The organism is Polaromonas sp. P4_F9, from assembly GCF_056401235.1.
Window position 1 is genome coordinate 1 of the sequence record NZ_JBFUJT010000006.1, and the last position, 55756, is coordinate 55756.

General features: G+C 61.7%; 58 protein-coding genes and 3 pseudogenes (1 of these 61 cut by a window edge). 40 read left to right on the plus strand and 21 right to left on the minus strand.

What is annotated here, in order from left to right; all coding sequences use genetic code 11:
- Positions 1–288: hypothetical protein (locus AC1DUB_RS06925; RefSeq protein WP_477728901.1), on the plus strand; the 288-nt coding region annotated here is incomplete at its 5' end.
- 24 nt (positions 289–312) lie between these two features.
- Here AC1DUB_RS06925 and AC1DUB_RS06930 read toward each other — a convergent pair.
- The 5 genes from AC1DUB_RS06930 to argE all read right to left on the minus strand — a co-directional run bounded on the left by AC1DUB_RS06930 (position 313) and on the right by argE (position 4732).
- Complete coding sequence (locus tag AC1DUB_RS06930; protein ID WP_477728902.1) at positions 313–597, minus strand: tripartite tricarboxylate transporter substrate-binding protein; 285 nt, start codon at positions 595–597, stop codon at positions 313–315.
- A 253-nt stretch (positions 598–850) separates the two neighbouring features.
- Positions 851–982, minus strand: a complete 132-nt coding sequence (locus tag AC1DUB_RS06935) for a hypothetical protein (RefSeq protein WP_477728903.1) — start codon at positions 980–982, stop codon at positions 851–853.
- A 302-nt stretch (positions 983–1284) separates the two neighbouring features.
- Positions 1285–2475, minus strand: coding sequence for a glycine C-acetyltransferase (locus AC1DUB_RS06940; RefSeq protein WP_477728904.1), 1191 nt, complete (start codon positions 2473–2475; stop codon positions 1285–1287).
- A gap of 8 nt (positions 2476–2483) precedes the next feature.
- Positions 2484–3506 carry an aminotransferase class IV gene (locus AC1DUB_RS06945; protein ID WP_477728905.1) on the minus strand — a complete coding sequence of 341 codons (1023 nt, stop codon included), beginning with the start codon at positions 3504–3506 and terminating at the stop codon, positions 2484–2486.
- 71 nt (positions 3507–3577) lie between these two features.
- On the minus strand, positions 3578–4732 hold the full coding sequence (argE, locus tag AC1DUB_RS06950; RefSeq protein WP_477728906.1) for an acetylornithine deacetylase: 1155 nt from the start codon (positions 4730–4732) through the stop codon (positions 3578–3580).
- Between the two features lie 174 nt (positions 4733–4906).
- Between argE and AC1DUB_RS06955 the strand changes: the two genes are divergently transcribed.
- Positions 4907–5401 (plus strand): Lrp/AsnC family transcriptional regulator, encoded by a 495-nt coding sequence (locus AC1DUB_RS06955; protein WP_477728907.1) that lies wholly within the window; start codon positions 4907–4909, stop codon positions 5399–5401.
- A 76-nt stretch (positions 5402–5477) separates the two neighbouring features.
- Here the strand turns inward: AC1DUB_RS06955 and AC1DUB_RS06960 are convergent, their stop codons facing one another.
- The 4 genes and pseudogenes from AC1DUB_RS06960 to AC1DUB_RS06975 form a co-directional block, all read right to left on the minus strand.
- Positions 5478–6557, minus strand: a complete 1080-nt coding sequence (locus AC1DUB_RS06960; RefSeq protein ID WP_477729080.1) for a branched-chain amino acid ABC transporter substrate-binding protein — start codon at positions 6555–6557, stop codon at positions 5478–5480.
- Between the two features lie 347 nt (positions 6558–6904).
- A pseudogene (locus tag AC1DUB_RS06965) lies at positions 6905–8120 on the minus strand (IS4 family transposase); the annotation flags it as partial.
- A 144-nt stretch (positions 8121–8264) separates the two neighbouring features.
- Positions 8265–9512 (minus strand): serine hydrolase domain-containing protein, encoded by a 1248-nt coding sequence (locus tag AC1DUB_RS06970; RefSeq protein ID WP_477728908.1) that lies wholly within the window; start codon positions 9510–9512, stop codon positions 8265–8267.
- A gap of 170 nt (positions 9513–9682) precedes the next feature.
- Positions 9683–9841 (minus strand): hypothetical protein, encoded by a 159-nt coding sequence (locus AC1DUB_RS06975; RefSeq protein WP_477728909.1) that lies wholly within the window; start codon positions 9839–9841, stop codon positions 9683–9685.
- 1236 nt (positions 9842–11077) lie between these two features.
- Between AC1DUB_RS06975 and AC1DUB_RS06980 the strand changes: the two genes are divergently transcribed.
- The 19 genes from AC1DUB_RS06980 to AC1DUB_RS07070 all read left to right on the plus strand — a co-directional run bounded on the left by AC1DUB_RS06980 (position 11078) and on the right by AC1DUB_RS07070 (position 26298).
- On the plus strand, positions 11078–11851 hold the full coding sequence (locus tag AC1DUB_RS06980; protein ID WP_477728910.1) for a GntR family transcriptional regulator: 774 nt from the start codon (positions 11078–11080) through the stop codon (positions 11849–11851).
- A gap of 22 nt (positions 11852–11873) precedes the next feature.
- Positions 11874–13622: a fumarate reductase/succinate dehydrogenase flavoprotein subunit gene (locus AC1DUB_RS06985; RefSeq protein ID WP_477728911.1), complete on the plus strand. Its 1749-nt coding sequence runs from the start codon at positions 11874–11876 to the stop codon at positions 13620–13622.
- Positions 13623–13642: 20 nt separating this feature from the next.
- Positions 13643–13885 carry a 4Fe-4S dicluster domain-containing protein gene (locus AC1DUB_RS06990; protein WP_477728912.1) on the plus strand — a complete coding sequence of 81 codons (243 nt, stop codon included), beginning with the start codon at positions 13643–13645 and terminating at the stop codon, positions 13883–13885.
- 21 nt (positions 13886–13906) lie between these two features.
- On the plus strand, positions 13907–15325 hold the full coding sequence (locus tag AC1DUB_RS06995) for an ABC transporter substrate-binding protein (RefSeq protein WP_477728913.1): 1419 nt from the start codon (positions 13907–13909) through the stop codon (positions 15323–15325).
- Positions 15326–15333: 8 nt separating this feature from the next.
- Positions 15334–16122: an ABC transporter permease gene (locus AC1DUB_RS07000; protein WP_477728914.1), complete on the plus strand. Its 789-nt coding sequence runs from the start codon at positions 15334–15336 to the stop codon at positions 16120–16122.
- Entirely contained in the window at positions 16119–16994 is an 876-nt protein-coding gene (locus AC1DUB_RS07005; RefSeq protein WP_477728915.1) for an ABC transporter ATP-binding protein, read from the plus strand. Before AC1DUB_RS07000 ends, AC1DUB_RS07005 begins: the two co-directional genes overlap by 4 nt.
- A 23-nt stretch (positions 16995–17017) precedes the next feature.
- Entirely contained in the window at positions 17018–17989 is a 972-nt protein-coding gene (locus AC1DUB_RS07010; protein ID WP_477728916.1) for a HEAT repeat domain-containing protein, read from the plus strand.
- A complete protein-coding gene (locus AC1DUB_RS07015) occupies positions 17986–18318 on the plus strand; it encodes a gamma-butyrobetaine hydroxylase-like domain-containing protein (RefSeq protein WP_477728917.1) in 333 nt (110 codons plus the stop codon). The genes AC1DUB_RS07010 and AC1DUB_RS07015 overlap by 4 nt, the downstream gene beginning before the upstream one ends.
- 320 nt (positions 18319–18638) lie before the next feature.
- On the plus strand, positions 18639–19121 hold the full coding sequence (locus AC1DUB_RS07020; protein WP_477728918.1) for a rhodanese-like domain-containing protein: 483 nt from the start codon (positions 18639–18641) through the stop codon (positions 19119–19121).
- 15 nt (positions 19122–19136) lie between these two features.
- A complete protein-coding gene (locus tag AC1DUB_RS07025; protein ID WP_477728919.1) occupies positions 19137–19937 on the plus strand; it encodes a cytochrome b/b6 domain-containing protein in 801 nt (266 codons plus the stop codon).
- Positions 19931–20575 carry a cytochrome c biogenesis heme-transporting ATPase CcmA gene (gene ccmA / locus AC1DUB_RS07030; protein ID WP_477728920.1) on the plus strand — a complete coding sequence of 215 codons (645 nt, stop codon included), beginning with the start codon at positions 19931–19933 and terminating at the stop codon, positions 20573–20575. Before AC1DUB_RS07025 ends, ccmA begins: the two co-directional genes overlap by 7 nt.
- Complete coding sequence (gene ccmB / locus AC1DUB_RS07035) at positions 20569–21237, plus strand: heme exporter protein CcmB (protein ID WP_477728921.1); 669 nt, start codon at positions 20569–20571, stop codon at positions 21235–21237. The genes ccmA and ccmB overlap by 7 nt, the downstream gene beginning before the upstream one ends.
- 22 nt (positions 21238–21259) lie before the next feature.
- On the plus strand, positions 21260–22057 hold the full coding sequence (gene ccmC / locus AC1DUB_RS07040) for a heme ABC transporter permease CcmC (protein ID WP_477728922.1): 798 nt from the start codon (positions 21260–21262) through the stop codon (positions 22055–22057).
- Positions 22054–22236, plus strand: coding sequence for a heme exporter protein CcmD (ccmD, locus tag AC1DUB_RS07045; protein WP_477728923.1), 183 nt, complete (start codon positions 22054–22056; stop codon positions 22234–22236). Before ccmC ends, ccmD begins: the two co-directional genes overlap by 4 nt.
- Positions 22233–22682, plus strand: coding sequence for a cytochrome c maturation protein CcmE (ccmE, locus tag AC1DUB_RS07050; RefSeq protein WP_477728924.1), 450 nt, complete (start codon positions 22233–22235; stop codon positions 22680–22682). The genes ccmD and ccmE overlap by 4 nt, the downstream gene beginning before the upstream one ends.
- Entirely contained in the window at positions 22679–24682 is a 2004-nt protein-coding gene (locus AC1DUB_RS07055) for a heme lyase CcmF/NrfE family subunit (RefSeq protein WP_477728925.1), read from the plus strand. The genes ccmE and AC1DUB_RS07055 overlap by 4 nt, the downstream gene beginning before the upstream one ends.
- 8 nt (positions 24683–24690) lie before the next feature.
- Positions 24691–25215 carry a DsbE family thiol:disulfide interchange protein gene (locus AC1DUB_RS07060; protein WP_477728926.1) on the plus strand — a complete coding sequence of 175 codons (525 nt, stop codon included), beginning with the start codon at positions 24691–24693 and terminating at the stop codon, positions 25213–25215.
- Positions 25208–25609, plus strand: a complete 402-nt coding sequence (locus AC1DUB_RS07065) for a cytochrome c-type biogenesis protein (protein WP_477728927.1) — start codon at positions 25208–25210, stop codon at positions 25607–25609. The genes AC1DUB_RS07060 and AC1DUB_RS07065 overlap by 8 nt, the downstream gene beginning before the upstream one ends.
- A complete protein-coding gene (locus AC1DUB_RS07070) occupies positions 25606–26298 on the plus strand; it encodes a tetratricopeptide repeat protein (RefSeq protein ID WP_477728928.1) in 693 nt (230 codons plus the stop codon). Before AC1DUB_RS07065 ends, AC1DUB_RS07070 begins: the two co-directional genes overlap by 4 nt.
- A 216-nt stretch (positions 26299–26514) precedes the next feature.
- On the opposite strand, the gene AC1DUB_RS07075 is transcribed toward AC1DUB_RS07070, so the two are convergent.
- The 6 genes from AC1DUB_RS07075 to AC1DUB_RS07100 form a co-directional block, all read right to left on the minus strand.
- A complete protein-coding gene (locus AC1DUB_RS07075; RefSeq protein ID WP_477728929.1) occupies positions 26515–27264 on the minus strand; it encodes a lectin in 750 nt (249 codons plus the stop codon).
- A 66-nt stretch (positions 27265–27330) separates the two neighbouring features.
- Positions 27331–28128 (minus strand): ABC transporter ATP-binding protein, encoded by a 798-nt coding sequence (locus AC1DUB_RS07080; protein WP_477728930.1) that lies wholly within the window; start codon positions 28126–28128, stop codon positions 27331–27333.
- A 62-nt stretch (positions 28129–28190) separates the two neighbouring features.
- Positions 28191–28925, minus strand: coding sequence for an ABC transporter permease (locus AC1DUB_RS07085; RefSeq protein ID WP_477728931.1), 735 nt, complete (start codon positions 28923–28925; stop codon positions 28191–28193).
- A gap of 64 nt (positions 28926–28989) precedes the next feature.
- Positions 28990–29853, minus strand: a complete 864-nt coding sequence (locus AC1DUB_RS07090) for an ABC transporter permease (protein ID WP_477728932.1) — start codon at positions 29851–29853, stop codon at positions 28990–28992.
- Positions 29854–29923: 70 nt separating this feature from the next.
- A complete protein-coding gene (locus AC1DUB_RS07095) occupies positions 29924–31012 on the minus strand; it encodes an ABC transporter substrate-binding protein (RefSeq protein WP_477728933.1) in 1089 nt (362 codons plus the stop codon).
- Positions 31013–31039: 27 nt separating this feature from the next.
- Positions 31040–32548: a hypothetical protein gene (locus AC1DUB_RS07100; RefSeq protein ID WP_477728934.1), complete on the minus strand. Its 1509-nt coding sequence runs from the start codon at positions 32546–32548 to the stop codon at positions 31040–31042.
- 447 nt (positions 32549–32995) lie between these two features.
- Between AC1DUB_RS07100 and AC1DUB_RS07105 the strand changes: the two genes are divergently transcribed.
- The 7 genes from AC1DUB_RS07105 (at position 32996) to AC1DUB_RS07135 (ending at position 40263) form a co-directional block, all read left to right on the plus strand.
- The gene (locus AC1DUB_RS07105) at positions 32996–35341 is read left to right on the plus strand and encodes a DUF1549 and DUF1553 domain-containing protein (protein ID WP_477728935.1); all 2346 of its coding nucleotides are present in this window, start codon (positions 32996–32998) and stop codon (positions 35339–35341) included.
- 45 nt (positions 35342–35386) lie between these two features.
- Positions 35387–36838 carry a DUF1501 domain-containing protein gene (locus AC1DUB_RS07110; RefSeq protein WP_477728936.1) on the plus strand — a complete coding sequence of 484 codons (1452 nt, stop codon included), beginning with the start codon at positions 35387–35389 and terminating at the stop codon, positions 36836–36838.
- A gap of 56 nt (positions 36839–36894) precedes the next feature.
- Positions 36895–37284, plus strand: a complete 390-nt coding sequence (locus AC1DUB_RS07115) for a hypothetical protein (RefSeq protein ID WP_477728937.1) — start codon at positions 36895–36897, stop codon at positions 37282–37284.
- A gap of 15 nt (positions 37285–37299) precedes the next feature.
- On the plus strand, positions 37300–37983 hold the full coding sequence (locus AC1DUB_RS07120) for a c-type cytochrome (RefSeq protein WP_477728938.1): 684 nt from the start codon (positions 37300–37302) through the stop codon (positions 37981–37983).
- Between the two features lie 33 nt (positions 37984–38016).
- Complete coding sequence (locus AC1DUB_RS07125; protein ID WP_477728939.1) at positions 38017–38625, plus strand: peroxiredoxin; 609 nt, start codon at positions 38017–38019, stop codon at positions 38623–38625.
- 28 nt (positions 38626–38653) lie between these two features.
- A complete protein-coding gene (locus AC1DUB_RS07130) occupies positions 38654–39658 on the plus strand; it encodes an SMP-30/gluconolactonase/LRE family protein (protein ID WP_477728940.1) in 1005 nt (334 codons plus the stop codon).
- A 128-nt stretch (positions 39659–39786) separates the two neighbouring features.
- Positions 39787–40263 (plus strand): c-type cytochrome, encoded by a 477-nt coding sequence (locus tag AC1DUB_RS07135; RefSeq protein ID WP_477728941.1) that lies wholly within the window; start codon positions 39787–39789, stop codon positions 40261–40263.
- A gap of 360 nt (positions 40264–40623) precedes the next feature.
- Here AC1DUB_RS07135 and AC1DUB_RS07140 read toward each other — a convergent pair whose 3' ends face one another.
- The 5 genes and pseudogenes from AC1DUB_RS07140 to AC1DUB_RS07160 form a co-directional block, all read right to left on the minus strand.
- Complete coding sequence (locus tag AC1DUB_RS07140; protein ID WP_477728942.1) at positions 40624–42741, minus strand: protein-disulfide reductase DsbD family protein; 2118 nt, start codon at positions 42739–42741, stop codon at positions 40624–40626.
- Positions 42742–42929: 188 nt separating this feature from the next.
- A complete protein-coding gene (locus AC1DUB_RS07145; protein ID WP_477728943.1) occupies positions 42930–44108 on the minus strand; it encodes a sigma-54 interaction domain-containing protein in 1179 nt (392 codons plus the stop codon).
- Between the two features lie 5 nt (positions 44109–44113).
- Positions 44114–44257: a hypothetical protein gene (locus AC1DUB_RS07150; RefSeq protein WP_477728944.1), complete on the minus strand. Its 144-nt coding sequence runs from the start codon at positions 44255–44257 to the stop codon at positions 44114–44116.
- A gap of 11 nt (positions 44258–44268) precedes the next feature.
- Positions 44269–44484 carry a TOBE domain-containing protein gene (locus tag AC1DUB_RS07155; RefSeq protein ID WP_477728945.1) on the minus strand — a complete coding sequence of 72 codons (216 nt, stop codon included), beginning with the start codon at positions 44482–44484 and terminating at the stop codon, positions 44269–44271.
- Between the two features lie 135 nt (positions 44485–44619).
- Positions 44620–44829 (minus strand): annotated as a pseudogene (locus AC1DUB_RS07160) (ATP-binding cassette domain-containing protein); the annotation flags it as partial.
- A gap of 501 nt (positions 44830–45330) precedes the next feature.
- Between AC1DUB_RS07160 and AC1DUB_RS07165 the strand changes: the two are divergent.
- The 3 genes from AC1DUB_RS07165 to AC1DUB_RS07175 all read left to right on the plus strand — a co-directional run bounded on the left by AC1DUB_RS07165 (position 45331) and on the right by AC1DUB_RS07175 (position 46582).
- On the plus strand, positions 45331–45561 hold the full coding sequence (locus tag AC1DUB_RS07165) for a hypothetical protein (protein ID WP_477728946.1): 231 nt from the start codon (positions 45331–45333) through the stop codon (positions 45559–45561).
- 12 nt (positions 45562–45573) lie between these two features.
- Positions 45574–45861 carry a HAMP domain-containing protein gene (locus AC1DUB_RS07170; RefSeq protein WP_477728947.1) on the plus strand — a complete coding sequence of 96 codons (288 nt, stop codon included), beginning with the start codon at positions 45574–45576 and terminating at the stop codon, positions 45859–45861.
- A gap of 21 nt (positions 45862–45882) precedes the next feature.
- Positions 45883–46582 (plus strand): IS6 family transposase gene (locus AC1DUB_RS07175; protein WP_477728948.1). Its coding sequence is split into 2 segments (ribosomal slippage): positions 45883–46560 and positions 46562–46582, totalling 699 coding nucleotides; the frame shifts between segments, so codons are not numbered across the junction.
- A gap of 299 nt (positions 46583–46881) precedes the next feature.
- On the opposite strand, the gene AC1DUB_RS07180 is transcribed toward AC1DUB_RS07175, so the two are convergent.
- On the minus strand, positions 46882–47850 hold the full coding sequence (locus AC1DUB_RS07180; RefSeq protein WP_477728949.1) for a LysR family transcriptional regulator: 969 nt from the start codon (positions 47848–47850) through the stop codon (positions 46882–46884).
- A gap of 142 nt (positions 47851–47992) precedes the next feature.
- Here AC1DUB_RS07180 and AC1DUB_RS07185 point away from each other — a divergent pair, with 142 nt between their 5' ends.
- The 9 genes and pseudogenes from AC1DUB_RS07185 to AC1DUB_RS07225 all read left to right on the plus strand — a co-directional run.
- The gene (locus AC1DUB_RS07185; RefSeq protein WP_477728950.1) at positions 47993–49021 is read left to right on the plus strand and encodes an NAD-dependent epimerase/dehydratase family protein; all 1029 of its coding nucleotides are present in this window, start codon (positions 47993–47995) and stop codon (positions 49019–49021) included.
- Positions 49018–50082 carry an Ldh family oxidoreductase gene (locus tag AC1DUB_RS07190; RefSeq protein ID WP_477728951.1) on the plus strand — a complete coding sequence of 355 codons (1065 nt, stop codon included), beginning with the start codon at positions 49018–49020 and terminating at the stop codon, positions 50080–50082. The genes AC1DUB_RS07185 and AC1DUB_RS07190 overlap by 4 nt, the downstream gene beginning before the upstream one ends.
- A gap of 43 nt (positions 50083–50125) precedes the next feature.
- Positions 50126–50953 carry a transporter substrate-binding domain-containing protein gene (locus AC1DUB_RS07195; RefSeq protein ID WP_477728952.1) on the plus strand — a complete coding sequence of 276 codons (828 nt, stop codon included), beginning with the start codon at positions 50126–50128 and terminating at the stop codon, positions 50951–50953.
- A gap of 226 nt (positions 50954–51179) precedes the next feature.
- Positions 51180–51863, plus strand: a complete 684-nt coding sequence (locus tag AC1DUB_RS07200) for an amino acid ABC transporter permease (protein ID WP_477728953.1) — start codon at positions 51180–51182, stop codon at positions 51861–51863.
- Positions 51864–51872: 9 nt separating this feature from the next.
- Positions 51873–52520 (plus strand): amino acid ABC transporter permease, encoded by a 648-nt coding sequence (locus tag AC1DUB_RS07205; protein WP_477728954.1) that lies wholly within the window; start codon positions 51873–51875, stop codon positions 52518–52520.
- A complete protein-coding gene (locus AC1DUB_RS07210) occupies positions 52504–53232 on the plus strand; it encodes an amino acid ABC transporter ATP-binding protein (RefSeq protein WP_477728955.1) in 729 nt (242 codons plus the stop codon). Before AC1DUB_RS07205 ends, AC1DUB_RS07210 begins: the two co-directional genes overlap by 17 nt.
- Before the next feature lie 30 nt (positions 53233–53262).
- The gene (locus tag AC1DUB_RS07215) at positions 53263–54063 is read left to right on the plus strand and encodes a transporter substrate-binding domain-containing protein (RefSeq protein WP_477728956.1); all 801 of its coding nucleotides are present in this window, start codon (positions 53263–53265) and stop codon (positions 54061–54063) included.
- Positions 54064–54231: 168 nt separating this feature from the next.
- Positions 54232–54912, plus strand: a pseudogene (locus tag AC1DUB_RS07220) (transporter substrate-binding domain-containing protein).
- A gap of 71 nt (positions 54913–54983) precedes the next feature.
- On the plus strand, positions 54984–55756 hold the 5' portion of the coding sequence (locus AC1DUB_RS07225; protein ID WP_477728957.1) for a mandelate racemase/muconate lactonizing enzyme family protein. 319 nt of this gene lie beyond the right edge of the window; 773 of the gene's 1092 nt are visible here — the first part of the coding sequence; the start codon lies at positions 54984–54986; its stop codon lies beyond the right edge, outside the window.

The following is a 55756-nucleotide window of genomic DNA, read 5'->3' on the forward strand; positions in this document are numbered from 1 at the left end:
TTCTCCAAGGACCTCGCCGACGCTGTCCTGATCGGCTTGAACCAGGCTATTCAGGTCGGCGAGTTGCGATCCGACGCCCCAGCGCAGGAGATCTGCGTTCAATTGGTAAACATCATTAACTGTGCCGGGTTGACGACCATGGACGCACTTGATTTTTCTCGTTTGGAGGCCGTGTATCGAAGCTTTCTTCGGATGCTCTTGGCCGCGTACGGGCAGGCCAGGGTCTCTGGCCAAGGTCACTCCAATGTAGGAAAGAGCCGCGTGAAAAAGCCGCCCGCGGGGCTGTAGCCTTTGCGACAGCGATCTGCCACCTTAGTGATGATGAAGCCTGAACCGGGGGTCCGGATCCGCTAGCGTCTTCGAGAGCGCCGTCTGAATCTTCTGGAACACATCCATAGGCAACTTCGCAGGCGTGACCAGGCCGATCCAGGACTGCGCGAAGTATCCCGAAAGAATAGAATCAACGGTCGGCACGCTAGGAAGCTGCGGAACGGGCGCTTTGCTGGCGATGGCGACAATGTTCGCCTGCCCCGTCCTCGCATGGTTCACAACGGTCGGCAAGCAGCCGATAACCATATCCACTTCGCCAGCAAGCAAGGCAGTGAGCTGCCCTGCGCGAAGTCCGCATCCACCAGCCCGCTAAATCGACCTCCGTCAAGTCACTCGGTTAGCAATTAGAACAGTCAGGGGATCCTTTGCCCATATGCGTGCCGACCGCTGGCCGCAGTGATACTACTTTTCCTGCTGGCGAGCGCTTGCGAGAATGCGGCGGGCCTGAACCTCGTGGGGCTTGTCGATCATCATCCCATCTAGCGTTACTACTCCGCCAGAGGTCGACACCGACGCGCATCTAGTACTCTTTGGCCCAAGCGACTTCTGCCTGCGTTGACTCGAACGCCTCGTTGATGACGCTGCAGTGAGATGGGTGAATGGCAGCCTTGGCACCGAAGCCGTCAATTCTAGAGTCGATGGCTTCGTCCATAAGCCCTTCTAGTGCAGTGTTGCATTCTGTTTGGAACTTAAACGGCTATTGGCGCGAATGACCTTCTGCAGGATGCCGCGAGCAGTCCTGGTCCATATGAAGGGTTTGGGGTTGGTGTTGCGCAGAGCAATGTACTCGTCGATGGCAGCTACCACACTGCAGCCTCTCAAATCATCGAGACTGGTGGTAAAAATCTCCTTGAACTTGCAGGGAGCGCTTTGCATGATGACCCAAAAGTCAGGATCATGCACAGACGCGACTACATGCTCTCGAGAGATATTCCGGTCCACATATTTTTCAGCCTAGGGCAAGAAAAGAAATCTTTTGGCCTCGTAAAAAGCCTCAAGAGCGAACTCGATGTGCTCTGACGTGTGGGCTGCGCTGACCTGCGTACGAAGTCGTGCTTTGCCGTGAGGCACTACCGGATAACTAAAAGCTGCTACGAAGACTCGCTGCTCGCTCAAATAGCGAGCCATCGCCGTCGCCAACTGAGCGCTACCCAGCATTACCGGTACGATGGGGTGATCTACACCACCCAAAACAAAACCCAATTTACTCAGGCCGGTTCGGAGTTGCTGAGTGCGCGCACGGAGATTGGAACGCAAGCTCTCGCCGTTTTTTGCAAGATTGATCGCTTCGATCGTTGCTGAACATATCGCCGGCATGAGCGCATTGGAAAACAGATATGGCCGCGCTGTCTGCCGCAGCCATCCGATCAACTCGCGGCGTCCAGCGACATAGCCACCGGACGCCCCACCGAGCGCTTTGCCAAATGTTCCCGTCAGTATGTCGACTTGATCCTCAACTCCGTGTAGCGTCGGCGTTCCGCGACCTTCAGGTCCTAAAAGACCAACCGCATGCGAATCATCGACCATCACCAATGCGCCGTGGCTTTTGGCCAGGTCGCAAATTGCGGGAAGATTTGCCACGATCCCGTCCATGGAAAAAACGCCGTCGGTCACAACCAAAATTGTTCGTGCGCCCTTTGCGGCCTTGAGAGCCCGACGCAGGTCTTGCATATCGTTGTTCTCAAACCGAAACCGATTTGCCCTACATAGGCGCACGCCGTCGATGATGCTTGCATGGTTCAGCGAATCGCTCACGATCGCGTCCTCTTCACCCAAAATGGTCTCAAACAGTCCAGTATTGGCGTCAAAGCAAGATYCGAACAACACGGCATCTTCAGTCCGCAGGTAAGCGCTGAGTTGTTTCTCCAGATCCATGTGCACCTGGTGTGTGCCGCTTATAAAGCGAACGGAGGCCATGCCAAAGCCGTACCGTTGAATACCGGCAATGGCGGCAGCTTCAATGCGCGAATCTCCAGCCAGGCCTAGGTAGTTGTTTGCGCACAGATTCAAAAATGGCCGCTTGGCCTCGCCACGAAGCTCAATTTCTGCCCCCTGGCGCTTTTCTATAGGCCATTCTTTCTTGTAAAGGCCATGCGCCTCGAGCTCAACGGTCTTGGCCGTCAACCGCGCAAGCAACGATTCCATAGCATCCGTCATGGCGCAGGCGTGCTCTTTGTGGGGCTCGAATCCTTGGCATCGCTTGGATACTCTACCGGCGTGCTCCATGGCCCAGTCTTGTGCTTGTCCCAATACGCCGTGGTCAGTCGCTTGGTAATCTCACCAACCTGGCCAGACCCAACTGACCCACCATCGATGCGCGTGACTGGCATGATGCCGCCAGCGGTCGACGTGATGAATACTTCGTCAGCTTGCTTCAACTCCCCGACGCTAACATCAACAGCGGCTGCAGGAATATTCAGTTCAACGCACAGATCAAATACCGTCCTTCTTGTGATTCCGGGAAGAACTCCCTTCGCGGGCGTTCGCAGCGCTCCCTCTCGGACGCAGAACACATTGAAACCTGGTCCTTCAGCCACATTTCCGTTCTCGTCGAGAATCAAAGCGGTTTCTGCTTTTTTGTCGTATGCGTCGTACAGACCCTTGATGAGATCAAGCCAGTGATAGTTCTTGATCTGTGGATCCACAGACCGCGGCGAGATTCGGACAACCTGACTGATCGCAATATGCAGTCCGCGAGCCATCTGCTCTTTGTTAGCCACCGAGCCAAATGGTACGGCAAAAGCCATAAAACGATTGACCGCATCGCGCGGGTCGCGGCTAAAACTCGGTGATCCACCCCGGGTGCAGATCATCTCGACATAGGCCGAACGATGGCCGGACAGCGCAACACAGTTCTTGAGAATGGAGGCGACTTCTTCGCGGCTGTAAGGCAGCTTCATCCGCAAGCGCTCTATCCCCCCGAAGAACCGATCCAAATGCAAGTCCAGCCGGAAGAAATTTCCATCCCACACGTGGACAGTGTCATAGGTGGCGTCTGAGTGCAAAAACCCCCAATCCAGTACAGACAGCTTGGCTTCAGACATCGGCAGGTATTGGCCGTCGAGAAACGAGACGCCCGCTGGATAGCCGTGGGGATCATGATGCCTGGCTTCAATGAGCGGGAATTTTTGGCTCGATGAGCCAGCGCGTGGCGCGGCTTGAGTTTCAATGGACATGTTGTCTTACCTTTCAAAAAAAGTGAATGAGAGATGGATTACCGTTCTTGATTGAATGGATTTCTTAGAACTCATTTGAGAACGTCAATCAGGCGTTGCAGCATCGTCGCCGCCTCCGATAATTGGGACAGTTCGATAAATTCGTCGGGCTTGTGGGCCTGCAGAATGTCACCGGGTCCACAAACGACAGTCGACCAACCAGCCGCCTGGTAGAGCCCGGCTTCGGTGCCATATGCCACCGAGCGAACGGATGCCCCATCGGAGAGTCGCAAGGCCAGTGCCTCGGCAACACCGTCGGTTTCGGGTAGCAGACCCGGGACATCTGCAATAACCGAGATGTCGATCCGGCATCCTGGGTGCCGAGAGATCAATCGACGCTCAACGACATCGCGTGCGTAGGTTTCGTAGCGATGAAGATAGTCGCTAGCGCTTTCCCAGGGAACAGCACGTATATCTGTCGTGAAATTCGCCAGATCTGCGACTGTTGAAGCATTTATGCCTCCGTGAAAAACACCGCAATGCAGACTGGTGTAGGAGGGCTCGAAGCCGCGTTCACCAGGGGCAGAACGCAGCGCGTTATGCCGCTCGAGACGATCAAGCCAACTAACCAGTTGGGCTGCCGCCGTCACGGCGCTCGCACCAAGGTCACTGCGCCCTGAATGGACCGCGTGCCCGTGGATGGTTGTCAGAAGTTCTGTATACGACTTGTGGCCGTTAGCGATCTGGTTGCGAGTGGGCTCCCCCACGATGACCGCTGCTGGCCGCGCGATCTTGCCAGCCAACTCGCTCACTAAAAGCTTTCCGCCAAGACAACCCACTTCTTCGTCGTACGAAAAAGCAAGGTGAACCGGACGTGAAAGTCCGGCATGCTGGAACAGTGGCGCGGCGGCCAGCGCCAGCGCAATGAACCCTTTCATATCGGCTGCGCCGCGTCCGTAAAGCTTATCGTCCCGCTCCGTGAGAACCCAAGGATCTGACTCCCAGACCTGGCCCTCGACCGGCACAACATCCGTGTGCCCTGAAAGCACCACGCCGCCCGCAACTGCCGGCCCAATGGTGGCGTACAAGCTAGCCTTCTTTCCATCATCTGAAGTCAGAATGTGCGACTCGACACCAGCATCCGCGAGGCAAGCCTGGCAATAGCGGATCAGCTCAAGATTGCTTTCGCTCGAAACCGTAGGAAAAGCAACCAACTTTTGGAGAATGTCGCGCGCCTGGCTCAACATATGGTTTTTCTCCGCTGAGTGCTATTGACTAACGCGCAGAGTTTTCTTTTAGGGGATGTACTTGAAAAATCACACATAGCGTGAGTAAGATTAGGATGAGGCCGCTGAGTCAGCGGCTGGTACACGATCGGGAAACGCACTATCAATAGTGATAACCAAACAAAACGGCCTCCAATGAACGAACAAAAAATTTCCATAGACGACGAGCCATCGCAGCTCGACCACTTTGACCGCGCCATCCTCAAGCACTATCACCTGAACACAAAAATAGTTTCCGAAAAACTTGGCGAGTTGGTTAACTTGTCGCCAGCGTCCGTGCAACGCCGCATCAAGCGACTACGTGCGATGGGAATAATCAAGAGTGAGATTGCGCATTTAGATGCCGCTAAGCTTGGCTATCCGATCACGTGCGTCGTCGGCGTCGATGTCGAGCATGAAAGAGCAGAACAGATCGACCAATTCAAAAAGCGCATGTTGCTTCTCCCGAACGTTCAGCAATGCTTCTACGTCACCGGGCAACTTGACTTCATCCTTGTGGTGACAGCGCGCGATATGGTGGACTTCGAAGCCTTCACACGGAAAGCCTTTCTGACCGACGCCAACATCAAGAGCTTCACAACCCACGTCGTGATGGACAAAGTCAAAGAAGGATTCACTCTTCCGCTCTAAGCGCATTTCACCGCAAGGCCGCTGCCAGATTTCGTCGGAGTTCCGACATTTCCATGGACAGCGGCCAGCCACTGAGTTACATGGGGATCTTCTTGCCTTGCACGAACTTGAACACCGTGATGCTCGGGTTGCGTATCTCGCCATTAGCCTCGAATGCCACGTTTGCGGTAATGCCCTTGTAGTTGGTCTTTTGCAGAGCAGACAGGTACACCTTCGGATCAATCGAGCCCGCACGGACCATCGCATCGACCAGAATCATCGTGGCGTCGTAGGCATAGGGTGAATATATTTCAAACTGTCCCGGATATTTGGCGTCATATCGTGCCTTCCAAGCGAGGCCGCCAGGTATCTTTTCAAGCGACACACCGCCCTCGGCGCAGATAATGTTGTCCACGGTGGACGCACCGCTAGAGAGTTCAAACACTTTCTCGGTGCAGATGCCGTCTCCGCCAAGCAGCTTCACCTTATTCAGGCCCAGTTGCTGCATTTGACGCAGCATAGGACCGGCTTGCGAATCCATTCCGCCAAAGAAGATGGCCTCCGGCGCTTTCGCCTTGATGCTGGTCAGGATGCTAGAGAAGTCCACACTCTTGTCGGTTGTGTACTCGGCACTGACAATTTCAAGTCCATTTTCAGTGGCCGCGCGCCGGAACACATCAGCTATTCCCTGTCCGTAAGTCGTGCGGTCATCGATCAATGCGACTTTCTTGAGCTTCAGCGTTTTTGCCGTATAGATGGCAACACCAACGCCGAGCGCATTGTCGTTGGCCAACATTCGGAATGTGGTGTTGAAGCCCTGCTCCGTCAGCTTGGGGTTGGTCGCCGATGCTGTGATGTGTGGAATACCGCAGTTGTTATAGATCCGGGAAGCAGGGATGGTTGTGCCCGAGTTCATATGCCCGATGATTCCATTGACCTTCAGATCGCAAAGCTTCTGCGCAACTGCAGTCGCCTGCTTTGGATCGGCCGCATCATCTTCCGACACCAGCTCGAATTTAACCTTTCGGCCATTAATCGCAACGCCTTTGGCGAGCATGTCGTCCATGGCCATGCGTACTCCGTTCGAGTTGTCTTTTCCAAGGTGGGCCAGGGGGCCAGACAACGGGGCGACAAATCCAATTTTTACCAGGATTTCTTGCGCTTGGAGGTTTGACATGCCGAGACAGCACAACAAACCGACAAGAAGATAAGAGGCGTTCGTTTTCATTTACGGTTTCCCAAAAAAAGGCACATTCAGAGTGCAACCGGCGGCCAAGCCGGTGCGGCGACCGGAACTCGGCCAACTAAAAGTTCGGATGCCCGGCGTCAAATGAGTGCCCTGCCACTGGTCAGTTCTCAACCAGCCGTCAAAACTCAACACATCGTTCGCCGCGCATCTGGGACATAGTTTTTCATCACAGCAGTCCGTTCTAGACGCAATAAACGGTCATCCGGTGATGAAGTTCTTCGTTTTTTTGGCTTGATTTGAAGAATTGCGCAAAACCGCCTTAAGACGAATGGCACTTACTTTGGCTCGTATGCATGACCATGCTTCTCTACATGTCGGCGAGCCTGGTCGCGCGGTACCTTCAATCAAGGGTAGGGTTTTGGCTTTTGTTTTCGCATTCGCGGCTCGATGCGTCCGGGTCGATGGCCAACCCGGCATTGAGCGCTCAACGTGAACAGTCACTGGCAATCCTTCGTGGCAGAAAGTCCTCGCGCCACCCACTCGGTCCACAGTTGCACCGTGTGCTTGAAGCTCAGGCTGCGCAGGTCTATCCCGGCATTGCAGGCAGCCTGCGCCATGAGCAGTCGGATCACGTTGTAAGCGAGCAGATGGCCCCACAGCTGCTGTTCATTCATCTGCGGCGTCTGGCAGCTCAGCACTTCCATGCCGGTGGTGGTCTTGAGGTTGCGCAGGTCGAGTTCGACGTTCCAGCGGCGCGCATACAGCGCCGACTGATCGTGCTTGCTGACCTTACGATGATCGAGCAGCGTGGTGACCAGCACCTGGTGCGCGACTTTGACTTCGCGCAGCGTGAGTTCCTCGGGAACGCGCGTGTACTGTTCGGGCGTCATTCACTCTGGACGCGCCGCGGGCTTGGGCCAGCGCACAAGGGGTTCGCGCGCGCCCAGCGACTGGCCGCGCCGAAAGTCGGTGATTCGCGCTCCGTTTTGCTCGAACAACACATCCACACCTGCGCCCATCATGGTGGCGATCAAGAAATAGCTGCAATACAGGGCATCGGTCAGCATCACATCGCCTGCGGAGAAAACTTCGAGCGGACGGCGCACCAGTCCGAACTCGCCACTGCCTTTGCCGCTGTGCGGCCCTATCGCCGCATCCAGCGCCGCGCCGGTGGCCAGGCAAATCACCATGACCAGTCGCGCCAGCGGAAAGCCGACGCCTGGTGCCTGGGTGCTGGACTGGGGATAGCACGCCTGGTTCTCCTGGGTGTCGGGCATCGATAGTCCGGTCCAGCAGCTTGACCGCTCGCCCGCGCCACAGCCATGGCGCCAGAGCCTTCTGGCTGAGCAAGCGGCCTGTCTGGCGCGTGAGCGCACTGACCATCTCCAGCGGCAGCCGCTGGCGAGCCCCACAATACCCGCCGGTGCGAACGCTGCACGGGCGCAGACCATCGGCTGCGCGCTGCGCCGCCCAGCCGTTGACCGCCTTCTGACACGAGCCATCGGCCTTCAGCACCTGACGCATGAACATCGACAGCGCAACCGTCGGCGGACCCTTTGGTCAGCCACCTCCCTTTGCATTCAAGCACTTACGCGCGTCGCTCAATGCCAAACAGCTAAAGTAAGTGCCATTCGGGCTAGGGGGTCATTTGCAATCCTTCTATCTGGTTTGTCAGTTAGCCTGTTCGCCTGCCGCTTATGCCGACAATGTCCGTCCCAGTTTCAGCATCATCGGCAGAGTGATTGGAAAATTTCCGGCGGCGCTGGACGGTACAGGGTGAGATGCCAAGCGCGCCACCACCATCTCCGCCTTCGGCGCAACATAGAGCAGCTGACCGTGCATGCCTCCGCCCAGAAACGCGCCCAGCTCATCGTGCGTCACGCACCATTGGCTGCGATACGCCCAGCCCGGCGTCTCTCGGTACTTTGACGGGTCGCCGCCATCTTGCACGTCCGCTATGACGGACGAAGGTATTAGCTGCTTTCCATTCCATTCGCCGTGACGCCGCATGAGCTCGCCGAAGCGCGCCAAATCGCGCACCGTCGCCGACAGACCGGCACCGGCCATCGCCGTGCCGGCGGCATCGACGAAGATGTACCCATCCTCTTCGCAACCGAGTGGAGCCCACAGACGTTCATGCAGCAGTTGAGCGAAGGAGCGCCCCGTCACGCGGTTCATCACCCAAGCTAGCGCATCGGTGTTCACGGTCTTGTAGTCGACGGATTCTCCGTGGGCGCCTTTCTTGCGCATGGTGCATAGGTAGTCGCACAAAGTCTGCGGCCCGCCGTAGCCAACCGGGCGAGGTCGCCAACCGCAGGCGCGCGCATGCGCCCAGAAACTGGCCTGCTTATCGTCGTAGTCTTCGCTGTAGTCGAGGCCAGTCCGCATGTCCATCACCTGGCGTACCGTCGCGTCCTCAAATGCACTGCCGCGTAACTCTGGCACATAGTGCGCGAGGGCCCTGGAGTCATCGAGCACGCCCTCGTGCACGAGCGCCGCGGCGAGCGTGCCCACATATGTCTTCGTAATCGAATGCAACGCATGCGGCAGGTGTGGCTCGAGCGCGCCAAAGTAGCGCTCGTACACGATACGCCCGCGATGCAAAACCACGATCCCGTCCGTGTAGGTATCGTAGAGCGCCTCGTCGAAACGGCGGACGCGCCCGTTCGCGTCGGCAAAGGTGAGCCCGTCGATGTCGGCGGTCTTGTCGCTGCGATCGAGCAGCGCAGGCCCGTCCCGCCCGCGCCACACGTTGACAGTCGGCACAAGCTCGCGCATGTGCGACAGCGACCAGCGCATCTGCGGAAAATTGAGGAATTCGTCGCGCTCGAAAGTGATGCGCTTATCCGCAGGCGGCGGTGCACCGCGCATCCAGCCGAGTTCATTCGGATCGGACGCGCGGCCATCGAGGTAGCGCTGTCCATTGAATTCGAGCATGCCCATCTGTCGTCTCTCCTAGTTCGTTGCCAACGTGTACAAAAAATCATCCGGGTTGGTCAGGTTCTCCAGAACCCGAGCACGCACGGTAGCGTCACCTCTCTGCTGATGGAAATTGGGAAGATCCTACCGTCGCGTGAAGATCGCATTTCTGCAATATGAGGGTAAGCGGCTGGTCACGGCACCTTGACGAGGTGGCGACAGACGAGGTGGGCCAGGGGGCCAGACAACGGGGCGACAAATCCAATTTTCACCAGAATTTCTTGCGCTTGGAGGTTTGACGTGCCGACACAACACAACAAACCGACAAGAAGATAAGAGGCGTTCGTTTTCATTTACGATTTCCCAAAAAAAGGCACATTCAGACTGCAGCCGGCGGTCAAACCGGTGCGGCGACCGGAATTCGGCCAACTAAAAGTTCGGATGCCCGGCGTCGCCCTGCCACTGGTCAGTTCTCAACCAGCCGTCAAAATTCAACGCATCGTTCGCCGCGCATCTGGGACATAGTTTTTCATCACAGCAGTCCGTTCTAGACGCAATAATCGGTCATCCGGTGATGAAGTTCTTCGTTTTTTTGGCTTGATTTGAAGAATTGCGCAAAGCCGCTTTAAGACAAGGCTTGATGCCTCCACCCAGCGAGCTACGGGCTTGAGCAGTCATTCGCAGCGCTACTTATTTCGGACGCGCCAATCTCGTTTCCGTCAGGCCCCAGAGTTTTGCTGCCTGCCGAGTGTTGGCACGCTCGTCCAAAAACGTGACTACAGCATTGCAGATTGCGTCGTTACTCCGTATTGACGCATGGAATAACTCAAGCTCTCTTTATGTTGTCGGGAGTGGCGCGGAACTCTCAAGGCAATAAGCCTGCTGCTGTGACGCCTGAGCAAATGGAGTTGGCTTGCTTGCGTGCAGAGGTTGCGACTGGCATGCCAATGGGAAGGCACAGCCGCAGTGGCTACGCTCAAGGAGACCGCAGCAGTCTCAAGAGCATCAGATCGCAAAAAATCCGGTGGAGCACAAAGCCAGCCATCAGCTTGTTAACCGCACCTCATTCTGAGGTACGGCGTGGGATTAAAACGTGACGGTTAGAAACCGGCCAGCACCGATCCCTTGAACTCGGCCTGGACGAACTTGCAGATCGCATCAGAATGGCAGGCCTTCAGCAGCTTGGCCCCCGGGGCCTGTCCTCGTCCAGCTCACACACGGCCAGCAGGTTCACATACGATGACTTGGCGGCTTCCTGTGCAATCGCGTTTTTGGTGAGGTTGAGCCCGGCGAACCCGGTTTTTCGGGGCAGGTCCGATGTGATCAGGCGCCGCGCAATGTGCTGACTTGATTCAGACCGCGACTCACAGGAATGCCTCGCCTGACGAGCCGGGAATCAACTGCGTCAAATTCAACAACTCGAAAACGATATGTTGAATTTTGAACATGCAAACTGCTGATATTTCAACAGCCCGTCTTTCGAAAGCGTGCATTGACATTGCCTGTTTCTCTTTGCAAATCAAGGGCTTGAAGACCAATGCACTAACCTTCATGGCATTGGCACATCGCTTGCAATGTGATGAGCTGTCATGACAAGTACCAAGCACCTGCCAGCCGGTTATCCGGTGAGCTCCCCTTCACCGCTCACACGGCCAACAACGCTGCACAACCGCATTCGTGAAGAGTTGCGCGACCGCATCTTCTCGGGTGCCTACCAGCCGCATGACCGCGTGCCTTCCGAGAGCGCGCTGATGAGCCACTACGGCGTCAGCCGGATCACCGTGCGCCAGGCGCTGGGTAACCTGGAAAAAGAGCAACTGATCGTCAAGGTGCCGGGCAAAGGATCTTTCGTGACCCAACCCAAGCCCTTCCAGGAATTAGGTCGCCTGCAGGGTTTTGCCGAAGCCATGGGCGCGCTGGGTCATGAAACCTTCAACAAGCTGATACGCCTGAACACCGTGACTGCCACAACTCAAGTCGCTGAAAAACTGCAGCTTGCTGCGGGAACGGCCGTCACCGAAATCCACCGCGTGCGCTTGCTCGATCGGCAACCCGTATCGCTCGATATCACCTGGGTGCCCGAGCACCTCGGCGCACGTCTGGCGCGCGAAGACCTGGCCAGCCGCGACATCTTCCTCATCCTGGAGAGCGACTACGGCCTGCCGCTGGGACATGCTGACCTGGCCATCGACGCCACGCTCGCCGATGCGCAGCTCGCCGCCCTGCTGGATATCAACCCGGGTGCGCCGGTACTGCGTGTCGAGCGCCTCACGCACGGCAAGGACGGCGCGCCGCTGGACTACGAACACCTGTACTGCCGCGCCGACAACTTTCAATACCGGCTGCGCATTCATCGCGGCTGAATCACCCCAAAGGCTACGAATCATGGAAACAATTGAGCGAGAAGTTGATGTGCTGGTCATAGGCGGCGGCACCGCCGGGCCGATGGCTGCCGTCAAGGCCAAGCAGGCCAACCCCGCGCTGCGGGTGTTGTTGCTGGAAAAAGCCAATGTCAAACGCAGCGGCGCCATCTCGATGGGCATGGACGGACTCAACAACGCCGTGATCCCCGGCCACGCCACGCCCGAGCAGTACGTGCGCGAGATCACCATTGCCAACGACGGCATCGTGAACCAGAAAACCGTGCTGGCCTACGCGCAGAACAGCTTTTCCATGATCGAAGAGTTGGACCGCTGGGGCGTGAAGTTCGAGCGCGACGGAACCGGCGACTACGCCGTCAAGAAGGTGCACCACATGGGCAGCTACGTGCTGCCCATGCCCGAGGGCCACGACATCAAGAAGGTGCTGTACAAGCAGCTCAAGCGCACACGTGTCGAGATCGAGAACCGGCTCGTGGTGACGCGTCTGCTGACCGCCGAGGACGGCCGCATTGCGGGCGCCATGGCTTTCGATTGCCGCACCGCGGACTTTCATGTGATCCGCGCCAAATCGGTGGTGCTGTCGACCGGCGCCGCAGGCCGCCTGGGCCTGCCGGCTTCGGGCTACCTGTTCGGCACTTACGAAAACCCCACCAATGCGGGCGACGGCTACAGCATGGCCTACCACGCGGGCGCCGAGCTCTCGAGCATCGAATGCTTTCAGATCAACCCGCTGATAAAGGACTACAACGGCCCGGCCTGTGCTTATGTGACCGGCCCGTTCGGCGGCTACACCGCCAACAACCAGGGCGAGCGCTTCATTGAATGCGACTACTGGAGCGGCCAGATGATGTGGGAGTTCTACCAGGAGCTGCAAGGCGGGCGCGGCCCGGTCTTCCTCAAGCTCGACCACCTGGCCGGGGAAACGATCTCGACCATCGAGACCATCCTGCACAGCAACGAGCGGCCCAGCCGCGGTCGCTTCCATGAGGGCCGCGGCACCAATTACCGCGAGAAGATGGTTGAAATGCACATCTCCGAAATCGGGCTTTGCAGCGGACACTCCGCCTCCGGCGTCTGGGTCAATGAACACGCCGAAACCACGGTGCCCGGCCTGCATGCCGCTGGTGACCTGGCCTGTGTGCCGCACAACTACATGCTGGGCGCCTTTGTCTACGGCCGTATCGCCGGCGAAAGCTCGGCCCGCTTTTGCGAGTCGCATGAGCATGCACCCGTCGATACCCAGCAGGTCGAGCGCGAACGTGCCCGCGTCTGGGCGCCGCTGCAGCGCGAGCGCGGCCTGCCGCCCAACCAGGTCGAGTACAAGCTGCGCCGCATGGTCAACGACTACCTGCAGCCGCCCAAGGTCACACGCAAGATGGAGATTGGCCTAGAGCGTTTTGAAGGCATCAGGCACGATCTCGACCAGCTCAAGGCGCGTGACCCGCACGAGCTGATGCGCGCCATGGAAGTCCACTTCATCCGTGACTGCGCCGAGATGGCGGCCAGGGCCTCGCTGTACCGAACCGAAAGCCGCTGGGGCCTGTACCACGCACGCGTCGACTTTCCCGCGCGCAATGACGCCGACTGGTTTGTTCATGTGCAGTTGCAGAAAAACGCACAGGGTGAGATGGCCTGCTTCAAGCGGCCTATTGAGCCTTATGTGATTCCGATTGCCGATACCGAAAAAACTGCTTACCAGCGCTTGCGCATTCCGGCCGTCAACGTACCAGAGCCTGAAAAAGTAGCCGCCTGAACAACCACCCGGAGATCTCCATGCAAATTGCCCCTATTGCCTTCACCCCGCACAGCGTTCCCGTCACGGTTGATGCCGAGAAATGTATTGCCGACAAGGGCTGCACCGTCTGCGTCGATGTCTGCCCGCTCGACGTGCTGGCCATCGACTTCAGCAAGGGTACGGCCTATATGAAGTTCGACGAGTGCTGGTACTGCATGCCCTGCGAGAAAGACTGCCCGACCGGCGCCGTGCGCGTCGACATTCCCTACCTGCTTCGATAAACCCAAAGAGGACGTTCCACCATGAAAAACATCATCAAACCCTTGTTCGCCCTGGCCTTTGCCATGACGGCCGTGGCCAGCGCCAGCGCCGAAACGATCCGCGTGGCCATCGGCACGCAGGACACCACCATCAACTGCGCCACCGGCGGGCTGCTGATCCGCGAGCTGAAACTGCTCGAAAAATACCTGCCCCGCGACGGCAAGTACAAGGGTGTGACCTACGACATCCAGTGGAAAAATTTCACTTCAGGCGCGCCGCTGACCAACGAGATGGTGGCCGACAAACTCGATATCGGCTCCATGGCCGACTTCCCGGGCGCCAACAACATCGCGGCCTTTGTGAAGGCCGGCAAGAAGAGCGTTTTCCTGACCGTGCTGTCGGGCAGCACGCTGGGCAGCGGCAACGGCATTGTGGTGCCCAAGGATTCGCCCGTCACCTCGCTGGCCGAACTCAAGGGCCGGACCATCTCGGTCCCCTTTGCCTCCACCGCCCATGGCATGCTGCTGCGCGCGGTCAAGGCCCAGGGCTGGGACCCCGAGAAGGACGTGAACATCATCACCCAGGCCCCAGAAGTGGCCGGACCGGCCCTGCAGGCGGGCAAGATCGAGGCCCATGCCGATTTTGTGCCCTTTGCCGAGCTGTTTGTGCACCGGGGTTTTGCGCGCAAGATTTTCGACGGTGCGCAGGCCAATGCTCCGACCTACCACGGCAGCTTGGTCAACGCCGACTATGCGAAGAAGTACCCCGAGATCGTTACCGCCTTCCTGCGCGCCGCCATCGAGGCTGACCGCATCATCGCGGCCGAGCCCGAGAAGTACAGCGAGTTGATCGAAAAAGTCACGGGTATCGAAGCGCCGGTCAACTATCTCTACCACGGCCCGCTGGGCCTGCAGACACGTGACCTGAGCTGGAAGCCCGAATACAGGGGCGCCCTCAAAACCTCGATCGAAACGCTCAAACTACTGCGCCGCACCGATCTCGAGTTGGACGTCAACAACTTCATTGACGACCGCTTCATCAGGGACGCGTTCAAGCAGGCCAGCCTCAACTACGAGACCCAGCTGAAGAACTACGACAAACTGCCGCTCAAGGCCAGCGACCATGTGACCGGCAAGCCCATCACCGACTTCCAGCGCGTGGCCGGCATCTGGGTCCAGGGCGAGCCCAAGGTGCGCCACTACGCCAACCTTGAAACCGCCTTTGCCGACCTGCGCAAGATTGAAGCCTCGGGCAAAACCGCACGTGCCGTCTACGTACATGACCTGATCCACCGCATCAAACTGCTGGCACCGCTGGCCTGGTTTGCCAGCGACAGCAAGGGCCAGGTCAGCGCCTTCCTGCAAAAAGACGCCGCCAACGCGTATGCGCGCGCCAACAAGGGCCAGCTGCTGGACTACGCCGGGCTGCGTTCGGGTGCTGTCAATATCGCAAAAAACTGAGCGGCGCTGTGAAACGGTCTGAACTGGTCACTCGTTCGCTGCAGGCTGCGTCGCTGGTGCTGTGCGTGCTGCTCTGGCACCTGGCGGCCAACCACAAGCTCAAGCTGGCATTCATCACCTTTGCTAACGTGCCCCCGCCGCCCGAAGTGCTGAAGGCGGCGTGGGACCTCGCGCAGTCGCCCAAGCTGCAGCAGCACCTGGGCAGCAGCCTGCTGCGCATCGCCGCCGGCTTCAGTCTCGCAGCGGCGCTCGGCGTCGGCTTGGGTTTGCTGATCGGACGCCTGCAGGGGGTGCGCAACGTGCTGCTGCCGCCGCTTGAGGTGCTGCGGCCTATCCCGGCCGTCGCCTGGATCCCGCTAGCCATCCTGATGTTTCCGTCATCGGAAGGCAGCATGATCTTCATCACCTTTGTCGGCGCGCTGTTTCCCATCCTACTCAACACCATCCACGGCGTTGAAGGGGTGGACCCGCGGCTGATCGCCTCGGCGCGCAGCCTGGGCACGCGGCGCTGGCGCCTGTTCACCGAGGTCATCGCGCCAGGTGCGGCACCTAGCATTGTGACCGGCCTGTCGATCGGCATGGGCACCTGCTGGTTCTGCCTGGTCACGGCCGAAATGATCTCCGGGCAGTTCGGCATCGGTTATTACACCTGGGAGTCCTACGTCGTGCAGAACTACGCCAACATCATCGTCGGCATGCTGGTGATCGGCGTGCTCGGCATGGGCAGCAGCGTGCTGATCCAGCGGGCCGGCCAGTGGCTGATGCCCTGGTACCGCCCGCAAGGGAATGGGCGATGAGTCATTCAGACCCCCAGGCCATCCTGACTGGCCATATCGGCATCGACCATGTGTCGATCCGGCTCGGCGACGCTGGTGGCAGCGCCGGTGTCGAAGTGCTGCACGATGTCTCACTGACCTTCGCCCCGGGCGAGTTCATCTGCCTGCTGGGTCCCTCGGGCTGCGGCAAGTCCACCTTGCTGGGCGCGCTCGCCGGCCATTTGAAACCCTCGCAAGGCAGACTGGACCTGGATGGCGTGAGCATAGCCGGCCCGGCCCCTGAGCGCGGTCTGGTGTTCCAGCATCACACGCTGTTCCCCTGGAAGACGGTGCTCAACAACGTGGGGTTCGGCCTGAAGATGAAAGGCCTCGGCAAACATGAGCGCGATGCGCAGGCGCGAGAGCTGCTGCAACTGGTCGGCCTGGCCGGCTTTGAGCACCGTTACCCGCGTGAACTGTCGGGCGGCATGCAGCAGCGCGTGGAAATCGCCCGCGTGCTGATCAACCACCCGCGTGTGCTGCTGATGGACGAGCCGTTTGGCGCGCTCGATGCCCTGACCCGCGTGAAAATGCAGGAACTGCTGCTGGACGTCTGGTCGCGTGTTCGCACCACGCTGGTCTTTGTCACCCACGACATCGACGAAGCACTGTTCCTGGCCGACCGGTTGCTGGTCATGAGCCCGCGGCCCGGCCGCATCATTGAGGAACTGCGCCCCGACTTCGCGCGCCCGCGCCATGCCGACCTGGTTACCGACCCGCATTTTGTGGCACTCAAACGCCATTGCCTGGCCCTGCTCAACCACGACACCGCCGCGCTGCCACTGGCGCGGCTGACGCCGCTGGGCCAGCCGCCGACCGAAGAAACTGCAGCGGCCTGGCATTTTGCGGTCTGACCTTCAACTTTTTCAAGATATTCATGACCACTCTCATTGACGACAGCAACCTGCTGTCCCCAGCCCTGCAGCAACGCCTAACCAGCAACGACGCGGGCGTGCGCCGCGTGGCGCTGTTCGAATTGGCCGATCACGAAGAAGAAGCCCTGCTGCCATGGCTCGTGGCAGCGCTCACGGACATCGCCGCGGAGGTGCGTACCGAAGCCGCCAAGCGCCTCGCGGGTTGGGAGACACCTGCGGTAGTGCGGGCCCTGGCCGGGGCGCTGCTCGACGACACCGAGGCCGTGCAAACTGCCGCTGCGCAGTCACTGAGCGAACTCAAAAGCACCGAAGCCGGCCATGCCCTGCTGCCCTGGGCGAACCACCCCCACGCCTTTGTGCGCGCATCCACCCTACGTGCTCTGCGCGAGCTGCGGCTGCAGCAAGCGGTCGACCCGGCGCTAGAAGGGCTCAGGCATGACAGCGCCGCAGTGCGTCGCGAAGCCGTCGGCGTGCTGGGCTGGCTCAAGCAGTCTTCGGCACTGCCGGAGTTGGCGCGCATCGCCGCTGAAGACAGCGATGCAGAAGTCAGGCGCGCCGCCACCGGTGCGCTCGGCCTGGCTTTGCAGGACGACGCACCCCAGGTGCACCAGGCCTTGCTCGCTGCACTGAAGGACCCGGCCTGGAATGTGCGCGAGGAAGCAGCCGCCACGCTTGGCAAGCTTCGGCTGGACGCCGCACCTGCCCTCATTGCCGCGTTGGACGACGCCTACTGGCAGGTCAGGCTGCGCGCTGCGCGCGCGCTGGGCCAATTGAAGGCTGCCGCTGCGGTCGCGCCGCTGGGCCGCGCTCTGCAGCACGAGATCAGCAACCTGCGCAAGGAAGCCGCCATTGCGCTCGGCGAGATAGGTGGCAACACCGCCATCGCGCTGCTGCAAGCCGCTCTCGCCGATCCTGATCCCGAAGTCCGCAAGCTGGCGCGGCTGGGACTAGCCCGCTGGCAGCAGGCTGCATGACAGACACCGGCACAACCGCGCCGCCCAGCGAGATCAAGTTGGACGCCCGCGGCCTGGACGTCCATTGGGATGACACAACATTCCGGCTGGAAGCGGCTCACCTTCGCAGCCACTGCCGTTGTGCCGGCTGTAAGCAACTGGCACTGCAAGGTACGCCAGGCATCCCGGGCGTGGACATTCAACTGGCCAATGCCTCGCCGGTCGGCAGCTATGGTCTGCAACTTCATTTCAGCGATGGCCATGACCGCGGCATTTACCCATGGGCGTATTTGTATGAGCTGGCCGAAGCGAGCGTTCAGCATCAGAATCACAGCAAAAACAGACTCTAGCGCCCATCCTACAAGCGCAAGCAGCTATTAAAAAAATAGCAATCAATGTTTCAAAGATGCCTGATCCGAGGCACCGGCCAACGCAATCAGACGCTCAATGAAGGCGCTGTCGCTGAAGCAGCAGCCTGATGGGCTGCACTGTTGATCAGACTGCAGAGCTGCTGAATTTTCAACACCTCTGATGCGACTGTGAAGGGTGTTTCCCTCGGAAGAGGGCACGCCATAAAGATGGCGTGCTTATTGCGGTAGAAGGGTCGGCACACCCCACCAAGCCTAGGCCAGGGGAATGCCGGAACCCTCAACGAAAGAAGTGAATTCACATGAAATACCAGAAGAGCGTGTTGGCTGCCACCCTGTTAAGTCTGAGCGTCTGCGCCGCGTTTGCGCAGCAGGCCAGCCCTGCTGCAAGTCCCGGCGCCGCTGCCGCAGCCGATGTGTGGAAATACAAGACCAGGCGGCTTGACCGCGCAGGCGTGGACGCGCTGCTGGCCAAGCCCCAGAAGCTGGTGGTGATTGACGTGCGGCGCCCCGATGAACTCACCGCCAAGGGAAGTTTTCCGGTCTATCTGAACATCCAGGTAAAGGATGTGGAGAAAAGCCTGGCCTACATCCCCAGGGATCGCGCCATTCTGACCGTCTCCAACCGTGCCCACCGTGCCGGTGCGGTGGGTGATCTGCTGACCAGCAAGGGCTTCAAGGTGGCCGGTGCAGCCGGTTCTCTGGATTACGAGGACCAGGGCGGCACGATCACCCGCGTGACAGCGCCGCCACCCAAGCCCGCCACGGTATCCGCCGCCCCCTGACCTGCGAGAACAGCCATGAAAGCCCAAGCTCTTATTGACAACGCACCTCGTCACGCCACGCCTGCGCCATCGGTCCGCATGCCGACGCGCATTCGCCTGTGGGATTTGCCGCTGCGGCTGTTTCACTGGCTGCTGGTGCTGGCGGTGGCGGTGGCGCTCATCACGGGTCAACTGGGCGGTGCGTGGATGGCGCTGCATGGCAAGGCGGGTTTGAGCATCGTCGGGCTGCTGGTGTTTCGGCTGGTGTGGGGCCTCATCGGTTCTGCCCATGCCAGATTCCTGAGTTTTCTGCCCACGCCGTCCCGGCTCAAGGCTTACCTGAGCGGGCGCTGGCGCGGCGTGGGGCACAACCCGCTGGGCGCGCTGTCCGTCATCGCGCTGCTGGGCCTGCTGGCCGCGCAGGCTGGCACCGGACTGTTCAGCAATGACGATATTTCCTTCAGCGGCCCGCTGTTCGCGCTGGTGGACGAGGCCCTGGCTGGCCGACTGACAAGTTTGCACAAGCAGTTTTCCAATGTCCTGTGGGGTCTGCTGGCCTTGCATGTGGCGGCCATTGCGTTTTATGCCGTGTTCAAACGCGACAACCTGGTCAAGCCCATGGTGACGGGCTGGAAGGACGTTGAGCGGCATGACGCGCCGCCAGCGGATCATCAAAAATCGTCCGGTCGCAGAGGCGAAGGGATCGCCTTTGGGGTAGCGCTGGCCGTGGCCGTGGCTGTGGCTGTGGTGTATGGCGTCAGTGGCGCGGCTTTGCCGGATTCGCCAGCGGCGGCTGCAAAACCGGCCACGGCCACACAAGGCACGCCGGCATGGTAGAGACCGGCTTGCGCGCCCAGGCCCTGGCCTGTGAGCGTGGTGGGCGCGAGCTGTTTCGCGCCGTGGACATTGACGTTTCGGCCGGGCAAGCCCTGTGGGTTCAGGGCAGCAACGGCAGCGGCAAAACCAGCCTGCTGCGGCTGCTGTGCGGCCTGGCGCTGCCGAGTGCGGGCAGGGTGGATTGGCTGGGCCGCGATGTGCGCAGCCTGCGCGAGGATTTTTACCGCGACCTGCTCTACATCGGCCACGCTGGCGGCATCAAGGATGATTTGACGGCGGCAGAAAACGTGTTGCTAGGCGCACGCATCGCCGGGCAGCCGGTGACGCTGCAGCAGGCCGGACAGGCACTGACGCAGGTGGGCCTGGCGGCGCAGTCGCACCTGCCGGCGGCGCGCCTGTCGCAAGGCCAGCGCAAGCGGGTGGCCCTGGCCCGGCTGCACCTGGCGCCGATACCGCGCCTGCTGGTGCTGGACGAGCCCTTCAATGCGCTGGACCAGGCGGCATCCGACGGTCTGCAGGCGGCGTTGAACCAGCACCTCGCGCAAGGCGGCGTGGTGGTGTACTCGACCCACCAGCCCCTGGCCTTGCAGGCGGCGCGGCTGCATCTGCTTGAACTGGGTCATGCGCAACCATGCTGAAGGTGTTGTTATGGGTGATTCAGCGCGATTTGCTGCTGGCCTTCAGGCGCCGGTCCGACCTGCTTGCCACGGTGTTTTTCTTTGCCATCGTGGTCATGCTGTTTCCGCTCGGCGTCGGCCCGGAGGCTGGCCTGCTGCGCAGCATGGCGCCCGGCATTGTGTGGGTGGCGGCCTTGCTGGCTTCGCTGCTGTCGCTGGGGCGGCTGTTTGCGCTCGACTTTGCCGATGGAACGCTGGAGCAGATGGCCTTGTCGGCCGAGCCGCTCGTCGTCATCGTGCTGGGCAAGGTGCTGGCGCACTGGCTGGTGGCCGGTGTGCCGCTGGTGCTGTTGTCCCCGCTGCTGGCGCTGCAGTTTGGCTTGCCGGGCGCAGCCACCCGGGTGCTGTGCATCGGCTTGCTGCTGGGCACGCCGATCCTGAGCCTGCTGGGGGCTATTGGCAGCGCATTGACCCTGGGCGTGCGGGGCGGCGGGGTGCTGCTGGCATTGCTGGTGCTGCCTTTGTATGTGCCGGTGCTGATTTTTGGCGCGGGCGCCGTGCAGGCCCAGGCCGGCGGCCTGGACGCCGCCACCCATTTGCTGCTGCTGGGCGGCGCGCTGGCGGGCGCCCTGGCGCTGGCGCCCTGGGCTGCCTCGGCAGCCCTGCGCATCGCCCTGGAATGACGATCTGAATCAAGGACATCCTGTGTTACCCACCCCACCCACTTCTCCCTCTCCCTTCGCGGTGCGCTTTTTCGCCGGTGCCCGTCCCGGCTGGTGGCGCTACGCTTCCCCCTCTGCTTTTTACCCGCTGGCAGGCCGGCTGATTCCCGGTCTGCAGGCCGTGGCCGTGGCCTTGCTGGCGCTGAGCCTGGTGGTTGGCTTGCTGCTGGCCCCCACGGATCACCAGCAGGGCGATGCCTACCGCATCATTTTTGTCCATGTGCCGGCCGCCTGGCTGTCGATGGTGCTGTATCTGGCCATGGCCTTCTGGGCCGCGATGGGCCTGACGCTGAACAGCCGCCTGTCGTTCATGATGGCGCGGGCGATTGCCCCCACGGGTGCCATGTTCACCTTCCTTGCGCTGTGGACCGGCGCCCTGTGGGGCCGCCCGACCTGGGGCGCCTGGTGGGTCTGGGATGCGCGGCTGACGTCCGAGCTGCTTTTGCTGTTCCTCTACGCGGGCTTCATGGCGCTGCAGTCGGCCATCGACGCCCCCCGGCGCGGCGACCGGGCGGGCGCCTTGCTGGCGCTGGTCGGCGTCGTCAACGTGCCGGTGATCTATTTCTCAGTGAAATGGTGGAACACCCTGCACCAGGGCGCCTCCATCAGCCTGAGCAGTGCGCCCCTGATGGCGCCCGGCATGCTGGCGGGCCTGCTGCTGGCCGCGCTAGGCGCATGGGTGTATGCCATCGCGGCTTGTCTCAAGCGCCTGCGCTGCATTGTGCTGGAGCGCGAGCGCCATGCCAAATGGGTGGCGCAACTGCCGGAGGTGTCGGCATGATCTGGCGCAATCTGGGCGACTTTTTGGCCATGGGCGGCTATGCGCTGTATGTGTGGGGTTCGGTGGGGGTGTTCCTTGGCGGCCTGGCTTGGGAAGGGCTGGCGCTGGGATGGCGCCGCAAGGAACTCCTGCGCCAGCTCCGCCATGACCAGCAGCATCCGGGCGGAGGCGAGGCATGAAGGCCCGGCACAAGCGCCTGGGCCTGGTGGCCGGCGGGCTGGCGGCGCTGGGCCTGTGCGTGGCCCTGGTGCTGTCGGCATTTCAAAAAAACCTGGTGTTCTTCTTCACCCCGAGCCAGGTGGCGGCGGGCGAGGCGCCCCAGAACCGCAGCTTTCGCATCGGCGGCCTGGTGGAGCTGGGCAGCATACAGCGCCAGGCCGACGGCATCACGGTCAGCTTCCTGGTGACGGACAACGCGCAGCGCCTGCGGGTCAACTACCGCGGTTCCCTGCCGGACCTGTTCAAGGAAGGCAAGGGCGTGGTGGTCCAGGGCCGGCTGAATGCGGACCAGCTGTTCGTGGCCGATGAAGTGCTGGCCAAGCATGACGAGAACTACATGCCGCCCGAGGCCGCCTATGCGCTCAAGCAGGCCGCTGCGCCGGGCCTGACAGGAGCCGTGAAATGATCGCCGAGCTGGGTAACTTCTCGCTGGTGCTGGCGCTGTGCCTGGCCTGCGTGCAGGGCAGCCTGCCCTTGCTGGGCGCGCACCGGGGCAAACCGCGCTGGATGGCGCTGGCGCGCAGCGCGGCTTTTGGCCAGTGCCTGTTCGTCACGCTGGGCTTTGCTGCGCTGGTTTATGCCTTCGTCGTCAACGACTTTTCCGTGAGCTACGTGGCCGCGAACTCGAACTCGCGGCTGCCGCTGCATTTTCGGGTGGCCGCCGTCTGGGGCGGGCATGAAGGCTCGGTGCTGCTGTGGATTCAGATGCTGGCCCTGTGGAGCATCGCCGTAGCCCTCTTCAGCCGCTCCCTGCCGGCCGGCACGGTGGCGCGCGTGCTGGGGGTGATGGGACTGATCAGCGTCGGTTTCCTGTGTTTTCTGCTGTTCACCTCCAACCCCTTTGGCCGCACCCTGCCAGCCCCAGCGGACGGGCGCGACCTGAATCCGATGCTGCAGGACCTGGGCATGATTGCGCACCCGCCCATCCTCTACATGGGCTATGTGGGGTTTTCGGTGGCTTTTGCCTTTGCGATTGCGGCCTTGCTGGAGGGGCGGCTGGACGCGGCCTGGTCGCGCTGGTCACGCCCGTGGACGCTGCTGGCCTGGGCCTTCCTCACCCTGGGCATCGCGCTGGGCAGCGCCTGGGCCTACTATGTGCTGGGCTGGGGCGGCTGGTGGTTCTGGGACGCGGTGGAGAACGCCTCCTTCATGCCCTGGCTGGTGGGCACGGCGCTGATCCATTCCCTGGCGGTGACCGAAAAACGCGACACCTTCAAGAGCTGGACCGTGCTGCTGGCGATTCTGGCGTTCTCGCTGTCGCTGCTCGGCACCTTCCTGGTCCGCTCGGGGGTGCTCAGTTCTGTGCATGCGTTTGCCAGCGATCCGAGCCGGGGTATTTATATCCTGATCTTCCTGGCCATCGTGGTGGGCGGTGCGCTGACGCTCTATGCCTGGCGCGCGCCCGGCGTGGGCCTGGGGGGGCGCTTTGCTTTGTTCTCGCGCGAGTCGCTGCTGCTGGTCAACAACGTGCTGCTGGTGGTGGCCGCTGGCACGGTGCTGCTCGGCACCCTGTACCCGCTGCTGCTCGATGCCCTGGACCTGGGCAAGATTTCAGTCGGCGCGCCGTATTTCGAGGCCGTTTTCGTGCCCTTGATGCTGCCCTTCCTGCTGCTGATCGCGGTGGGTCCGCTGGCCTCGTGGAAGCAGGCTTCCCTCAAGGGCGTGCTGCGCCGGCTGCGCTGGATCGCCGTGGGAGCAGTGCTGTTTGCCCTGGTGGTGGCGCTGTTGCTCAACACCTCGGTGATGGTGACGGTGGGATTGGCCGTGGCAGCCTGGGTTCTGCTCGGCACCGCCGCGGAGCTTGCCGGGCGCCTGCGCCATGCGTCGGCCGGCATGCCGCTGCGCCGCCGCCTGGCTGGCTTGCCGCGCAGCTACTGGGGCATGGTGCTGGCCCATGCGGGCATCGGCGTGTTCGTGATCGGCGTCACCCTGGTCAAGGGGCTGGATGCATCGAGCGACCACAGCATACGCGTGGGCGACAGCGCCACGTTGGGCGACTACCGCTTCACCTTTGCCCAGCTTGAGCGCGTGAACGGGAAAAACTACATCGCGGCGCGGGCGCGTTTCGAGGTCTCGCGGGGGGGCGATCCGGTGGCGATCCTGTACCCCGAAAAACGCTTTTACGTCGTCCAGCAGATGCCGCTGACCGACGCGGCCATTGACCGGGGGTGGCTGCGCGACCTCTACGTGTCACTGGGCGAGGCCACCAAGGACGGCGCCTGGGTGGTTCGCCTGCAGCACAAGCCCTTCATGAACTGGGTCTGGGGCGGGACGCTGTTCATGGCGCTGGGCGGGGCTCTGGCCGCCTCGGACCGGCGCTACCGCCAGGCCCGCCAGCGCAGCGCCAAACGCCCGCTGACCGATGCCGATGCCGCCGCCACCCCTTCCGTTCAACTTGCCACCTAGAGATTGCCATGCGACGTTTTCTGTTTCCCCTGGGTCTGTTTTTTTCCCTGGTCTGCCTTCTCGGGGCCGGGCTGCGCCTGAACCCGCAAGAAGTTCCCTCGCCCCTGATCGGCAAGCCAGCCCCGGCTTTCGCGCTGGCGCAACTGGCGCTGCCCGACAAGACGTTTGGCCCGCAGGACATGAAGGGCCAGGTCTGGCTGCTCAACGTCTGGGCCTCCTGGTGTACCGGCTGCCGGCAGGAGCATCCCTTGCTGCTGGAACTGGCCGAACGCAAGGTGAGCATCATCGGGATGGACTACATGGATGCGCGCGCTGACGGGTCAAAATGGCTGGAAAAGCATGGCAACCCGTACCGGCTCTCCATTCTTGACACCGATGGCAAGGTCGGCATTGACTACGGGGTTTACGGCGTGCCGGAAACCTTTGTCATCGACAAGCAGGGCGTGATTCGCCTCAAGCTCGCCGGGCCGCTCACCACCGAGATCATCGAAAAAAAACTGCTGCCGCTGATCAAGGCGCTGAACCGTGCGTAGCCTCTTCCTTTGTTTGATGCTGGCCGCCGCGCCGGCCCTGGCCGAGACCACGCTTGAACAGCATGTGGCGCAGCTGACCGGACAGTTGCGTTGCCTGGTGTGCCAGAACCAGACGATCGAGGACTCCCATGCCCAGCTCGCCGTCGATCTGAAAAACCAGGTGCGCGACCAGTTGGTCCGGGGCGCCTCGGACCAGGAAGTGCTGGACTACATGGTGCAGCGTTATGGCGACTTCGTGCTCTACCGCCCGCCCGTCAAGCCCAGCACCTGGCTGCTGTGGTTTGGCCCGCTGGCGATGCTGCTGGCCGGCCTGGGCCTGCTTTTCGTCAATGTGCGCCAGCGCCAGCCGCAGGGCGATGCCGGCGATTCCGCCGGGGAGACGTACACCGCATGACCACCTTTGTTGTTCTGGCGGCCTTGTTGCTTTTGCTGGCCTTGTGCGTTGTGCTGCCCGCGTTGCTGCGGCTGCAACTTGTGCCGCCCGGTGCCGATCCTGTGCGCTCAACGCCCCCCGGTCGCCCGCAACCCAGGCTGGCTGTGGGTCTGTCCGTAGCGCTGGTGCTTGCCGCCGTTCTTGTTTACGCCAGCGTTGGAACGCCGGCATCGCTCCAGGCTACGCAGGCAGCCGAGACCGTATCCGAGCTGGTCGAACACCTGACAACCCGGCCCGGCGATGCCGCTGCCTGGCGTCGGCTGGTGCGAGCCTACGAGTCGGCACAGCGCTTCAAGGAAGCGGTGGAGGCCTACCGGCAACTGGTGAAACTGTCGCCGGGCGATGCCGACATCTTGCTGGACTATGCGGTGACCCTGGCCATGAGCGGCAACCAGCAGCTAGTCGGTGAGCCGGAACAGCTGATCCAGCAGGCCCTGACTTTGGCACCGCAGAACGTGCAGGCCCTGGCCCTGGCAGGCAGCGTGCGTTTTGAGCGCCAGGATTATGCCGGTGCGGTGGCCCTGTGGCGCCAGGTGCTGCTGCATGCACCCGCCGATTCCCCCGTGGCGCAGGGCATTACCGACAACATTGCAAAAGCCGAGTCGTTGGCGGGGCGTGCCAAAGCGGGGGCAAGGCCAGACGCAAAGTGATGTACAGAAGATTCCAGCGTTCCCGCTCGTTTCTGGAAAACCTGAAGGCGGCCTGTCCCGAGCCGCTTGAGCCACTCCTTTATTGATAGCTGCTCACGCCCGTCCATAGTGCGCTAGAGGCCAAAAGCACTTAAAAATTTGCGCCGCAACACTAAAAAAGGCCCGGCGCCTTGCGGTCGCCGGGCCTGAGCCTGCCGGGTTGCCCTTTTCTCCTCCTCAGTTCACGGCAAAGCAGTAAAGCAGGCCCGCGCCGCCGGTGCTGACCAGATTTTCCTGGCCGCAACCGCGGCTGCGGTGCGTCGAATTCCATGAGGTGTTGCCGCCCCCGGTGCGGTCGAAATGGCCCACCTGCGCCGAGCCATCGGGCGCGCTGCTGGTGTAGTTTTTGCAGGTGTGGTCGGCGTCGTCGGTGTAGGCGCGTCCGTCGGGCTGCGAGCCGGTGAGGATGTCGTGCTCGTTGGGCTTGTCGCCTGCGCGTTTCACCGGCTCATTCTTCTCGGAAAAAGCCGTGGCCCAGGTCAGGTTGTTGCCCAGGCGCGCCAGCTCAAGAGTGTCACCATGAAGATGGGCCAGGTCTTTGCCCACGACCGCGCCACGGGTGTTGTACCAGGGGCCCTGGCCGATCCGGTCGCGTGCATTGACGGCCGCCTGGCCGCCGCTGGCCTGGGTGCTCAGGTAGGCGTGCCAGGTCTTGTTGCCAGCGCCGACGGCGCTGGCCAGCTTCTGGCAATGGGCATCGGCTCCGGCCAGGCCGCCCAGGTCGGCGCCCTTGCCCGGGCCTTGGCTGGTGACAAAGAAGCTGAAGAGCTTGGCCGCTTCAGCGGCCGACACCGCAGCGGGCGGGGGAGGCGGACTGGCCGACTGGGCCAGCGCCAACAGCGGGACGGCCGCCACGGCGGCGAACATCCAGGCGGTAGTGCGTACTTTGGACGCCTTGAAGGGGGGAGTCTTGAGAGAAGGAGTCATGGGAGCTTGTTTTCAGAGAGAGAGGATGGTTGAGGTTGAGTTGGGGAGAAACAACGGGTGGCTGAATCAGGCTGCAAGCGCCTCGGCGGGGACCGGGTCTTGCGCGCGCGGCTCGTGGCTGAATTCGCCCAGAACGTCGTCCTTGATGGCGGCAAAGTCGTGGCTGCCGCGCTCACGCGTGCGGGTCAGCGGCACGTCCACGATGCGCTTGATACGGCCCGGGCGGGGCTGCATGACCACGATACGGTCGCCCAGGAAAACGGCCTCCTCGACATCGTGCGTCACCAGGATGGCGGTGATGCCTTCGGCCTGCCAGATGCGCTGCAGTTCCTGCTGCAGGTGCGAACGGGTCAGGGCATCAAGGGCACCGAAAGGTTCATCAAGCAGCAGCACCTCCGGGCGATTGACCAGCGCACGGGCAATGGCCACGCGCTGCGACATGCCGCCGGACAACTGGTAGGGGTAGGCCTTCTCGAAGCCCCTGAGGCCCACCAGCGCGATGTGTTCCTGCACGTTCTTGTCCTTGGCCGCCTGCGTGCCAGGCGCGTTGAGCAGGCCCAGGCTGATGTTCTGTTCGACCGTGAGCCAGGGAAAGAGCCGGTGCTCCTGGAACACAATGCCGCGGTCCAGACTGGTGCCTTTGATGGGTTTTCCGTCCAGCAGTATCTGGCCTTCGTAGCCGCTTTCCAGCCCGATCAGCAAGCGCAGCAGCGTGGACTTGCCGCAGCCGCTGGAGCCCACGATGCTGATGAATTCGCCCGGACGGATGGACAGGGAAATATTGTCGAGGACCTTGAGCGGCTGGCCCTTGACCTCGTACTGCTTGTGGAGGTTCTTGATTTCGATGGTGCCTGCATGGGCCATGACGGGGCTCCTTTCAGATAGGTGAATGTGATGACAGCGTGGTGTTTGGAAGGATGGTGTGCTCAGAGCGCCGGGGCGCGCCAGCGCAGCAGGCGGCGTTCGGCCAGCCCGGTGCTGCGGCCAAAGCCGTAGCCGATCAGGCCGATGGCCAGCAGGCCGAACAGGATCACGTCCACACTGAAGGTGGCCCGGCCCCTGAAAACGATGCGTCCCAGACCATTGGAATGATCGACCAGCAGAAACTCGGCACCGATGGTGGCGAGCCACGCATACATCAGGCCGAGCTTGATGCCCGACAGGATCTGCGGCAAGGCGGCAGGCAGGATCAAGCGGAAAAACAGCTGACGGCGCGAAAAACCATAGACGCGTGCCACCTCGGCATGCGACTGGCTGACGCCCTGCACCCCTTCCAGCGTCGCCAGCACGACGGGGTAGAAGGTCGAAAAAGCGATGAAGACGATCTTGGAGGTGTCGCCTGTTCCGGCAAACGCCGACAGCAGCGGCAGCCAGGCGAACAGGGAAATCTGGCGGGCGGTGTGAAAGGTCGGGCCAATCAGATGGCTGGCCGACCGCGAAACCGCCAGCAGCACGCCCAGCGCAATGCCCGACACGGCACCCAGCGAGAAACCGGCGATATCGCGCCACAGGCTCAGACCCACGCCCTGGTAAAAACCGGGCTTGGCCAGTTCGGCCAAGGCCGTGGTCAGCACGAGCAACGGCGGCACGATGACCTTGGTGTCCACCAGCTTCTGGCTGGTGAAAAAGGCCCACACGATCAGGATTAGTGCAGGCAGCACAAAGGGGCGGAAATTCCGTTTGGTTGGAGAAGAAGAGCGCATGGTCATGGAGGTCCCGGAAAAATCAGAAAGCGGCGCGACGCCAGGTTTGCAGACGGCTCTCGATCAGGCGCAAGGCCCACTCGATCAGGATGCCCACGGCGCCAATGGCAAACATCGAGACGATTACCAGATCGATCTGACCCAGCGAGCGGCTGTAGGCCATGAAAAAGCCCAGACCCTCGCTGGAAGACAACAGCTCGACGAAAATCACCGTCAGCCAGGCCTGCATGACGCCTTGACGCAAGCCGGTGAACAGGCTGGGCACGGTGGCCGGCAGCACGATGCGCCGCAGGATTTGCAGGGGTGAGAAGCAGTAAACGCGCCCCACTTCCAGCAACGAATTCTGGATGTTGGCGATGCCATCGAGCGTGGTGAACGTCACCGGCACCACGACCGCCAGCGAAACTGCCCAGACCTTGAGCGGCTCCTCGATGCCCACGAAAATGATGAGCAGCGGAATCCAGCCCAGTACCGGAACCTGGGCCAGGGCGCGGAAAGTCGGCAGCAAATAAGCCCGCAGCGTGCTCGACAAACCCATGCCGAAGCCCAGCACAAGGCCTGCGCCGCCGCCCAGCAGCAGGCTCCAGCCAACGCGGGCCGCGCTGAAGCCGACATGCTCAAGCAGTTCACCCGATTGGGCCACCGACCGGAAAGACTCCCAGACAAAGGCCGGTGGCGGCAGGATCTGCTCGGCAATCCAGCCGCGCTCGGCGGTCAGCCACCACAGCCCGAACAGCAGGGCAGGAAGGATCAGTCCCAGCAGGACCGTGCGCGCTGCAGCCAGACTGATCCGCGCAGCATCCACCCCATGGCGCAGCCAGCCAGCTACCTGCGGTTGGGCCATCGAAACAGGAAATACATTGATATCGGCGGTAGAGGCGCTCATGGCACGGACTCCAATGGTTTAAACAAAGGCCGACGGCGGGGGCCGGCGGCCGGATCACCCGGACTGGCGATCAGGTACGGATGAACTTGCCCGTAGCGTCCTGCAATGGCCAGTAGTTTTCGAGCTTGAGTTCAGCCAGCGCGTTGTTCAGGTACTTGCGCTCGATCCAGCCGTCCACCTTCACGTCCCGACGCAGCAAGCGGTACTTCTTGGCCTCGCCGATAGCCTTCTCCAGGCTGCCCACGTGGTAGTCGTCCAGCATCGGATTGATGCGGTTGCGCAAGTCCTTGACCCGGCCCCAGCTCTGCTTGTTGTCGATATAGGCATTGCTGCCCGAACGGGTCCACCACTGGTACATCGTCTCCCGGTTGGCTTCCAGAGTGCTCCAGTGCGCGGCCTTGACCAGGCGATTGACGACGCGCTGCACGATGTCACCGTACTGCGCCTCGAAGGCCTCGCCCACCCAGATGCTGCCGGGTGAATTGATCTGCGGGTCGTCGAACACCTCGACGATCCGTTTGGCCACGCCTCGCGCTTCCAGGCCGAAGGGCGTATCGATGCAGCCGGCAATCGCGCCGGTAGCCAGAGAGGCCCGCCGGTCATCCGAGATCTGGCTGATGATGCGAAATTCCTTTTCCGGCTCGGTGATGCCATATTTTTCCAGCAGACGGTAAAGCGTCAGCTGTCCCGCAGTGCCCTTCTGGACCGACAGGGTCTTGCCCTTGAGGTCGAGCGGGCTCTTGGCGCTTGTGTTGGCCGGGCCGATGAAGTAAACATCGCCGCCCCGGCTTGCCGAGAGGATGAGCTTGTGTTTCAGGCCGGTCGAGCGCCCGACCAGCAGCGGCAGGTCGCCGTGGCTGAAGGCGAAATCCACCAGTCCGTTGGCAAACGACTCGTTCAGGGCCGGGCCGGCGCCGACAAAGTATTTCCATTCGATCTTGATGCCATCGGCGGCAAACTCCTGTTCGATATCGCCACGAAAAACGGCGTTGGCAGAGTAACCGCTCGAAGGCAAGGGGCGGCCGCCGCTGCCGGCGTTGGAAAAACCAATGCGGATGGTGGCTGGTTTGCCAGCCGCGCGGGCCTGGCTGCTCAGGCCGGTCAAGGCGGATGCGCCAAGCCCTGCAATGAGGGCTGAATTGAATGAACGACGTTTCATGTGGGTGTGCTCCAGAATCGATTGGGGTTAGAAAGTAGCGTTGAGCAGCGCCTGGATGGCATTGACCGAAGCCGGCCGAGCCGCCGTCGGCGCGGCGCCGCCGAGCTGGTTGCGGATGTGCAGGTAGTTGATCTGGAACTTGGTGGTTTCAGCAAAAAACACATTCAGACCCAGCGTGGTGATGAACTGCTTGTCATTGACAACGGAGCCGCTGCGGTTGGGATCCCAGTCGTCAAAGCGGATAAAGGTCTGGAAGGACTTCGGCCAGTAGTCGTCAAACTTGCCCTGCTGCCTGGAACTGGCGAGGAACTGCTCGCCCCAGGTGTAGCCGAAGTTGATGTACTGACCCATGCCGCGCTGGTAGCTGTCGGGATTGGCAGCAGTGGCCGCCAGCAGTTCCTGTTTGCCATAAGCACGCTCGTAGGCCACCGAGTAGGGCAGATGGGTCCAGTTGATGTCCATGCCGTAACGGTCGTTATGACCTTTTTTGCTGGCTACCGTGGTGGCCGTTGTGCTGGCCGCGCCGAGCGAGTTGTAGCCGCGGTAATAGGAGCCGCCAATTTGCAGTTGGCGCAGCCAGCTGCTGTAGTCAACCGGCAAGGTGTAAACCAGGCGGCCGACGGTGTCGATGTAGTTGTTGTTGTCGGCCTTGTTGGCACCGTTGCCATTGAACAGGCCCAGCGAGTAGGCCAGCAAAGGCGCACGGTAGTTGTTGGTGAAGTCGACATAGGGCTTGTAGTCACCAGAAATGACCAGACCTGTCTGGCGCGAGTTCAAACCCAGGCCGGACACAAAGCCCGCGTTGCCAATGACGGACTTGACTTCAGGGTCCAGCGCCTGCGCATCCTGTCCGAAGGGCACGGTTTGCTGGCCCAGGGTGATCGTGCCGAGCGGATCTTCCGCGTTGCCCGAGGCCGGCTGGAAGCTATAGCGCAGGTAGGCATCGGTCAAATTGACGCTGGTCGTTGAACTGCTGGCCGTGTTCTGGCTGCTCAGGGCCAGGCGGTAGGTGAGATTACGGCCTTCGTCATAGTCGCGGTAGAGGTTGCCGGCAAAGTTCAGGCTGAACGCCGAAGCGTTGAAACCCCTGTTGCGCGGGTCAGTCGGACCAAAGCCGCTGGAGGTGCTCGACGGCGGCGCCTCTGGATTCTGGATGTCGTAGCGTACGGTGACGGAGCCACCTATCTTGGTGTTGCGCACCACACTCGGAATGTTGCGCTCCTGCAGGCGAGACTGGTCGTACTTGTAGTTTTCCAGATCCGTGCGCAGGCCCTGGATATCGGCCTTGCTGGCCAGGGTTCTGGCCTCAATGGCCTCCTGGCTTTCCTCTGCGGTGGCAACACTGGCGGCGCCCGGCGCAGGCGCGGCAAAGCCGCGTTGCTGGATCAGCCCGCGCAGCTCATCGAGTTGCTTGCGAAGATCCTCAACAGTGCCTTTCAAGGACTGGATTTCGTTGGCTGGCTGCGCTTGCACCGCACCACTCGACACAGCGAGCAGCACGGCAGTGGCCAGTGCTGTTGTTTTAAAAGATGGCACCTGAATAACCCTTGTTTACTGGTTTGAAAAATGATTTACCGGCAAGGTTCAGCATTATCTGTGCCATGTTTTTTATGTATTTTTTAGTTATTTATGTTGATTTCTTAACTGAACTGTTGAAGTTTGAACAGATGACCTGTTGATATCTGCGCAGGCCACACTCAAGGTTCTTTACATTGTTTTGGCTGAATATATTACTTAGTAAGAATATAAAAAAATATCCAATAAAAACAATATGTTGTGTTCCAAAATTGTTTTTCATATGAGGCTTTATATGGCTGGCACGATGGTTGCGTCTTGGTGATCTGGTTTTACTATTTTTCATCTGCTTGTGTGTTTGTCGGAGCTGTGGATGGGCAGTGGTAATTAAAAAAAATGCATGGCCTTATATTAAAAATGGAGTAAGTAAATGCCTAACTCGATTCATGTTTTGGGGGGTAAACGGTAATGAAGAACAAGGCGGTATATCTATCAGTCATGCTCGGCGTTCTGGCCGGGTCTGCAGTGTTGGCGCAGACCCCGGCGGTCGTGGATGCGGCCACTGCGCCAAAAGCGGCGCCCAAGGGCTGGTCGGCCTATGAGCCGGTGCAGGCGCCGCAGGCGCCCGAGGTCAGGCAAAAGGCCTGGGTGCGTACACCCATCGACGCTTTTGTGCTGTCCCAGCTCGAAGCCAAGGGCCTCAAGCCCTCAAAGGAGTCTGACCGTGCCACTTTCATCCGGCGCGCCACGCTGGACGCCTGGGGATTGCTGCCCACGCCTGATGAGGTCAAGGCCTTCGTGGCCGACAAGTCGCCCACTGCCTACGAAAAGCTCGCTGATCGCCTGCTGGCCTCGCCGCACTACGGTGAGCGGCAGGCGCGGCGCTGGCTCGATCTGGCGCGCTACGCTGACAGCACCGGTTTTCAGAACGACAACACCCGCCCGAACAACTGGCGCTATCGCGACTATGTGATTGGCGCCTTCAACCAGGACAAGCCATTCAGCCGCTTCGTTCAGGAGCAGATCGCCGGCGATGAGCTGTGGCCCGAAAGCCAGGATGCCAAGATCGCCACTGGTTTTCTGGCGAACTACCCCGACAACTACAACTCGCGCGACCTGGTGCAGCGCAAGTACCAGATCGAGACCGACATGACCGATCTGGTGGGCGAAGCCTTCCTGGCCAGCACCATCGGTTGCGCCCGCTGCCACAACCACAAGGCTGACAAGGTCAGCCAGAAGGAATACTTCCAGCTGCAGGCCTTCCTGGCCAACACCGCCTTCAACGAGAAGGCACCGCTGGCCAAGGGCAGCGAGACGGTGTTCGATCAGGAATATGACAAGCTCCAGGCGGCTTACCAGGATGCCACCAAGGACATCCGTGCCAAACAGAAAGCACTTCTCGACACGGTGCGCGAGGCAGCCCGCAAGTACTACAACGAGCGTTACCTGACCGACAGCCGCGAGGCGATTTTCAAACCCGAGGGCGAGTGGACGCCGCTGGATCGCTGGGTCAACTGGCGCAAGCAGGCCGTGTCTTCCGACAACGAAATCAAGTCCTATCTGGAAGACAGCGCCACCAGGCCAGCCGTGGCGTATTACAACGCCGACAACCTGCCAAACTGGAAGGAATACCAGAAGCTGGAGGCCGAACTCAAGAAGTTTGACAAGCTCAAGCCCGCCAAGGGCTCGCGCAACTTCACGACCGCGTTCGAGTTGACCAGCAAGGATGTGCCGCCTACCCATGTGCGCTTCGGCGGCATCCACGAGCGCCCGCTCGAAGCCGTTCAGCCGGCCATTCCCGCGCTGTGGGGCGGCAAGGGCGAAGTGGCGGTCACGCCGACCGCGACTTCATCGGGCCGTCGCACCGCACTGGCCAACTGGCTGAGCAGCGACAGCAACCCGCTGACGGCGCGTGTCTATGCGAATCGCGTCTGGGCCCAGTATTTCGACAAGGGCATCATCTCCACGGTGCAGGATTTCGGCCGTGCCGGCACCAAGCCGACCAACCCCGTGCTGCTCGACTACCTGGCCAGCAACTTCGTCAAGAACGGCTGGAGCGTCAAGAAGCTGCACCGCGAAATTCTGCTGTCCAGCGTTTACCGCCAGTCGTCCGACGAGCGTCCTGACGCGGTCAAGGCCGATCCGGAAAACAAGCTGCTGGCCTTCTACCCGCGCAAACGCCTGGAGGCTGAGGTGATCCGTGACTCGCTGCTGTATGCCTCGGGCCTGCTGGTGGACAAGGTGGGTGGCCCGTCGGTGTTCCCGCCGGTGCTCAAGGTCGGCACGGTAGGCAACCGCGAAGACAACCAGGGTAACCGCGCCTGGGCCGTCTCCGATAACAAGGAAGACTGGTTCCGCCGCAGCCTCTACAACTTCACGCGCCGCAGCTTCAGCTACCCGATCACGCAGAACTTCGACCCGGCCAACCCGAATTCGCCGCACCACAAGCGCGATGTGACGACCACGCCGCTGCAGGCGCTGACGCTGTTCAACAGCGAGGTGGTGTTCGACTGGTCCCAGGCCCTGGCGGGCCGCGTGATCAACGAAGCAGGCGCCGACGAGACCGCGCAGCTCAACCGGCTCTACCAGATCCTGTATTCACGCGAGCCCAACCAGACGGAGCGCATCGCGCTCAAGTCTTTCCTGACCGAGCAGAAGATCGTGGTCCAGCAAAAGGCGGTCAACGGCAAGTTCGAGGTGGCCGTGCCCTCGGGCCTGAAGGACACAACGAAATTCGACCCGGTGAAGTCCGCAGCGTTTGTCGACCTGGTTCATACCGTCGCAAATTCCAACGAATTCGCCTACCGCTTCTGACCATTTCCCATTACTGCATTACTGACACAAGACAAGGAGATTCCCATGAGCCATGATTCCCGCCGCGACTTTCTTCGCAAATCCGGGGTGTACCTCGGTGGTGCCGCCGCCATGAGCGGTGTGATACCGGGTTTGGGCAGCTTTTCTGCCGCCCATGCCGCCGACCTGATCGATCCGCTGGCGCCCAAGGGGCCACATTTCCCGGCCAAGATCAAATCCGTGATCTGGCTGCACCAGGCCGGCGCGCCCAGCACGCTGGACCTGTATGACTACAAGCCCGACCTGATCAAGCTGGCTGGCCAGGAACCCCCGGCCTCCTTCCTCAAGGGCATCAAGACCAGCACCCAGGGTGGGGTTGGCAAGCTGTATGCGTCCAAACGCAGCTGGAAGCAGCATGGCGAGAGCGGCGCCTGGTTCTCCGACCTGCTGCCCAACCTGGCCGGACAAGCCGACAAGATGACCTTCATCAAGTCAAGCGTGACGGTGGGTGCCACGCACGACATTTCGGTTCTCAAGCTCTACACCGGCGACCTCAACCCAGGGCGCCCGTCCCTCGGTGCCTGGATCACTTATGCGCTGGGTTCGGCCAATCCGGAACTGCCGCCCTATGTGGTGCTGTACAACGATGACCGCGAGCCGCGCGCCGGCTCGGTCAACTGGAGTTCGGGCTTTTTGCCGGCGGTGTACCAAGGCACGGCCTTCCGTCCAGGCGACTCTCCGATCCTGTACCTGGACCGCCCCGAGTTGCGCACGGCCCAGCAGCAGCGCAAGTCGCTGGACTTGCTCAAGAAACTGAACCTTGTGGGCGCCGAGCGTTATCCGTCCGACAGCGAACTGCACGCCCGCATCCAGTCTTACGAGCTGGCGGACCGCATGCAGGCTGCCGCGCCCGTAGCAGTGGACATCAGCAAGGAAAGCGCCGCCACCAAGGCGCTGTACGGCATCAACGACAAAACCAGCCAAAGCTACGGTGAGGTGCTGTTGCGCGCGCGCCGCCTGATTGAAAACGGTGTGCGTTTTGTCCAGGTGATGTCAGGCTTGCCGGAAGGCACCGCCCTTGACCGCCGGGACTGGGATGCCCACGATGACCTGGAGGAGAACCACGGCCTGATGGCCAAGATGGTGGACAAGCCGATCGCCGGTCTGCTGGCCGACCTGAAATCACGCGGCCTGCTCGACACCACGCTGGTGGTCTGGACCTCGGAATTCGGCCGCACCTCCTGGGGCGAGAGCGGCAGCGGCCGCGACCACAACCCCTGGGGCTACACCCAGTGGATGGCCGGCGGTGGCCTGAAAGCCGGCTTCACCTACGGCGAGACCGACGAAATCGGCCTGCAAACGGCCGACAAGGACAAGGCGGTGGACACCTACGACCTGCATGCCACCGTGCTGCACCTGATGGGTCTGGATCACATGAAAACCACCTTCCTGCACAACGGCCGGTCCGAACGACCGACCGTGGTCTACGGCAAGGTAGTCAAGGACATCCTGGCCTGATCACGGCGTCACAACGAAGCGGGGCCTCGGCCCCGCGCTGGAAGGGATTTTTGTTTATGCCATTTATGCATAGGGCGCTGATTGTGATGGGCTTGGTGTCGCTTCTGATAGGCGGCGTGTGCGCCGCCGACATCAAGCTGGACATGGACCTGATGCAGACCATCGAAGACACCAACTTGAGTATGGCCTCGAATATCGCCCTGAAGGATGCCGAAAAAAGCAAGGCTGACGCGGCCGAGCTGCACCGCATGTTTACACAGGTGGAGTCGCATTTCGTGGCCAAGGGCGATGCCGCCGACGCAGTTGCACTGTCCAGAAAGAGCAAGGACCTGGCCAGCGAGATTGTCAAATCGGTGGATTCCCGGCAGTTCGACCAGGCAGCCGAAATGGCCGGAAGCATTTCCAGGACATGCAAGGCCTGCCACAACTTCTACAAGCATTCCTGACGTGAAGGTTAGCTTGTGAAAGCCCTGTTTTATACCGTGCTGGCATCGGCCTGCCTGCTGCCCTCTGTGATGGCGGTAACGCCTGCCGGCAAGGCCCGGGCGGCCGCTACCGGACAGATCAAGGCGGCGGCTGTGAAAGGCGACCCGGTGCTGGGCCGCGAAAAGGCCGAATCGGAGCGCTGCATCGAGTGTCATGGCGTGGACGGCCATGGCGTCGGCGGCGCCAATGGGCCGGAGGGCAAGTTTGCCAAGCTCGCGGGGCAGCAGGCCGACTACATCCTCAAGCAGATGCGGGACTTTCGCTCCGGCGCGCGCAGGCACGACCAGATGCAGATCATGGCGCGCAGCGTGTCCGATGAGGATGTGCGCGACATCGCCGCCTATTTCGCCAGCCAGCCGGTCATGAATGCGCAGGACGGTGAGCGACATGCGCTGGGGAAATCGCTGTACGAGAACGGCGATCCGGCGCGTGGTGTTGTGGCCTGCATCAGCTGCCATGGGGTCAAAGGCAAGGGCCTGGCAGCCAGCCCGCTGGCACCGGTGATAGGCGGACAGGAATGGCGTTACCTCGACAAACAACTGCGCGACTGGCGCTCGGGCGAGCGACGCAACAGCGATGGCGGCGTCATGACCCAGGCCGCCAGGGCGCTGACCGAGGCTGAAATCGAAGCCCTGGCGAATTACCTCTCGGGTATCTGAATCACTTTTTTTGTAAGAACTGGAAAGACCAACATGAAACACTGGATTTTCAAGGCGGCCCTGCCCGCGCTAATGTCCGCACTGCTGGCCCTGCCAGTGGCTGCCGCACTGAAAGAAGGCGATGCGGCGCCTGACTTCAGGCTGAAGGCATCCCTGGACGGCAAGGATTTCAATTATTCGCTGAAGGAGTCCCTCAGGAAAGGCCCGGTCGTGGTCTATTTCTACCCTTCGGCCTACACCGGCGGCTGCAATATCCAGGCCCGCAGTTTTGCCGTCAACGCGGAAAAATTCGCTGCGGTCGGCGCTTCCATCATCGGAGTGTCGCTTGACAACATAGCGCGCCTCAATACCTTCTCGGCGGACCCCGAGTACTGCGCCGGCAAGGTCGCCGTGGCCTCGGACGCAGACGGCAAGGTCTCGAAGGCCTTTGACCTGAGCGTGAGCGACACACCGGCTGGCCGCAAGGACACGCGCGGCGCCGATATCGACCATGCCCGCGTGGAGCGCACCACCTTCATCGTGACGCCGGACGGCAAGATTGCCGCGACCGTGGGCGGCCTGACACCGGTGGCCAATGTCGAGAAGGCGCTGGAAGTGGTCCAGAGCCTGGCGACCAAGGCGGCGGCTGCGACCAAGTCCTGAACCCGTTGACATAAAGACAGGAGAAAGCATGAAAACAACACACATCCTTGGGCGCGCCCTGCTGGCCGCCAGTGCGGCCGGGGCTTTCGCCTCGGCAGCGGTGCAGGCGCAGAAGCCGGCCCCTTCCGGGGCGGTGACGGTGGCCATTGCCGGTGTGGTGGCGGCGGGAACCCCGATTGAGCTGATCAAGGAAGGGTTCAATGGCACCGAGGGGCCGGTGGCCTTGCCCGACGGCAGCCTGATCTTCACCGAGACTGCGGCCAACCGCGTGACCCGCATCGCGCCCGATGGCTCCACCTCAGCCTTCGTCGAAGGCAGCAATGGCGCCAACGGGCTGGGTTTCACCGCCAATGGCGACCTGTACGCGGTGCAGGTGCTGAAAGCCCGCGTGGGCATCATCTTTCCGCAGCCCAGGGCCAGGGTCCTGGCCGACAACTTTGAAGGCGCGCCCTTTGGCCGTCCGAATGATCTGGTGGTGGACAGACAGGGCAATGTCTATTTCACCGATTCGGGCGTGAACCCACCGGCGGCCGGCCAGCCAGCGCCGCCGGTGCCTTCCATCGCGCCAGCCAAGCCTGCGGTTTACCGCATCTCGGCCAAGGGTGAGCTCAAGCGCCTGGCGGCTGATATCGAGCGTCCCAACGGCATCCAGCTGAGCCCGGACGAGAAAGTGCTGTATGTGGCCAACACCCTGGGCGAGCACCTGCTGGCCTATGACCTCGCGCCCGATGGCACGCTGGGGCCACGGCGCAACTTTGCCCGGCTTGACGGCTGGCAAAAGACCGAAACCGGCAGCTCCAGCGGCGCCGATGGCCTGGCCGTGGACGAAGCAGGCCGCGTGTACGTGGTCACGAACAAGGGGATCGAGGTGTTCAGCAGCCAGGGCGAGGCACTGGGCATCATCGCCCTGCCGAAAAAAGCGCAGAACCTGGCCTTTGCCGGTGCGGACAAAAAGACCCTGTATGTCGTCGGTCGCGGCGCCGCCTACCGCCTGCCGGTACTGACGGCCGGTTATGCCGGGCGCGCCAAGTAAAGCCACCCAGGAGTTGACAGGCCCACAGCGCCCGCGCACCTGAGCGCAGGGCGATTCAACCGCATCCCCTCTTGCCTGGTGTAAACGCCAGGCCTTTCCAACCCCCAAGAAAAATTGAAGGAAAACAGATGAACAAACCCTTGAAACTCATCGCCGCATCGGTGCTGGCGATAGGCGCCCTGGCTGCTACAGCCACGGCCATCGCCCAGCAGGCGCCCAAGCCCGAGCAGTTGATCAAGTGGCGCCAGTCGGCCTACCAGCTCATCGCCTGGAACACGGGCCGGGTCAAGGCCAATGTCGATGGCCAGTACAACAAGGAGGACGTGATCAAGGCTGCCAACACGATTGCAGCGATTGCCAATTCCGGCCTGGGCGCGCTCTACGCGCCCGGCACGGAAACCGGCAAGGGCTGGAGGGAAACCAACGTCAAACCCGAGCTGTTCACCGACCCGAAGGCGCGCGAGATTGCCGGCCACTTCAGCAAGGAAGCCAGCGAACTGGCCCGCGTCGCCGCGCTGGGTGACGTGGCGGTGGTGAAGGCCCAGCTGGGCAAGCTGCAAGCCACCTGCAAGGCCTGCCACGACGACTACCGCAAGAAGGATTGATGCGATGAGCCAACCCCATCACTTGGCTGCCTCTTCCTTGCTGGCCGGCCTGCTCTATTGCTTCGCTGCCAGGTAATCGGCGAGCTGGATCAGGCCTTGCCCGGCCCAGCGCTGAGCCAGCATTTTCAACTAGAGCAAAATCATCCTGGCTTGCGATAGCAGCGTTCCAGGCGGCGACCTGATTGCTACCAAATTCATAACTGCTTGCGCACTATTTGCCTGCACCCCATCCTGGGGATCTGTGCCTGTCCATAAATGCGGCTTATAACCAAAAGCCCCCACCCCAATCCCAACCTTCCCCCAAAGGCGGGAAGGAGCAAGACACCCAAGCTGCAGTGGCTGGCCGCTGACCCTGCGTGATCAGCTCAGGGGCGCACGGGCCACTGACATCTCTGCAGGTGATTGCAAGACATCCAGCACCATTTTCGGCGTCAGGATTTGCGGCAGCACCACCGGGTCGGCGCCAGCATGTGCGGGGTAGTACACATACAGAGGCACGCCACTGCGCCCGAACTCCCCGAGCTTGCGCGTGATCTGCTCATCCTGATTGGTCCAGTCGCCTTTGAGGTAGTGGATGCCAGCGCGCTCGAACGCCTGCTGCACATTGGAGTCAATGAGCGCGACCCGCTCGTTGACCAGACAGGTGATGCACCAGGCCGCCGTCAGGTTCAAAAAGACCGGCTGGCCCTGGCTGCGCAGGCTTTGCAGCCGCTCCGCGCTGTAGGGTTCTGCGCCGTGCACCGGTTCGGCCAGCGTCAACCGCTGGACTGGCAGCGCCTGCAAGCTGGCTTGGCCGCCCAGCAAGGCCGCCGTCACGGCAAGCAGGGCCAGGCCAATCCCGCTGCGCTGGATGCTCGTGCGGATGTGACCCCGCGTGGCTTCAAAAATCCAGGCTGCAAACGCAATGGCGACCATGCCGCCCAGCGCAGCGCCCACCGCATGAGGGCCGGCCTGCTGGGCCAGCACCCAGGCCAGCCAGACGGCGGCGGCATACATCAGGAACGCCAGGCCTTGCTTGACGCGCTCCATCCAGCGTCCGGGCCGTGGCAGGCGGTGTTGCAGCGCGGGCCAGTGGCTCAGCAGCAGGTAGGGCAGTGCCAGACCGAGTCCCAGGGTGAGGAAAACGGCCAGCAACATGACCGCCGACTGCGTCAGCGCATAGCCTATCGCGGCGCCCATGAAGGGGGCGGTGCAGGGGCTGGCGACCACGGCGGCCAGCACGCCGGTAAAGAAACTGCCGCTGTAGCCCACCCGCGAGGCCAGCGAGGAGCCCCATCCCGCCACCGAGCTACCCACCGAAAACACGCCGGACAGGCTCAGGCCCACCGCAAACATCAGGTAGGCGGTCACCAGCACAAAGCCCGGCGACTGGTACTGAAAGCCCCAACCGATCTGCGCTCCGCCCTGCTTGAGCACGATTAGCAGCCCGCCCAGCAGCGCAAAGCTGGCCAGCACGCCCAGGGTATAGGCCAGTCCATGCCGACGGGTTTCACGCGCCGGTCGCCCGGCATGCTGGAGCAGCGACAGGGCTTTGATCGACAACACCGGAAACACGCAAGGCATGAGGTTCAGCACGATGCCACCCAGAAGCGCAAGCAGCAGCACCGAGGCCAGTGTGGTGGGCGATGACGTCGATGCGGCGGCTTCAACCACGCTGGCGGGCTTGCTGGCAAGGGGCGATGGCGCACTGTTGACCACATAACCACGGGCCGGACTGGCGGGCTGGGCGGGGTCAATGACCACCAGCACGCCGCTCAAGGCCGCCTGTGCCGAGGGTGGCTCGTCGCCATAGGGCAGTTGCAGTAAAACGTCGTTGCCGACCTGCTCCACCGTTGGCGCCACCTCATTCGACAGTTGATGGCGCTGGGTCGGGAAGAAGGCGAGCGCATTGAGCGCACTTTGGGACAAGCCAGGGTTCACCAGGCGCAGGGTCACATGGTCGGTGGCGTACTGCAGCGTGACGGGCCAGGGGCTGGCCATAGGCAGACGCGTGCGGGCCGCGTCGATCAGCGGGCTGCCCGCGCCGCTGGGCTGGCCGGGCTCAAGCACCGGCAGGCTCAGGCGCAACTCGACTTTCTGCGGAATGCAGCTTTCACGGCACACCAGCCAGTTGACTTGGGCCTGAACCTGGAACTGCTGGCCCGCTTGCAAGCCTTTGGGCACGTCGATCCCGGTCAGCAGGGTCACCTCCCCGGCATAGCCAAAGTTGGTGATGGGCCCGAGCTGAAAGCGTTGCGGGGTGGGCCATTGAATCTCACCGGCTGTGGCCCCTGGAGGCAGGCTCCAGTCGATGCGGGTGGCCAGACCGGTATCGCCCGGGTTGCTCCAGTAGGTGTGCCAGTCGGGCGCGATCTGCTGGTGAAGCCCCAGCAGCAGACGGTCTCCGGCATGCACAGCGCTCGCAGAAGCGACAAGCTGGGCCCGCACCTGCTGCGTGGCGGCTGCATCGGGCCCGGCCTGTGCGCAGGCTGCAGCCAAGCCCAAGCAAATCCCCAGCAATGCCCTGCGTGCTTGAGTGTTCCTGTTCACAATGCTCCTTGTCGTTTGACCCGATCAGCAACTTCGACCTTTGCAAGGCTGCACATTGCGTCAGTTACTATGTTTAAATAAAAACAGGCTCTTGCGCCCGTCCCACAAGCGCAAGAAGCTATCATAAAAATAGCAACTTACGCAGGCACAGCTTGCTCTTGAATTTCATCGGCTTGAAAGTCCTGGTCAGCAATGGACTTTGCTCCCGCCAGCAAGCCAAAACGCTTGAGCTGGGTCCGCAGCACATTGCGGGTGATGCCCAACAGATCGGCGGTATGAACCTGGTTGCGCTTGCAATGGGTGTAAGCGGTCTCTATCAGCGTCTGTTCAATCCGCTCCTGCAAATTTGCACCACCCTCTTCGCATAACTGCGTGAAAACGGCGGCCAGGTCATCAAGAGAGTCTTTATTGGAACGGGCAGATTCATTGGCCCCCGAAGCTGCGACACCCTGCACAGGCTCCTGCTGCACCCAAGCCGGGGGGGCGGCTGCAGAAGCCGTGGGCGCATAAGGCGGGCCGCTGACACCACGCAGCTGCAAGTCGCTGACGGCCAGCACCCCACCGTTGTTGACGATCAGCGCGTAGTGAATGGCGTTTTCCAGCTCGCGGATATTGCCTGGCCAGCTATAGCTGAGCAGTGCGGCGCGTGCGTCCGACCCCAGGCGCACACCTTGCAGGTCCAGCCTACGGCTGTACACGCCGATGAAATGTTCGGCCAGCGCAATGATGTCGCCGGGCCGCTGTGCCAGCGGCGCCAAAAGCAGGGTTGCCACACTGAGGCGGTAATACAGGTCGGCCCGGAAATGCCCGGCCGCCACGGCCTGCTCCAGCCTGACGTTGGTGGCGGCCACCAGCCTGACGTTGACGTCTATCGGCTTGCGCGACCCCAGCCGCACCACCTGGCGCTCCTGCAGCACACGCAGCAGCTTGACCTGCAGGCCCAGCGGCAAGTCCCCGATCTCATCGAGGAACAGCGTGCCGCCGTTGGCCGCCTCGAACCAGCCGGCGCGCGCCTGGCTCGCGCCGGTAAAGGCGCCGGTTTCATGGCCGAACAGCTCGGCGTCGATCAGCGACTCGCTGAACGCGCCGCAGTTGACGGCCAGGAAGGGCCCGCGCCGACCACTGCCCTGGTGCACACGGCGCGCGAGCAGCTCCTTGCCGGTGCCGGTTTCGCCGATGATCAACACCGTGGCATCGGTAGGCGCTACCTGTTCCACGCGCTCGAGTAAGGCCACCGACCCCGGGTCCTCGAACACCAGCGCCTTGGCGCGGATGGACAAGGCACCGGCATTGGGCAGTATCAGCAGCTGGCTCATGCTCTTTACTCCGGAAATCCGCTGCGACCGCTGCGACCGATCACGCCGAAGATTTCGCCGATGCCAACCTTCATGTCAATGCCGCGCGGGACCTCTACCGGGCCCGAAGGCTTGGCGCAGGTTTGTGAGATGCCTTGCAGTTCAATCATCGACCGCGGGCTCAGACCTTGGCAATGGAGACTTCGGTCGATTTGACCAGCGCCACCACGTCGCTGCCGGTGGCCAGCTCGAGCTGGTCGACCGAGCGTGTGGTGATGACGGAGGTGACGATGCCCCAGGGCGTTTCGATATCGATTTCAGAGACCACGTCGCCGCGGATGATTTCTTTGACTTTGCCGCGGAACTGGTTGCGCACGTTGATGGCCTGGATGGACATGAATAAACTCCTTTGGGTTAAAAAAACAAGATTAAAAACACGATTGAAAACACTATCAAAACGCTATGAAACCGCTATTGAATAAATAGCTCCATGCGCCTGTAAATATTGGTCTGGCGCCACTTTCCTTATCACTCAGACAGCCCAGCGCAAACCATGCGCCAGCCTGCCCGGCCAGGCCGCCTCACTCGGCGATATGGCCTCGCCCGGTTGCTGCAGCACGCGGTCCAGAATCTTCTTTTCAAGGACGCCAAACTGCGGATTGCTGCGCTCACGCGGGCGGGCCAATGGGATGCGCTCATCCAGCGCAATGCGGCCGTCTTCAATGAGGATGACGCGGTCGGCGAAGTCATGGTTGCTCTCTTTTCCAAAAAGACATTTTTAAATGCGCACAAAATGGATTCTTAAAGCAATCAATAAAAACTTAAACGAATAAAAACTCAGTTCTTTATTCCTTAAACATCTTTACCCACGAAAGAACTCATCAAATGGCATGCCTCGTCCCCCTACCCCGAAACGCCTCTGGGAAAAAGTCAGCAAGGAAGCCTGGGCGGAGTGGATGATCCAGGACGCGCTACGCCCAGGGACCCCGCTCGCCGTCGACCCGGTCTTCGGCCGCCTCACCGGAAGCGCGGTGCTGCAGGTCGCCTATGCCGCGCGGCGCGACAACGGCGAGCCGGCCTTCGTTCTCCTGGCATCGCTGGATCGCGAGCAGTTCATGCAGGCCCAGTCGAAGGCCCTGTCGCGGGCAACTGCGGTGATTGTGCTGGTGGACAGCAAGGGAACGCTCCTGACCTGGCATCCCGGCGGAGAAAAACTGCGCGGCACGTCGATCGCAGGTTCGCCTTGTTTCGTTTTGCCTGTGGGCAGCAAGGCGTCGACGCGCGGGAGTTCACCGAGGCCGGTGGCGCATCCCGAATCTGGGCGGCCAGCGCCCTGCCCGATTACCCCGAAGCCGGGCTGCACGTGCTGGTCGGCGTCTCCAAGCAGGAATTGCTCGTGGCAGCGAAGCAAACCCTGTTCCAGGCACTCTCGATTCTGGCCGTGGTCTCGCTGCTGGCGTTCGCTGGCGCATAGGTGCTGGTGGAGTTGGCCGTTCGCCGCCCGGTGGCCCGCATCACTACGGCTGTCGCGCGGTTCAGCGGCGGCGACTTCGGCGCGCGTATCGGCAAACCTTATCCGGACAGTGAAATCGGGGGCCTGATGGCGGCCCTGGACCAGTCGTTCGACCTGACGCAGACCGTGCATCGGCGCGTCGTTCGCAGCGCCGAAGTGTTGGGGCGCGCCAATCGCGCGCTGAGCATGCTGTACCAATTCAACAAGGCCCTGGTCCAGTCGCCAGACGAGCACGCACTGCTGAGGGTTCTGTTGCAGTAAGCACAGACGACAATCTGAGCCATGCTTGATTTCCGCGAAAGTCTGATTAACAGCACGTTGCACAAGGTCCTCAAACGGTTGCACTACCCTCTCGAGGTGATGTGGACCTGCGTGCGCTGGTATGTGGCCTATCCGCTGAGCTTGCGCCACATCAAGGAGATGATGCAGGAACGCGGTGTTTTCGTGGATCACGTCACGGTTCATCGCTGGGCGATCAAGGTTCTGCCGGTTCTTGCCGCCGTGTTCCGCCAGCACAAGCGCCCCGTGGGTAGAAACTGGCGCATGGACGAGACCTACATCAAGGTTTCAGGGCAGTGGGAATATCTCTATCGCGCCGTCGATCGTGCCGGAGACACGGTGGATTTTCCGCTCACTGCCAAGCGCGATTTGGCTGCGGCCCGGCGATTTCTGGAACGTGCCATCAACCTGCACGACGTGCCAGAAAAGATCACCATCGACAAGAGCGGCGCCAACACGGCCGCCATTGAAAGCGTCAAGGCCGACACCTGTGTTGATATCTTGATGCGCCAAAACATCGAACAGGACCACCGGGCCATCAAGCGGATGACACGACCGATGCTTGGATTCAAGTCATTCTGGAGCGCCAGGATCATCATTGCGGGAATCGAAACGATGCACATGATCCGCAACGGACAGTTGGATTGTCCCGATGGCCAACCCGTGTCTGCAGGCAACCAAGTTTTACAGCCTTGCGGCCTGATCACCAGTCGAACCGTGCAGCTGTTTTCGTCTCGACTCCACTATCGCAACAGAACCGGTCTTCAGGCTGCAACCGCTGACACTCGCCGATGTCGCGGCGATTCTGGAGGCCAATTACGGCATCGCGGCCCCGGGGGCCTTTATCGCGGCCGCCGAGAAGCACGGGTTCACGGAGCAGCTGTTCAATCCGCAGACCTTGGAGATGCTCGCGAAGGCGGTCGGCACCGCCAACCGCTGGCCGAAAATGATCTGCCTCAGGTAAGAACACCACAGCCTTCTGGGTACAAGACCGCGTGATACTCATGCGAAGCTCCTGCCCTCCGCCAAGCGCACCACAATTTCGATCATCTCCTTGCACGGCATCGTTTGCTCTATGCCGCGGCGAGTGATGATTCCGTAGGGCGATAGCGCGCCCTGCAGCGCCACAGGCAGAATACAAAAGCGATCTCCCTCGTTTTCCACCATAGCCCTGGGCAGCACGCCGACCAGCCCGGCGCTGCGCACCATGTTCAACATCACATAGACCGAAGACGTTTGCACCACGTGCGGCGGCAGAGGTAATCGCTCGTGCGCGAAGGCCTCTTCCAGCAGGCGCCGCGTCGGCGTCGGCGAATCCTGAATCACCCATTGCAACCCGTGCAGATCCGCCAGGCTGCGCGTCCGCTTGGAAAAACGTGTCGACTTCGACATGAATACGCACAGTGGCTCCTCGCTCAGCGGCACGAGGTCAAAATGCACCGTATCCTGTGGCTTGACGAAGCGTGCAATCACGAAATCGTATTCGCCACGCGCCAGGTCGGCCAAAAGGCGATCACTTGAAGACTCGACCACACGCACGGTCGTGCCGGGCCGGGACTGTTTCAATGCCAGCACCGCCGCGGGCATGAGTTGAGCGGCAGTCACCATGATGGCCCCGACAGACACGGTACCGTGGCCGGTCTCCACAAACGTACTCAGGTTACTGGCGAAGCGCTGGGTCTCCCCAAGAATGCGGCGTGCATACAGCGCGACGAAATGGCCAAAGTCGTTGATCTCGATGGAACGCGCGCGCCGCTCGAACAACTGCAGGCCGAGAACGTCCTCAAGGTCCTGCAATATCTTGGTCGCCGCTGGCTGTGAAACGCTCATGGCTTGGGCAGCCTGGCGCAGGCTGCCGAGCCGCTCCAGTGCGTCGATAAGCCGCAGGTGTTTCAGGCGCAGCCGGCCCAACAGTTGCTGTCCGAGCCGCTCGCTCGCGGTCGTTACTGGAGGTTTACGGCTGATAACCATTGCGTATCACTTTCTGAAATTTCTTCAATTTTCATTTTATGCCCCGCAGCATAAAGTCCGGCTCTTGCTACTGCGTCGAAGGGCCAACGTCCTTCCCCAAGGCATTTCTCAACGCTGTCTCTATAAATTTAGGAATTCAAGCATGCAGGTTTTTGTTTCGGGCGCCACCGGGCGCGTGGGTGGGACGCTGGCGAAGTCGCTGATGCAGCGCGGCTGGCAAGTGCGTACGCTGGCCTTGCCCAATGACCGCCAACTCGAGGCCACCCGCGCAATGGGCGTCGAATGCGTCGTCGGCGACCTCGCGGATTTATCATCAGTACAGAAGGCCGTCGAAGGCACGGACTCGGTATTCCACATGGCTGCGGTGATCTCGTTTCAGCCGCAGGCGCGCCAGCTGATCTGGGACGCCAACGTGGTCGGCACCTACAACGTGCTGCGGGCTACTGCCGAGCAGTCCCAGCACAAGCCGGTGCGCTTGGTGTTCGCTTCAAGCGACCAGGTCTACCCAACCCGGTTTGCCCGCTACAGGCCCACCGACGAGCTCCACCCTCGCGAGCCCTACACCTTCTACGGCATGAGCAAGGTCCTCGGTGAAGAAATGGCCAAGTTCTACGGCCGCTCAGAGCCCGGCCTAAAAATCAGCACGGCCGTGTTTTCGCACATCGAAGCCGCCCACGAATTGATCGACCCGCAAGGCGAATACTCGGGCGCGGCTTTCTACGTGAACGGCCGTGTGCGCAGTCTCAAGGCGGCGAGTACGCACCACGCGGGCGCAACCAGCCAGGGCGAGCTCCTTCGCATCTTGGACATTCTCGAACCCTTGACTGCTCCAGACGAACCGCTGCTGCTGGCCTATGACCAACACGGCCACCCGCACACCCAGGAGCTGGTGGATGTGCGAGACATCGTCCAGGGCCTGTTGCTGATCCACGATAAGCAGGAAGCCATCGGCGAAACCTTCAACCTAGCGCCGGCTTCGCCTGTGAGCCTCGCGGAATTCATCCCCTACCTGGCCAAAGCCACCGGGCGCCGTTATGTCGAGGCCCGGATCCCGGTGGAGCTGGGGCGCACCCATGGCAGCGCCGCAAAAGCCAGATCCTTGTTGGGCTTCGTTCCGAAATATTCCTTGTTCGACATGGTCGACGAAGCCGTCGCCGCAGGAGGCGCATGAAGCGGCGCTACGACGTCTCCGAGGTCCGCGCGCTCACGGAAAAGCTGTTCCTCGCCACCGGCATGTCGGAGGCCAAGGTGCGCAGCGTAAGCACCTCGCTGCTGCACGCAGACATGATGGGGCACGCGACCCATGGCTTGGCCATTGCCCCCTGGTACCTGGACGAAATTCGCTCGCAGGGCATGGCGCTCGATGGCGAGCCCACCGTGCTTTCAGACCGGGGCGCCTGTTTTGCCTGGAGCGGCAGAAGGCTGCCCGGCGCCTGGCTGATCGACCGCGCCATCGACCAGACCCTGGAGCGCATAGCCACGCATGGTGTGGTCACCTGCACCATCGCCAATGGCCACCACACGGGAGCCTTGGCCACCTATCTACCCCGACTGACGGAGCGGGGGCTGATGGTCGTTCTCGCCTGCTCCGGCCCCGCGGCGAACGGCGTGGCGCCGTTCGGCGGCACACGCGGCGTGTTCACGCCGAATCCGTTGGCGGCGGGCATTCCGAGCACGGGCGATCCGATTCTGCTCGACATCAGTTGCTCTATCACGACCATCAAGCGCTCGACCCAGACCGCGAAGGCAGGGGCGCGACTGCCTGGGGCTTGGGTGATGGACGCCGAGGGCCTGGCCACGGACGATCCGACAGTACTGCTGACGGGGAAAGGCACACTTCTTCCCGTCGGCGGGCTAGACCACGGTCACAAGGGTTATGCGATGGCGCTGCTGGTCGAAGCACTCACCCAGGGCCTCTCCGGCTATGGCCGTCGAGACCATCCGACCGGTATTGCAATGAATACCTTTTTGCAGGTCATTGATCCTGCGGCCTTCAGTGGCCGAGCAGCGTTCGCAGCGGAAACTGATTGGCTGATCGAAGCCTGCCGTAGCAATCCGCCACGCCCGGACATCGATCGTGTGCGCGTTCCGGGCGATCAGGCCGGACGGCGCAAACAAGAGGCGTTAAGCCATGGCGTTCCGCTGGGGCAGGAGATTGTCGACGGACTCGCGCCGTACGCCCAGGCACTGGGCCTGACCATGCCGCAGCCCTTGCGAGAACAGACCGCCTGAACCATCCCAACCACCCAGCAAGCACAACATGAAGAGACAAAAAATGAAAAACCAACCCATTGAACGCCGCCGCTTCCTCCAATCGTCAGTAATGGCCGCATTGGTATACAGCACTCTGTGCGCCACGCGGCCCGCGCACGCCGATCAGCTCGACAAAATCCAGCAGAGCGGGCGCATTCGCATCTCCATCGACCCCGCCGCCCCGCCTTACTCGGCCAAGGACTCGACACTCGCGTTCGCGGGCTCCGAGGTCGATGTCGCAGAACTGCTCGCCAGGGATTGGGGCCTGCAACTCGAGATCGTCCCCACCAACCCGGCCAGCCGCATTCCGTATCTGCTGACAGACAAGACCGATCTTGTCATTTCGACCCTGTCGATCACCCCGGAGCGGGCCAAGGTCATCGATTTCTCCGTGCCGTATTCGGGCATTCAAGTCATTGTGGCGGCGCCGCGCAAGCTCGCCATTGGGCGGATCGACGATCTGATTGGAAAGAACGTCGCCGTCGTGCGTGGCAGCACCAACGACACGGAACTGACTCGCGCGGCACCTCCCGGCACCAACATCATTCGTTTCGATGACGACGCCACCGCCATCACCGCGATCCTCAGCGGACAGGCGCAGCTCTACTGCACGGCTCCCGCGTTGCTGGCACCCGTCAACTCGCGTCAGCCCGATCTGGCGATGGAGCCCAAGTTGGTGGTGAAGACCAACCTGACCGGCATCGGCGTGCCCAAGAACCAGGCGCGCTACAAAGACAGACTCGACCAATGGGTACGAGACAACCTGCGCAACGGAAAGCTGAACACGATCTACCGCAAGCACCATGGCGCCGATCTCTCGGTCGAAGTCGCTCGCGCAGCCGGTGTGTGAGAGCCTGCGAAGTTCTGAACAATCTCAAATGATGGGACGATTCGGCACCCCCTAGTAGTAACCCTTTGCTCCCGCGGCGACCCCGCCGTTGCATGATCAACGTCTCGTCCAGCACACGAGGCGTTTTCGTTTGGAGCTTCCTTTTCTTCCCGCATATGAACACTATTATTTTCCCGACGCGGCCGCTCGCCGCAGCCGGTCGCACGGCCCGGCGGAGTGCAGCCCCATGAGCTATGAGTTCGATTTCAGTGCTGTCTTGGCATATTGGCCGATGTTCGTCGAAGGTGCCTGGGTCACCTTGCGGCTTACGTTTTTTGCCACGATCCTGGGCTTTTCGTTTGGCACGCTGTGCGCGATCGCACGCACTAGCGGGCCAGCCTGGCTGAGTGCTGTGGTCGCCAGCTACGTCGAGGTGATTCGCAACACGCCGCTGTTGATCCAGAGTTATTTCCTCATCTTCGGCATGGCCAGCATCGGCCTGCGTCTGCCGATCCTGGTGGGCGCGATCATTGCCCTGGTGGTGAACATTGGCGCCTACACCACCGAGATCATGCGTGCCGGTATCGAGTCCATCCAGCGCGGCCAACTGGAAGCCGCGGAATGTCTGGGCATGTCGCGTACGCAGATCTACCTGCACGTGGTTCTGCGTCCCGCCATGGAACGTGTGTATCCGTCACTGGCCAGCCAGTATGTGCTGCTGATGCTCGCCTCCAGCATCCTGTCCTCGGTGGGCGTGGAGGAGCTGTTCGGCATCTCCAACCGCGTCCAGAGCGATACCTTCCGCAACTTCGAGGTGTTCGTGGTGCTGGGCATTGCCTACCTGGTGCTGTCGGTCGTGCTGCGCGGCGCATTCTGGCTGCTGAACCAGTTGATCTTCACCCGCCGGCGCAAGCTCGGCACGCCGATCTGAGGCCACGCCATGAACCAGCAATACCTCTTCTCCCTCCTGAGCGGTCTCTGGGGAACAGTGCAGCTCAGCCTGCTGACCTTTCTCTGCGGCGGTATCCTCGGGCTGGTCATCGCGCTGGCGCGCATCTCGCCGCTCAAGACGCTGGCCCGACTCACCAGCCTCTACATCCAGTTCATGCAGGGCATGCCGCTGCTGGTGCTGATGGGCCTGTGTTTCTACGGCCCGAGCCTGCTCGGGTTCCAGGCCGTCGACCCGCTGGCCGCGGCCACCTTTGCGATGACGCTGTATGCCAGCGCCTATCTCGGCGAGATCTGGCGCGGCTGCCTGGAAGCCGTGCCCACGGCCCAGTGGGAGGCCGCCGAATGCCTGGGCTTCTCGCGCTGGCAGCGGATGCGCAAGGTGGTGCTGCCGCAGGCCCTGCGGCTGGCGACGCCACCGACAGTCGGCTTTATGGTGCAGATCGTCAAAAACACCTCGATCGCCTCGCTCGTGGTCGGCTTCGCCGAGCTCTCCTACAACGCCAAGATCCTCAACAACACCACGTTCCAGCCGTTCCTATATTTCGGCCTGGCCGGAATGCTGTACTTCGCCATCTGTTACCCCCTGTCGCGCCAAGCACGCGCGCTCGAAAGGAAGCTCAATGTCAGCCATCGTTGAACTGAACAACGTCCACAAGAAGTTCGGCAGCAACCACGTGTTGCGCGGCGTGAGCTTCAACGTCCAGCGTGGCCAGGTTGCCGCCATCATCGGCCAGAGCGGCTCCGGCAAGAGCACGGCGTTGCGCTGCATGGACCGGCTCGAGACCATCGACGACGGCCAGCTCACCGTGTGCGGCCACGCGCTGCACGACGCGCATGTCGATCTCAAGCCGTTGCGCCGCGACGTCGGCATCGTGTTCCAGAGCTACAACCTGTTTCCGCACCTGACGGTCGAGCAGAACGTGACCCTGGCGCCGCGCACGGTCAAGGGCATGAAGGCCGCGGAGGCCCGCGAGATCGCGCATGTCGTGCTCGCCAAGGTCGGGCTCAAGGAAAAGATGAGCGCCTATCCGGAGCAGCTCTCGGGCGGCCAACAGCAGCGCGTCGCCATCGCCCGCAGCCTGGCGATGGAACCCAAGCTGATGCTGTTCGACGAAGTCACCTCGGCGCTCGACCCGCAGCTGACCGGCGAAGTGCTGCGCGTGATGGAGCAACTCGCCAAGGACGGCATGACCATGGTGCTCGTCACCCACGAGATGGCCTTCGCCCGCAACGTCGCGCATCAGGTGATCTACATGAAGGACGGCGTGGTGCACGAGCAGGGCACCGCAGCCATCCTGACCCGACCGTCCACACCCGAGCTCGCACGCTTCGTCGGCGGCGAAGACTGAGCCGACCCCATCCACCACAGGAGACAACGCATGAAGATTCAAAAACTCGCCGGCTTCGCCGCACTCGCCCTTTCGCTACTGGCCGGCCATGCGCAGGCCCAGACCGACACGCTGGCCCGCATCCAGCAGACCAAGAAGATCCGCATCGCGATCGACCTCAGCGTGCCGCCCTGGTCGTACAAGAACGACAAGCTGGAGATGGCTGGCTCCGAGGTCGAGACGGCGCAACTGCTCAGCCGTGACCTTGGCGCCGAATTGGAGCTCGTTCCCACCAACAGCGCCAACCGTATCCCGCTGTTGGTCACGAACCGCACGGACCTGGTCATTTCCGCACTGACCATCACACCGGAACGGTTGAAGACCATTGATTTCTCCATTCCCTATTCCGGCATATCGACCTTCGTTGCAGCCCCCAAGTCGCTCGTGATCAAAACTCCCGCGGATCTTTCGGGAAAGCGCATCGCCGTGACCAGAGGCACGACCAACGACGCTGACATCACGCGCATGGCGCCGAAAGATGCCGAGATTGTTCGCTTCGAGGACGAGGCCACCACCATGACCGCCATCGTCAGCAACCAGATGGACACCGCGGCGCTGGCGACCACCTTGATCAACATCATTAATCAACGCAACCCTGGCAAGCAGATGGAGACCAAACTGCTGCTGCAGAGCTCGTTGTTCGGTTTTGGAATGCGCAAACAGGAGACGCGTCTCAAGGAATGGGTCGACGCGTGGATCCTCGCGAACCTGAAGAACGGCAAGCTGCAGGCGATCTACAGGAAGAACCAGAACGCGGAAGTGCCCGCGGACGTGCTCAAGCAGATTCAGTAGGCGATGGGTCGGAAGACTTGCTCAACCAAAGGAAACACCGTCATGAATCTCCACAAGCTTCTGGGCGCCCTGCTGACCGGCATCGGTCTTCTGGCCGCCACCGCACCGGCCCATGCCCAACAAGACACACTGGCCACCATTCGATCGACCCAGAAAATCCGCATCGGCATGGACGACGCCGTCGCACCCTATGCGTTCAAGGACGAGAAGCTCAAACTCACCGGCTCGGATACCGCGGTGGCCGAGGCGCTGGCCGCGGACCTGGGCGTGCAGCTGGAAATCGTTCCCTTGTCCAGTGCCAACCGGATTCCGTTCCTGATCACCAACAAGGTCGACCTGGTGATCTCCACGCTGGCCATCACAGCCTAACGCCAGAAGGTTGTCGACTTCACGCTGCCGTATTCCGCAGGCTTCAACGGCATCGTCGGGCCGAAGAGCGTGAGCCTGAAAAGTCTGGCGGACCTGTCGGGAAAACGCGTGGCGGTCACCCGCGGCACCACGTACGACACCCAGGTCACGAGCAAGGCGCCGCCCGACGCCGAGATCGTGCGGTTCGAAGACGAAGCCACCACGATGACGGCGCTGGTCAGCGGCCAGGTCGAGATCGTGGCGCAGTCGTTCGCGTTGACGCCGCTGCTGCAGAAGCGCAACCCCTCGAAGGACTTCGAAACCAAGTTCGTTCTCGAAGAAGTGCTATTCGGTATCGGCGTGCGTAAGAATGATGCAGCGCTGCGCGACTGGTCCAACCAGTGGGTCAAAACCAACCTGAAGAGTGGAAGGCTGAACCAGATCTTCCACAAGTTCATGGGCGTGGACCTGCCCGCCAAGCTGATCGCCAACGGCAATTGACCCGCGGCGGCGCGCCGCACGGTCTCGGCGCGTTACCTCTCCCATCCGTCCATCCCAACCCATCTGCAGCCATGTCCCGCATCACCGCCATCGAACCCGGCTACTATAAGCTGCCCCTCGCCGACAAGCTCAGCGACGCCACCCACGGCCTGGTCACAGCCTTCGAGATCAACACCGTGCGCGTCCGCGACGCGGACGGTGTGGAGGGCGTGGGCTACGGCTACCTGCCGGGACGCAATGGCGCGGCGGTGCATGCCGTGTTATCGCAAGACTTTCCGAGCCAACTCGAAGGCGAGGATGCCGATCTGGTGGACCGCATCTGGAACAAGCTGTGGTGGGGCCAGCACTACGGCGGACGCGGCGGCCCGCCGGTGGTCGCCATGTCGGTGCTCGACATTGCCCTATGGGACTTGAAAGCCAAACGGGCCGGCCTGCCGCTGTTGCGCCTGCTGGGCGGCAACGATCCCGCGGTGCCGTGTTACGTGGGTGGCATCGACCTCGACTTCCCGCTGGACAAGCTGCTTCGCCAGACCGACGGCAATCTCGCCAGGGGTTACCGCGCCATCAAGATGAAGGTCGGCCGGCAGCGTCTCTCGGAAGACGTCGAACGCGTGCGCGCCATGCGGGAACATCTCGGCACTGATTTCCCGCTCATGGTCGACGCCAACATGAAATGGGCGGTGGACGAGGCCGTGCGCGCCTGCCGCGCACTCCGCGACTTCGATCTGACCTGGATCGAGGAGCCGATCGACCCGGAAAACGTGGCCGGCCATGCCCGCGTCTTGAGCGAAGGCGGCACACCGATCGCCACCGGCGAGAACCTGCGCACCTTGTGGGAGTTCCG

Excerpts from the sequence above, each read along its gene's own strand:
- AC1DUB_RS06935 (WP_477728903.1), bottom strand. The coding sequence starts at position 982 with ATGGACGAAGCCATCGACTCTAGAATTGACGGCTTCGGTGCCAAGGCT.
- AC1DUB_RS06945 (WP_477728905.1), bottom strand. The coding sequence starts at position 3,506 with ATGTCCATTGAAACTCAAGCCGCGCCACGCGCTGGCTCATCGAGCCAA.
- argE (WP_477728906.1), bottom strand. The coding sequence starts at position 4,732 with ATGTTGAGCCAGGCGCGCGACATTCTCCAAAAGTTGGTTGCTTTTCCT.
- AC1DUB_RS06955 (WP_477728907.1), top strand. The coding sequence starts at position 4,907 with ATGAACGAACAAAAAATTTCCATAGACGACGAGCCATCGCAGCTCGAC.
- AC1DUB_RS06960 (WP_477729080.1), bottom strand. The coding sequence starts at position 6,557 with ATGTCAAACCTCCAAGCGCAAGAAATCCTGGTAAAAATTGGATTTGTC.
- AC1DUB_RS06970 (WP_477728908.1), bottom strand. The coding sequence starts at position 9,512 with ATGGGCATGCTCGAATTCAATGGACAGCGCTACCTCGATGGCCGCGCG.
- AC1DUB_RS06975 (WP_477728909.1), bottom strand. The coding sequence starts at position 9,841 with ATGAAAACGAACGCCTCTTATCTTCTTGTCGGTTTGTTGTGTTGTGTC.
- AC1DUB_RS06980 (WP_477728910.1), top strand. The coding sequence starts at position 11,078 with ATGACAAGTACCAAGCACCTGCCAGCCGGTTATCCGGTGAGCTCCCCT.
- AC1DUB_RS06985 (WP_477728911.1), top strand. The coding sequence starts at position 11,874 with ATGGAAACAATTGAGCGAGAAGTTGATGTGCTGGTCATAGGCGGCGGC.
- AC1DUB_RS06990 (WP_477728912.1), top strand. The coding sequence starts at position 13,643 with ATGCAAATTGCCCCTATTGCCTTCACCCCGCACAGCGTTCCCGTCACG.
- AC1DUB_RS06995 (WP_477728913.1), top strand. The coding sequence starts at position 13,907 with ATGAAAAACATCATCAAACCCTTGTTCGCCCTGGCCTTTGCCATGACG.
- AC1DUB_RS07005 (WP_477728915.1), top strand. The coding sequence starts at position 16,119 with ATGAGTCATTCAGACCCCCAGGCCATCCTGACTGGCCATATCGGCATC.
- AC1DUB_RS07010 (WP_477728916.1), top strand. The coding sequence starts at position 17,018 with ATGACCACTCTCATTGACGACAGCAACCTGCTGTCCCCAGCCCTGCAG.
- AC1DUB_RS07015 (WP_477728917.1), top strand. The coding sequence starts at position 17,986 with ATGACAGACACCGGCACAACCGCGCCGCCCAGCGAGATCAAGTTGGAC.
- AC1DUB_RS07020 (WP_477728918.1), top strand. The coding sequence starts at position 18,639 with ATGAAATACCAGAAGAGCGTGTTGGCTGCCACCCTGTTAAGTCTGAGC.
- AC1DUB_RS07025 (WP_477728919.1), top strand. The coding sequence starts at position 19,137 with ATGAAAGCCCAAGCTCTTATTGACAACGCACCTCGTCACGCCACGCCT.
- ccmA (WP_477728920.1), top strand. The coding sequence starts at position 19,931 with ATGGTAGAGACCGGCTTGCGCGCCCAGGCCCTGGCCTGTGAGCGTGGT.
- ccmB (WP_477728921.1), top strand. The coding sequence starts at position 20,569 with ATGCTGAAGGTGTTGTTATGGGTGATTCAGCGCGATTTGCTGCTGGCC.
- ccmD (WP_477728923.1), top strand. The coding sequence starts at position 22,054 with ATGATCTGGCGCAATCTGGGCGACTTTTTGGCCATGGGCGGCTATGCG.
- ccmE (WP_477728924.1), top strand. The coding sequence starts at position 22,233 with ATGAAGGCCCGGCACAAGCGCCTGGGCCTGGTGGCCGGCGGGCTGGCG.
- AC1DUB_RS07055 (WP_477728925.1), top strand. The coding sequence starts at position 22,679 with ATGATCGCCGAGCTGGGTAACTTCTCGCTGGTGCTGGCGCTGTGCCTG.
- AC1DUB_RS07060 (WP_477728926.1), top strand. The coding sequence starts at position 24,691 with ATGCGACGTTTTCTGTTTCCCCTGGGTCTGTTTTTTTCCCTGGTCTGC.
- AC1DUB_RS07070 (WP_477728928.1), top strand. The coding sequence starts at position 25,606 with ATGACCACCTTTGTTGTTCTGGCGGCCTTGTTGCTTTTGCTGGCCTTG.
- AC1DUB_RS07075 (WP_477728929.1), bottom strand. The coding sequence starts at position 27,264 with ATGACTCCTTCTCTCAAGACTCCCCCCTTCAAGGCGTCCAAAGTACGC.
- AC1DUB_RS07080 (WP_477728930.1), bottom strand. The coding sequence starts at position 28,128 with ATGGCCCATGCAGGCACCATCGAAATCAAGAACCTCCACAAGCAGTAC.
- AC1DUB_RS07090 (WP_477728932.1), bottom strand. The coding sequence starts at position 29,853 with ATGAGCGCCTCTACCGCCGATATCAATGTATTTCCTGTTTCGATGGCC.
- AC1DUB_RS07095 (WP_477728933.1), bottom strand. The coding sequence starts at position 31,012 with ATGAAACGTCGTTCATTCAATTCAGCCCTCATTGCAGGGCTTGGCGCA.
- AC1DUB_RS07105 (WP_477728935.1), top strand. The coding sequence starts at position 32,996 with ATGAAGAACAAGGCGGTATATCTATCAGTCATGCTCGGCGTTCTGGCC.
- AC1DUB_RS07110 (WP_477728936.1), top strand. The coding sequence starts at position 35,387 with ATGAGCCATGATTCCCGCCGCGACTTTCTTCGCAAATCCGGGGTGTAC.
- AC1DUB_RS07115 (WP_477728937.1), top strand. The coding sequence starts at position 36,895 with ATGCCATTTATGCATAGGGCGCTGATTGTGATGGGCTTGGTGTCGCTT.
- AC1DUB_RS07125 (WP_477728939.1), top strand. The coding sequence starts at position 38,017 with ATGAAACACTGGATTTTCAAGGCGGCCCTGCCCGCGCTAATGTCCGCA.
- AC1DUB_RS07130 (WP_477728940.1), top strand. The coding sequence starts at position 38,654 with ATGAAAACAACACACATCCTTGGGCGCGCCCTGCTGGCCGCCAGTGCG.
- AC1DUB_RS07135 (WP_477728941.1), top strand. The coding sequence starts at position 39,787 with ATGAACAAACCCTTGAAACTCATCGCCGCATCGGTGCTGGCGATAGGC.
- AC1DUB_RS07145 (WP_477728943.1), bottom strand. The coding sequence starts at position 44,108 with ATGAGCCAGCTGCTGATACTGCCCAATGCCGGTGCCTTGTCCATCCGC.
- AC1DUB_RS07150 (WP_477728944.1), bottom strand. The coding sequence starts at position 44,257 with ATGATTGAACTGCAAGGCATCTCACAAACCTGCGCCAAGCCTTCGGGC.
- AC1DUB_RS07155 (WP_477728945.1), bottom strand. The coding sequence starts at position 44,484 with ATGTCCATCCAGGCCATCAACGTGCGCAACCAGTTCCGCGGCAAAGTC.
- AC1DUB_RS07180 (WP_477728949.1), bottom strand. The coding sequence starts at position 47,850 with ATGGTTATCAGCCGTAAACCTCCAGTAACGACCGCGAGCGAGCGGCTC.
- AC1DUB_RS07185 (WP_477728950.1), top strand. The coding sequence starts at position 47,993 with ATGCAGGTTTTTGTTTCGGGCGCCACCGGGCGCGTGGGTGGGACGCTG.
- AC1DUB_RS07190 (WP_477728951.1), top strand. The coding sequence starts at position 49,018 with ATGAAGCGGCGCTACGACGTCTCCGAGGTCCGCGCGCTCACGGAAAAG.
- AC1DUB_RS07195 (WP_477728952.1), top strand. The coding sequence starts at position 50,126 with ATGAAAAACCAACCCATTGAACGCCGCCGCTTCCTCCAATCGTCAGTA.
- AC1DUB_RS07200 (WP_477728953.1), top strand. The coding sequence starts at position 51,180 with ATGAGCTATGAGTTCGATTTCAGTGCTGTCTTGGCATATTGGCCGATG.
- AC1DUB_RS07205 (WP_477728954.1), top strand. The coding sequence starts at position 51,873 with ATGAACCAGCAATACCTCTTCTCCCTCCTGAGCGGTCTCTGGGGAACA.
- AC1DUB_RS07210 (WP_477728955.1), top strand. The coding sequence starts at position 52,504 with ATGTCAGCCATCGTTGAACTGAACAACGTCCACAAGAAGTTCGGCAGC.
- AC1DUB_RS07215 (WP_477728956.1), top strand. The coding sequence starts at position 53,263 with ATGAAGATTCAAAAACTCGCCGGCTTCGCCGCACTCGCCCTTTCGCTA.